The organism is Sinorhizobium fredii NGR234, assembly GCF_000018545.1.
In the GTDB taxonomy this organism is placed as follows: Bacteria; Pseudomonadota; Alphaproteobacteria; order Rhizobiales; family Rhizobiaceae; genus Sinorhizobium; species Sinorhizobium fredii_A.
Map to the genome: position 1 here is coordinate 115,343 of NC_000914.2, position 57,671 is coordinate 173,013.

Sequence of the window (57,671 nt, forward strand, 5' to 3'; positions counted from 1 at the left end):
TCGGCAAGCTACCGATTGACTTGAAATCAACGGCGATCGACATGCTGTCGCTTTCCGCGCACAAGTTCCATGGCCCGAAGGGCGTCGGGGCACTCTACATAAAGCGCGGGGTACCCTTTCACGCACTCATCAAGGGTGGCCACCAGGAGCGCGACCGGCGCGCGGGCACGGAGAACACGCCCGGGATAGTAGGTCTGGGCAAGGCGGCAGAACTCGCGTTGGATTGTATGGACAAGGACAATGCGATAATAAGATCATTCCGCGATCGATTGGAGAAAGGACTTCTCGAGCGTGTCCCCCAAGTCTTCGTAATGGGTGATCCGGTGACGCGGTTGCCCAACACAACGAGCATTGCCTTTGAAGGCGTCGGTGGTGAAGCCATGCAGTTTCTGCTCAATCGCCATGGCATCGCCTGCTCCTCCGGATCCGCCTGTACCTCTCGTTCTTTATCGACGAGCCATGTGCTAAAAGCCATGGGTACTCCCCACAGGCAGGCGGTCGGAGCAGTCCGCTTCTCGTTGTCAGGCTATAACTGTGAAGAGGATATAGATCGGGTGTTGCGGGTGATACCCGCAGTTGTGAAAAAACTGCGTGAATCTCGTCCAGTATTTGCCGGGTAGACGCTCTGCCGGCACATACGATTGTTTGAGCGCTTGGGCATGTCCGAATAGCCGTCACTGATGGCGTCTCGATCACAGCTCTTCCCAGGGTCATCATAGGGTGCAGGGCCGGGACCATGTGTTGGAACGAAAGCAGCTATTCCGCGGCCAGTAGGAGAATGCAATGTCTTATGATGATGCGACCTTTGCCCCTGATGGCACTGACATTCTCACCTGGCTGAAGGATTTGTCGGCCGCCGAGGAGTTCTTCGATGCCCTCGGCGTCACCTATGACCCAAAGGTGCTAAACACATCACGGCTCCACATAATGAAGCGCATGGGTCAGTATCTGGTCGCGGAGGACTTTTCCGATCTCCCCACAGGCACGGCCGCCACCCGTGCGCGCGCCGCACTCGAGCGCGCTTACAGGGACTTTGCAACTTCGTCGCCACTCAAACATCGTGTTTTCAAGGTGCTTGAGGATCGCGATCCGACTAAAGCTGCTGCGCCAATCCAAGTCTTCGTACCATTGGAAGAACTCTTGCAGCCATCCGAAATCAGTGACTGCGGCGGGGTTGCGACACAGCGATGTCATCAGTCCGACAAAGTAGTCGCGGCTCCGGACGCGTTGGAATGAAGCGGTTAGTTTAGCAGGCTGTAATAAAACTCGTTGGCACGTGGTGCATGGAAGGGTCGGAAGACCAAGGCGATCGAAACCTAGACAGATCATAATGCACATCGCCGATACCCAGTCGGCGCAGATGCGCGTCCATTGCTAATGCGTCGGTGCCTAAAGTGCCAACCCGATGCCGTCGGCCCGCTTCAGCGCTGGTCGCGGTCAGGGTTGCATGAGCCTGGGTCATGTCCGGATGATACGCATACAGCTCTGATCTCCCCACCGCCGTGGGGGTCGTCGACCTGCTATGCCGGCCGTTTGTGACCCCCACACTCCGCACGATTCGTCGACGCTTCTCTCTGACGCCGCTACGCCGTCGTCACGCTTTTGAGCGTATCCCGATGTTTCACTGAATGAACCGACTGGCGGAATCCGCAACTGAGCTGGCAAAAAAGAGAGCCTGCCTTAGTGAAGAATTTTGCGGATGTCTACATTTCGGAGCGGCCAATTGGCCGGTTCGGGACTAAAGGTCGGTAAGTTGACAATGCATGCACTCTGAAAATGCACAAAATGACGACATTTTTAGGTTGGCACGGCGCTTGCTCGTTCACGGCATCATCCACGCCTGCAATTGGCAACTATGAGCAAAGGAATTAGCTATGCCGCGAGCTGACGTAGAGCGATTCGTCAACGATTTAGACAAAGGCAGGCTGCCTGCAAACCTCAAGCCAAGTGCCACGGGTCTTGCACCGATCGTAGCGGCCGGAAAGAGTCTCGGCTACAACATCACGCTTGACGAAGTTCAAAACTACATCCGATTGGACAGCCGACGGAAGTCTACTGGCAAGAAGCTCGAAGCGATGGCGAACAGCAAGCGTGGCTCGCGCGTTCCGGCCTTGCCGCGCTTAGTACAATCTAGTGCTTTGGATAGTCCCGTTACGGATGGGCTCACGCGGCCGTTGCATATTGCTGAAAAAGGCGCCGCCGTCGCCGCGGTCGTTCAACTTGTTGTAATTGTTGTTCATGTTTCAAGCTGATTTTTTACCGGAGCGCATTGGCTTGGACGATCGGTGCCAAGAGAGCATGACAGCAAATATCATCGGGAACGAGACATGCGATCTGGCCTACAAGAAACGGCTTCAAGGGCTCACCTTTATAAAGGCGAATATTGGCGACAGATCTTTAACCGGCGCACGCCGGAGCAACGGCGCACCTTGTCGCACATCAAGCGTTTCATGGAACGGCTGGCTGGTGACATAAAGTTCCGCACCGCGGTTTCGGAGAGCGTCGACGCCCCTCGCGCGGTAACAGAGCGCTATGGCATTGAAGTTGACCCACTGGAGATACTGCCGCTCTGGCGCGATGATCATCTTACTTACCGCTACAAGCCGGAGTCTGCCCCATGGCCGCTGTCGATAATGTGGGACGAGTACATGCGCGACATGTTGCGCCATCGCGACCTCCTGCGCGACCATGGCGATATGTCAATGACCAACCCTCGCTTTCATGCCTGGCGCGAGCGCCAAATTCGGCGTTGTAATGACGAATTGGGCGGATCAGCGCCGTCGATCACGCACCCCATCATCGCTTTCGAGCTGAGCGAAGGGTGCACCGTCGGTTGCTGGTTCTGCGGCCTCTCGGCCGCTCCGTTCAAAGGCTATTACGAGTATAGCAAACAGCATGCAGAGCTTTGGCGCGGCGTGGTTGGTGTCGCGAGCGAGGTGTTTGGCCCGGCAGCTCGTACTGGATTCTGCTACTGGGCCACAGAGCCAATGGACAACCCGCAGTACGACCGCTTTCTCTTCGACTACTATCAGATCACGGGCGCATTGCCGCAAACAACGACGGCCGCCCCGCTCAAGGATGAGGCACTCACCAGGCGCGTGCTCGGCCTCTTCAATCTTTATGGCACTACGATGAATCGCTTCTCTGTGCTCAGCACGGCACATCTCAATCAGATCCACAGGGCGTTTTCGCCTGAAGAACTGACAGGGGTCGAACTCATCATGCAGGGCAAGGACGCTCCGACCGCAAAGGCTTTCACGGGGCGGGCGCGCAAGCGGAAGGAGAAACTCAGTGCGAGGCAAGAGGCAATCGCCTTTCCGGAGCGAAATCACACGACGATCGCCTGTGTTTCCGGCTTCCTCGTAAATATGCCGCAGAGACGTTTGCAACTAGTGACGCCGGTACCGGGTAGCGGACGCTGGCCCCTCGGGTATCGCATAGTGGGTCAACGGTCATTCAGGACGCCTGACGAGTTCCGGGACGGGCTCAAGAGCATGATTGATCAACATATGCTCGAGAGCCCAGCCCCCGACCTGCCGATCCGCTTTCGCAGGGACCTGGAGTACACAGCGGGAGACCGCTGCTTCCATCTCCGCTCGCGAAGCATGGAACACCGGGTGCTCGACTACGCTCCGATCTCGGTTGGCCATCTAATCGCGTGCGGCAACTTTACAGCCTCGGAGTTGGTTATGCGGGCCTCGACGGATGGAATAAGCGTACTTGCTGTCGCCGACCTGCTCGATCAGTTATACGCGGCCGGCGTGATCGAAGAGGACCTCGATGACCGCTATGCTTGGCAGACCAGCGACGGCATAACAGACCGCTGAAGAAGCTCAAGGATAGCGGCAGGCGGGTTCCTTTACCTATCGGGACCACTGCAAATGGCACGGGCGGGTGCCCCAGGGAAACCTTCAGCCGCCGATCCGGGACGATCCGCCACCCGAACCCGCGCGATCGTGCTGCAACATGCCAGATCACTGTGAAGAGAAGAAGCTCAATCCGTGACCAATTGAGCACTTATAGACCCGGCTCGTTCCTTTTCGCTCGTAACTGGGCACATTGAAGACGACCATGGTGAATTCGGCGCCACCGTCCGGCCGGATCCGGTAACGAAGAAACTGGATAACCGGCTTACCGTCACGATCTATGGTAAAATGCTGATCTGCAAAAGCGAGGGTGCCGTCAGATGTGATCCTATAGCCGTCTATGCTAACGCCTCCACGCGTCTTGGTCGACGGTGTATCGGAAGTCGCCGGAGTGCACATGCCTAAATCGACCGTCACAGTCACCGGTTTGCCGGTAGTCAGCGCGCGTTCAAGCTCGGGAAAGCTCGCCAGTACATGACTATCGCCGGCGGCATTGGCAGCTGTAGCAAACAGTATCCCGAATAAGGTTGCAACGATATGTTTCACAGGTGGTCCTCTTTAGAGCGACTATACGGTTGACACGGCCCCTGCGGGCGAACCGGGGGCTCGGCGGTTTCAAGCAGGGCGCGGGAGAGTGCGGCTTCGGACCGGAGCAGTTTGCCGACAGCCCATACCACTCGATGGGGCAGCCGTGTGTGGAGAAGGCTCCGCGTCTACTGCTATCCTTGTCCCAATTGAATTCAACCCAAAACGCCACGCTATTCTAATGGGAAATCTCAGCAGATATGTAAAATCGCTTATTTGGATGGAGGCTATTGAGGAGATGGAAGAGTGGTCGCACGCAGGTGCAAGCCTATCGGCGCTGTCACTATCGCCTGCGGGTGCGGGGGTGCCGAAAAGAGAGACGATGAGCAGTTACCCGCTGGCGAGCGATGGACAAGGAGGAGACCGATCCGCCACTACGAAACAGCGAACGCGTTCGTCGCGCATCCAGGCAACGTAGCGGTGGAGTTGCGCCCGGCACGACAATTATGGCAGTCGGCTCACGCCACCAGCCTCAATGCGGCTGGTGGCAAAGGCCGTGGCGGCGGCAGGGCGACGCGCTGTTGATTGACAGATCCGCATAGCGCACGATTGGGATGCGGCGCCGGAGACTTCCCGCTCGATCAGATCCCGAGCGAAGTTGGTATTACGGTAGCAAGCGACATGCCTTCGGCAGGTGGTCAGGCGGGCTTCACGCCGAAGCTTGCCGCCACTCTCAGTCCCAACACCGGGCATATTCGCCGTTTGGGAAAATATGCACTCAACATGGACGACCAGCCAGCGCCGCTCGTCCCAAAATGATTGTCGTTCGAATTGCCCGCGTGAATTCTACCCAAATGGGTGATATCCATTACTGCCAGGCCTTGCTAGCCATGATAGTCATAAGAGCTTTGTTACCGCTACAATCGCATTAATTCGGTCGCGAACGTAACCGCAATTGTTCGAGCAATAACGTTAATTGGTTTTCGAGTTCTCGAAGAGAACGTTCCGTTGCTATAAAGTGAACCTCAGCGCCCGCTACGGTTGAAATTGATAACATTCCCGAATTGGAGCCATCGGCGGCCAGACCAGCTCTGACGCTGAATCCGGCTGCAGCAAAGGGCTTGAACTTTCTTTCCTCCTTCCCCGTTCTCGTAGCGATTTGATGTTGGAGCTGTCCGCATGCGGCCATGAACGAAGCAGCTATTCTGCTGCCAATTTCTGGACCGAATGCTACTGTGGTAGTTTCCCCTTGATCAGCAATCAAACTGACAAATGCTAGTTGATCATCCGCGGTCGTTCCTATTCCGTTTACGTCTGTTATCAATATTGCGTCGATCTCGGCCATCTTACCTCTTCCCAGAAGCCACGCTACCCGATAAAACACCTTCGAGTCAGATGTACTTAGCGCCGACCAGCCCATTGTTGATTTTTGGGCCGAATTGGAGTTGCGCCTGATACGACAGGAAGCCGTCACTTTTACACACGCCTGACTTCGTCAGGCGCCATGGCACTCAGCCAACTCGATCCATTAGTTCCGATTGAATGGTCATTGCGGTATACAGCGAAGCATCCAAAGGCAAATCTCCAAACGCGACCTGACAAAGGAGATAGTTGGCGCCCGCCTCTTCCAACTGATCAAGCAGAGTCCGTCGCACAACAGCCGCCGTTCCCACTACGCACAATTCACTTTCGATTGCTGCATCGAAGGTCAGGGGCAGATTTGGCGGAACTGGAATTGCATGGAGGTCGTACAGGAATTTGAAATTATTCAGCCATCGTTGGAAGGCAGGAGCCGCAAGCGAGTATGCATGTTCTGCAGAGTGCCCGACGACAATCATGCGGAGCAGTCCGAGAAATGACGCGTTGCAGTTCGCGTCAGAGCTGAGTCCTTCCTCGGAACGGAAGGCATCAGTAATCCTGCGAACAAGCGAGGCGGGTCCCACACATGCGACATTTGCGCCGTTTGTAGCGGCCCAGCGTGCAGACTCAGGTCGGTTGGTGGCGATCCAAGTCGGTGGGTGCGGGCGTTGATGAGGCCTCAGGATCAAGGGGACATTGTTTAGTTCAAAGTGGTCGCCGCGGTAGGAAAGATTGCCGCCCCTCATCGCCTCCATCAGGATTTCGCTGGCTTCGAAATAGCGTCCAGCCACCGCGTCCGGATCGATCCCGAAGTAACCTAGCTCTATCGGAAGAGAGCCGCGCCCTATGCCCAACTCGGCCCTACCGCCGCTCAAATGGTCAAGCATGCAGATCTCCTCAAACGCACGCAGCGGATGAGAAAGGCTAAGCAGCATGACAAGCGGGCCAAGACGAAGTTGACGGGTGCGCTGCGCGACGCTCGATAGGAACAGATTCGGCGATGGGCTTCTCCCATGCGGCGAAAAATGGTGCTCCGCTAGGTGGTAAGCGTAAAAGCCGAGACGATCACATGCTTCCGCTAGCGTGAGGCGGTCTGCGTATTGCCGTGCCATGGCGTTACCGTCCTCGTCTAAATGGTCGAATATGCCGAAAGCTAGCTTTGATGGAAGGATTTTTCTCATTTAACGTCTCACTTAACCCTGGTAGCCCCGGACTTCAATTCGAGCGAAATAAGACCTTGGGGGCTTTATTTGGCCGAACATCGCTATTCACGGTGAGCCTGCCCTTGCCTAACGGTGGCGGAAGCCAAATCGTTAAGCCGCCGACAGGCCACATCCTTGCGTGCTCGGCTATTGCTCAACAGTTTTTCAGTGCACCTACCGGCAGATGTTTCCGTCCCAGCGACCTTGTGTTGTGGAGCACGCCTTTAGACACATGCAGGCGCCAGGCTATGAACTCAGCTTCCTCACGGGCGTGGCGTAGTTAGCGCTGTGGGAGACCAGTCTTCCGGTTGTCGCTCTCTTTCCTGTCGCCACTGTCTTTTCCCACGTGCAAAAGAGCCGAGCCTGAAGCTGCTATACGGTCCCATCATCGAGATTGCTGAGCTCCCGAAATGTCCTCGACAGCCGCAAGAAACGCATCCATTTGTGGTTTCGTCCCGATGCTGACGCGAATGCAATCTTCCAGACCTTCATCGGGAAGAACGGCCACGAGTATCTTTTTCCGTTTCAAGCAGGCGTGCCACCAAACGCCGTCTCGTCCTGCAGGCACCCGCGCCAGCAAAAAGTTTGCATGGGAGGGCGTTACAGAGAACCCAAGTCGCGACAGCGCCACCCTCACCCGCTCTCTCTCATGCCTGATATGGCGGTGGTTCTCATTATAGGTGGCGCGGTGGGCCAGGATGCTGACGCCAACCGCATGGCCGATCACATTCATATTGAACATGTTCTGGATATTGCGCAGCCTCCCTATCACCTCAGGATGACCGAAGCCGAAGCCGACGCGAATGCCGGCCGCCGCATAGCTCTTCGAAAACGTTCTTAAGAGCAGAAGATTCGAATAGCGGTTAACGAGACGCAGAGCGCTGTCGGGAGCGAAGTCCACGTAGGCCTCATCGAGTACCACCAACTGGTCAGATAGTGCGACGAGGCTTTCAATATCAGCAATCGGGACAAATGTTCCTGTCGGGTTGTTCGGATTAGCCAGCAGGATGAACTTTGCCTGCTTTGCAGGACCGAAGAGCAATTCGTGTATCGGCAACAAGGACGACTCGCCCCATTTGATTTCAAGTAATCGAGCACCTTGCAACTGGGCGAGCTTGCGGTTGTATGCAAAGCCGGGCGACAGCATCGCGACACTGTCACCCGGACCAAGGAATGCTTTATATATGAGCGAAAGAAGTTCGGACGAACCGTTACCGGCGATCACCTGATCCGCGGAAAGATCATAGGACGCAGCGGCGGCTTCCCGCAAACTGATGTTGTCATCCTCTGGATATAAATACTGCCGCTCGAGAGCAGCAACTGCGCTCTGCATTACCGCTTTTGGCAACGCAAATGGATTCTCGTTTGTATCGAGTTTGACATAGCCGGCGTCAGATGGCTGACTGGACGGCAGAGAATTTAGCTGTCTGTACACTTCCGTAAGAGACGAAAGTACGCGTTGCAGCTTTGCATCAGACATAGTTCTCTCCATTCAATTCCTAGAGGATAGTCGCTTTGTCCGACAGTCAACGCGAGTTGGGCTAACAGTGCCGCACATTCACTGACTCCAACTTGATGAGCGTTCTTCTATTTCGCCCGCATCTATTCAGTAAAATCATTTGTTTTCATCGCAGCCATTGATGATATGAATTAACGCTTTATCGACTTTTGATTACTCATCTTCGTCAGTCCGATACCGCCGCTGGCCTCGGCCGGTCACCTCGATCCATTTCATGCCTGGTTCACCCATGCCTTCAAAAATGGCGTCGGCGTGATCTCCAACCGTTCCGTTCCGCGCCTGCCGATGAAGAATACTCGCGGCCTCGGTCAGCAAAAGGCGGAGTATTCGTCGCTCTCATGGACAAAACGCTAAAATCTCTCAAGGTGCGATAAAGCAGGGGGTGATTTGTTCTATTGCTTGAGCACTGGAGCCAATACTGCCACCAAGGCTGCAAATAGTCCGACGATAAAGAAGCATAAACGCATAGTGGCTGCCTCGGCGAGGAGTCCAATTGCAAAGGGTCCCAACGTCATTGCGCCATATGCGAAGATTGCAACGGACGCGATGGCTTTCCCCGCCGGCACTACAAGATCGGCCGCTGCCCGACTGAAAGCCAATGGTAGGACGGCCGCATAGCCGACCCCCATCAGCACGAAGCCCGCCACGACTAACGGCAAGGTTTCACCGAGGACGATCAACAAAATGCCAAAGACAGCCGAGAAACCGCTTATGCGTGCAACAGTGGCTGATCCCCATCGCGTAACCAGAGAATCCGCCTTAAGCCTCATCATCACCATGGCCGCAGAAAAGCCCATGTACCCCAAGGCGGCGTCCGATTCTTCGGTCCCGACTACATCATGCAAATATACAGCACTCCAGTCGAGAGCTGTACCCTCTCCTAGTCCAGAGGCGAGAGCAATGAGCCCCACAAGAAAAAGGCCACTGTTAGGTAACACCAATCCCACTGCACCACTTTCATGCGTTCGGATGGTTGATTGCCAATCGAGCAGAAGGAAGGGTCCGAGCAACCCGCCGATCGTCACGGCCGTAACAAGAAAATGGACGTACACTGGGGTCTGAAAGACTGTAGCAATGTAACCGCCTGCTGCGCCGAGAACGGCCCCCACACTCCACATGGCGTGAAACGACGACATCACTGGCCGTCCCATGTGTTTCTCCACTTCGCTCGCCCAACTATTCACCGCTACGTCCATCGAGCCATGACACATGCCAAAGAGAAATAGGGCGATCGCCAGCAGCGGTATTGTGGGCGCAAGCCCTAGAGCGGCAATCGAAACCAGGAACGGGATCGCGATCATTCGGGCGACCCGCACTGCACCCAAGCTATCGGACAGCCTTCCGGTAATGGGGAACGAAATTAATGCGCCCAACCCTAAAAGCAACAGCAAAACCCCAAAGCTCGCTTTGGCAACGTGAAAGTGACCCATCACGGCGGGAACGCGAGAAGCCCAGGTCCCGAGGAGGATCCCGTTCAACAGAAAGCCTGCAGCGACACCGCGCCAGGGAGTAAGCAACCTACGCATTTCTTCTCCAACATCCCATAGCTTCTGACGTCGATTGATCACGTCCAGTCGTATTCCGGCGCTTGCCTAGCTGACCCTGAGAACTCAGGTCAGCGCTCGCCCATTCCGCGGCAGGCTACAAATGAAAAGATCTCGATCTCCGTTCTGAGGTCTCAGAATAGGAAATCGGGGCCGGCTGGACTCTTCTTTTCCGCTCTGACCGGTGAAACCGGTGTAGAAAGCATCGCTCGCTTCAAGTCGGATCGTGGTCGGCAACTAAGGCTGCGCTCAAGCTAGCACGAATGAACTACAGATGAATTGATTGAGATCATAGACAGGCTTGCGCAAAAACCACGTTCAATAGCTTTTCAGTGCGGTGAGTCCCGGAGCGATTTTGCCTATAACGCTACCCGGCAATTGCAAATATCGGCCGCCACGATAGACCAATGAACGACCGTTGCCCTTGCAAATGTCGACAAAACGGCCGAGCATAATCGCATGGCTGTGTCGTTCTATGAGATCCTCAAGCTCGCAGTCGATGGTCGCCGCAGTATCCCGAAGGACCGGCGCGCCGCTCAGCCCGCCAAGATTCGGAGAATTGATCGGCGAGTATCGCCTTGGTATTTCAGGACGTTTAAAGGGTAAAGGGCCGTACGAGAGTATCGGACAGACTGGTGACTCATTTCCCAGTGCGGTGGTGCTTGTCCGACTTTATAGAGACACTCTGTCTCCACACAGAAGCGGCCCAATCCATACATCACCGCTCGTGTGCGCCCAAAGACTTGACCAGCATCACGATTCGGCGGCGCACACGATAGTCGCCCACGCGAGAAAAGGCCCTGATGAGCTCGATCCCTTCCTTGCTTACAACGAATTCAACGACTTCGGGTGGGATGTTAATCTGATTTGAAGCGGACCGCTCCTCCGACCGGATTTTATTAAGCGTATCCTCAAAGAAGTAGGAAGGCTCCACTTTCAGAGCCTTCGAAATCTGCTGAAGCCGACCCGCACCGACGCGGTTCACGCCCTTTTCGTATTTTTGAACCTGTTGAAACGTCACCCCGATAGCTTCGCCGAGAGTCGTTTGGGACATGTTCTGCCACTCACGCCTCTGGCGGATTCGTTGACCGACATGGGCATCCACAGCGTTTGGCTTACGTCTTGTTTGTTCAGAGTTAGTACTCAGCACATTCGTCTCCTCAATTTCGGCTATCTTAGTTCTTCGGGAGATATGATATGAGCTCCACCTCCCGCACCTACACTCCTTTAACACACCTCAACTGAAAGTCAGAAACTCAATTGAGACATCTGGAGTCTTCGGCGGCCACCCTAAGCACATTCGGATTATGCTTCAAGTGTGAAGCCTTAGCGGTGGTGCTGATGCGCTTTCGTGAGTGACGCGAGAACCGCTGCTGCAGGGTCAAGCAGTCTCGTTGCCAGCAGGTCACCAGCATCGCAGGAGCAGTCGTGCTAGAGAGCATTCGCCTGTTTTCGCCGAGACACCACATTCTCTCCTGCCGTCGGGCGGAGGGAGGCTGCGATGCACTCCCTTGCTGCTTCAGGAGTCGCATAGAGCCTGGAACTGAACATCTGGTGACCGCGAGAGGTGATCTTGACTACCCCCCTCCCAAGGTAGTGCCGCGCCGGGGCGTTGGAGAAGGTCGGCCGGACGCTGCCAGCCTAGCTTTCCTTTGGACGGTCATCGGTTCGTTCCCTTGAGGGACGGTCCAACAGTCATTACGGTGGGGTCGGCGGAGAGCAGCCGTTTCGCGACTGCCCGTACGTCCTCCACGGTGACGGCCTGGATCAGTTGTTTGCGGCGCTCGACGTACTCGATGCCGCGATCTTCGAGTTGGATTTGGACCAATGTTTGGGCGACCGCACTAGATGAGTTCAGATTTTCGATCGCATAACCGCCGATGAGCTTTTTCTTTGCCGCAGTGAGCTCGTCCTCACTGACGCCCTCCTCTGACATTCGCCTGACCTCGGCTTGGATGAGGGAGAGCGTCTCTGCGGCCCGATCCGGGCGGGTTCCGGTGCCGATGACGAGCGCCGAAGCATGGTCGATGTTCTCCAAGGTTGAGTAAATGCCGTAAGCGAGGCCCCGCTTCTCGCGCACCTCATTCCAGAGCCTGGATGTGAACGCGCCTCCGCCAAGGATTTGGTTCATGAGATTGGCTGCAAAGAACTGCGGGTCCTTTCGGGGGATTCCCGGGTAAGCTAGGCTCAGTTGGGCCTGAGGTAAGTCATACGCGACGCGAATGGCGCGCCCCAGCTTAGGCACTGCGTCAACGACCGGCGTTAGGGAGGGGCCAGCAGGCAATCCGCCGAATATTCGATCCAGATCACGCTTGAGTGTGCCGGGATCGATCGCTCCCACCACGGCAATGGTAAGGTTGCCGCGCGCGAAAATCCGCTCATGAACCGCCTTCAGATCGGAGGTCGTGACAGCGGCAAGTGTTTGCACGGTGCCCTCCTCCCGACGCGAATACGGATGATCACCATAGATCGCCCTCATCCATGCGAACTGTGCGGCCGTCTCCGGATCCTTGGCTCTTGCCAGGATGCTGGAGACGATTTGGGCACGAAGGCGGTCCACCGGCTGTTGGTCGAAGCGCGGCTGCTCGATTGCCAGCCGGAGAAGTTGGAAAGCCTCATCCTTTCGCTCCGCAAGCACCCGCATATTGCCGTAGACTGCATCGGGCCCCGCCTCAAAGAGCATCTCGGCGCCAGCATCGTCCAGCCGCTCCTGAAAGGCATCGCTGTCAAGATTACCGGCCCCTTCGTCCAACAGCTCTGTGATCAGATTCACAATGCCTTCCTTCCCAGATGGATCCTGCGTCCTGCCGCCCCGAAATGCGAAGCGGGTGGTGACGATCGGTAGCGAATAGTCCTGCACCAGCCACGCCTTTATCCCGCTCGATGTCTCGACCTCCTCTATGGCCATGCCCGCAAGCGCTGGACACGCGGCAAGGCCCAGCAATATGCATGCCACGACGAGTGAGGGCTTGGCCCCGATGCGCAGTCGGCTGAACGATATCATCGGCTTTTATCTCCTGAGGTAGCGCTTTCGCGGGGCAGCAGATACCCCGCTACGGACCGGTCGGGACTGAGGTATTTCCTGGCAGCCGCTTGCACCTCTGCCGCCTTTACGGCGCGGATCCTAAGTGGCCACGCCTCTACGTCGTGTGCAGTATCGCCTGTCGCAAGCGCCGCCCCATAAATGCCGGCCATTCCCGACTGGCTGTCGCGCGCGAAGATTATCGAGCGCACGAAGCGGTTTTTGGCCTTCTCGAGCTCGACGTCGGTAATGCCGAACTCGATGATCTTCCGAATTTCAGCGTCTATCGCATCCTCCACCTCCTCAATCTTCGCCTCGCCGCGCGGCGAGCCAAAAACCGTGAAGCTCGACGGATCGAGCGACCTTCCGTTGAAATAGGCCCCGCCAGAGGAGGCTATTGCCTGTTTGACCACCAGCTCCTGATAGATCCGGCTGCGCGTTCCCCCGCCGAGAATCTCCGACAGGATATCGAGGGCTTCCGCTTCGCCCTGCTCGGCTGTTCCGTAGGACGTCGTTACCCAGGATTTTTGGAAGCTCGGCACCGTGACGCGCGGGTCGGTGAGCGCGACGATCCGTTTAGTGTTCTGCTCCGGCTCTTGCGGCCTCACCCGCGCCGGCAGATCCGGACCGCGAGGCAGGGTCCCGAAAGTCTCGTCCGCTAGCTGCCGCACCCTGCCGGCGTCCACGTCGCCTGCCACGACCAGAATGGCATTGTTGGGGGCATAGTAGCGGTCATAGAACTTTAGTGCGTCTTCGCGATTAAGCTGTTCCATTTCATGCATCCAGCCAATCGTCGGGATGCGGTAAGGGTGGTTCTGATACAAGGTCGCCTGCATCTCCTCCTCAAGTAGCTGCTCCGGATCGTTCTCGACGCGCCAGCGTCGCTCTTCAAGAATGACATCGCGTTCGGGTACGATCACCGCATCGGTGAGAACGAGATGGCGCATCCGGTCAGCTTCGAATTCCATCATTGTTCTGAGCGACTCTGGCGTGACCGTCTGATGGTAGGCGGTGTAGTCGGAACCCGTGAAGGCGTTCTCCTCACCGCCGATCTCCGCGATCTTTGCGCTAAACTCTCCGGACGGATGCTTCTTCGTTCCCTTGAACATCAGATGCTCCAGGAAATGAGCAATGCCGGATTTGCCGGGTGGCTCGTCGGCATTGCCGACCTTATACCAGATCATCTGCGTGACGATCGGCGCCCGGTGATCGGGTATGACGACTACCTCCATGCCGTTGCCCAGCATGAAATTTGCAACCTCGGCTTCGCGAAGCGGGCTCTCGTCGGCCGCCATTGCTGAGGTCATCAGAAATTGCAGTGCGACCATACATAGGACAAATGCACAGATACGCGAACACACTCCATCATGGCTCGTCGACCGCTGTGGCAAATGCGACCGTGCAGTGCCAGCTCGACCATCGCTTGGCGAGTACCACCTCTTCCTTCTTCTCCAAGGTTCTGCAGTAGGGTGGCCGGGCGCGGGCCCCGACCCCGGCCTAAAGAACGGTTCTGACATTTCGACATTCTCCGCACAATTCTCGTCGACGCTGACACGTCAGCAGAGCAAGATACGTGCCACGGAAAACCCGTTTAAATTCAAGTACCTGGATCGAACTAGCTATGTCGGCATTGTAACATTGTCGTATGTCGAACAACGACAGCCTGGCGGCTAAAAGTGGACCGCCGCGTCCAAAACCGACAGGCGGCGATCCGTAGAGGCTGGCCTTCTGCCGAGTAGGCGAGCTCGCTCGGTCCCGCCCGACATGGTTCCGGGCGGTCATTGGCACTATAGGGGTGCCATACTTCCTGTTCACGCCTGCCGATCGTGTTATTGCTGCGTTCCTGGGTCTATGCGGCGCCGCATATTCGTGTCCGCCAAGGCTCTCCCTGCGACATGCAGGGCTTCGTCGAAAAAGCCGATAAGAAACCCAAGCGCCGCAATGCGCTCTCTGTGCCGGCCATGATCAAGGCAATGGTAGCTGGGTCCGATTTGCAAGATGAATGGTGTTGAACCCAGTCTACCAATTTCTTCATCGGCATCGCCAACCGCCACTCGCCAAAGACATCGACGCGCTCATGCCGTGGGTCCATGCACAACGGATCAGCGTCTCACAATTAGCTGGGACTCCCGACGTGCTCATGGCGATCTCACAACAGCAGAGCGCTTGGGGGGAAACGCCGCGTACGATCCATCAGACAATGAGATGATTATTTAGTCCTATTGCCGATAGACCTTGATTCAAGTCAAGGCCCCGCACCACGCATTACCTCATCCTTGAGCACGGAAGATTACCTTAGAGAAAGCACGGAAAGGGCCTGGAGTGTATGATCGCTAGGATCAAGACGTTTGCGCCCCCCACAAACCGGTCATTAGCTCCAGCCACCGCCGAGCGGCTGGCCTTATTGGCAGGTTCGCACGAGGACCAACTGTCTCTCTGTGACCGTCTCGAGGCCATTGCAAACAGCCTTCCGCACGGAGTCGACCGTAGTATATGCGCTCACGCCGGAAAGATGCTTGGCCCGCACTTACGGAATCTTCACGAGAGAGAAGAAGCTGCTGTTTTCGCGTGGACAGAGGAGAAGCTAGGGGACGATCCATCAGTTTTAACTACTTTGGGTCTGCTCAAGTATGAGCATTGCGAAGACGAATGCTTCGCCGAGGAATTGGCGGAAGTGTTGGGTCGGCTGGCGACGGCGGATGCTACTGTCAATCCGGAGGCAGCGGGCTATATGCTCCGTGGTTTCTTCACCAATTTGCGTCGGCATGTGCGCTTCGAGCAGCAGTGCTTTTGTAACCTAACTGCTGATCGCTCAGGCTGCTGACGCATTCCGTTGCTGACCGATGCCAACGGGGCATTCGAAGGTCCTCTCTGAGTGCCCGCGGGCGCCAATTGCCTCTTGACTCCAAGGCAGGGATTCACCCTGAATCACGCGAGGAAATCAATATTGTGCCAATTCTGTCTCATTCCAAGTTCGGCGGACTCTGGCTTTCAGGTGGCTGGGCAGTTCGTTGTTCTACGTCGGCTGCTAGCTGCGGGACGGGGCCGACGGTCGGCGATGTCTACGTCTTTCGTCAGCTTGCGCGACGGCAAGGGCTCTTTGGGGACTGTCGTCTCGAATATGATCGCATTTATAACGGCCAAAGTCGTTTTCCGGAGTCCGTTCGTCAGATCAAGCAACAATTTCGTCGGCCGCTACATGGGTCTGGCAGTTCTTCGGGCATACCCGGGCGCAGGCTCCGCAGCCGATGCAGCGGCCGGCGTGATCGACAACCATGATCGTGCGACTGAGCTCGCCAGCGAAGTCGTCGTCCTCGCCATCGCAGGCCCCGAGGATCTCACCGGATTCGTCGATGCCGTGCAGATGCATGACCTCGCGCGAGCAGACCTTGAAGCAGCGGCCGCAACCAATGCACGTCATGGCGTCAATGGCCGTCAGATACTGCGGCATCCATGTGGAGCCGTCGCGGGTAACGAAATGACTTGTCATCGTTGGTTCTCCAATCAGGATCTGTCTCTCCGCATCCGCCACAGGCAAAAAAGTAAAATCTCTTCCGAGATCGGACGTGACCTCATCCGTCACATCCGCCGAAATTCCGGTCTTGTCGGCCGACTTTTCGGGGGCGGTCTGCTAGTCAGCGGCCATTGCAAAGACTTGGCTAGGCATTTCGAGCCTCGCCCTGTGGAAAGATCGCGGCAGCGGGACCGGTGCGCGTGGGGAGGAGTGGTCCCGCTGCCTGACGTCGGCTCTCCAGGGGAAATGAGAGCCGGCGGTTCGTCATCGCCTAGATCGACCGTCAACCGCGCCACTTGGGTGCGTGGATGGCGGTTATCGCTTCGGTCTCCAGCGAGCTTCCTATTGGAAGACTGACGGATGGTGTTCGGTCGATACGACTCTGCCCGGTCGTGAGAAGCACCGCGAAGCCCTCGTACACGGAGCGAACGGACGGTTCGATCGCAAGCCCGGCGGCGGTGTGGAAAGCTTTGAGCCTCCACGGCACGTCCGCATCGAAATCGCGGATGATCGCGTACCACGCTGGCGCGCTGTCCCGCGGCATTGGTTCCAGGATGAAGCGGCCGGAGTTACTCTTCAGGTTGCGGCCGACACTACCGACTTTCGGTCCGAGATCAAAAAAAACAGCGAGCGTATTCTGGGCGGCGGTGCACGTGTCGATGCCTCCCTCGCAGCCGAATGCGATCTGACCTAGACCTGCCACGTTGCTTGCCTCATTCGTACCCTGCCGATCCCCGGCTTTCCAGCCTCTTAGATGGCATGTCGGCAAGACTCGTGCCACTCGGGTGCTCGACTTGAAAAGAAGCTTGTTATGTTAGCATTTCAGGCATTTAGCCGGGAGGCAGAGAAGGGAACAGTCGACAAGAATGTGTCGCTTTACCGACAAGAGTGTCGAAGCGGCTGTTTGAATTACTACACATGGTTCTCATCGGCGGCTACCGAACGAGTACTCAAGCGGTACAGATAAACTGCCCGGGGCAGACGGCGGCGCGCGTCGCTGAGGTTGATGCACGGGCTCATACCCTCCGTTTCGGAAAAATCCACTATTTACTCGCCCTCAAGCCGCCCACGGGCGTAGCCCTAATCCTTGGCCGGTCGCCTTGGCGCCGGCAGCATGCCTTTTGCCGGATCGATCGTCAGGCCCGAGCCACTTCGGGATAGGTTTCAATGGCGGCCGTCGCATCATCCACCAGCTTTGCGCCGGCTTCCGCAAGCTTGCGAAGTGTCGCGAAGCCGAAGCGGTGGATGTCGCGCACTGTTTTCGAAAATACGACCAGCCGCCCGGTCGTTAGAAGCACTCGTCCGAAGCCCTCATGGCTGATCATCGTGATCGGCGACGCTACCAAACCGGTACGTGCTTCGATTGAAAGCGCGACGGCGGTATAAAAGATATTGAACCGCAACATGACGTCCGGACCGGGATCGCCGATGATCGGGATTTCTCGACGCTGCTCTTCAGTGATGATGAAGTGGGCCAACAACTCCGCGTCCGATGCGCGGTCCTGCGATCCGTAGGTATCCTGCGCGCGGACCAGCCGCGCGAGGCATTTGACAAATGGCGTGACAAGGGCCGCCTCGTCCACCTTGACATCAGGCGTGCCCGTATTGATGGACGTTTTTTTCATGATTCAGTCCTCGTCCTCGAATGGTTTTTTCTCTGCGACGCCTGCTTGCGCCAGCACCTTGCGCAACCACGGCGGAGGGGCCGTCTTGAGCATTTTCTGGGTTCGTGAAAGTACGTCTTGAATGGCTTCCGGCTCTCCCACTCTAATCGGATGAATTTTCGCAGAGACGACCCTGGCTGCGGAAGGGCCGCCGATAGCCCGACAAAAGAGGAGATGACAGCCTGTCAACGCGGTCACCTTTGGGGTGATGCGGTCCTCGCCCTCGATCGGATGCTTCCCGGATTCGTCGGAGACGTCATCGAAGCTCACAGCTTCCACGAAATCCCAGCCGTCGCGCGACACGTCGTAGACTGCAAAGTGCTTGGCCGACCCGAAATGGGCGTTTAGGACTTTCATGTCCTGCGTCGCGATCGCTATGCGCAATGCGCCGGAACGCCGCGGCTGGATTTCGTCAGTGACGAGCGAGAGGCGACGAACGGAATTCATCCGGCATTTCTCCGCTTTCGCATTGCATCGATTTGCTCAAGCGACGGCGCGGGCTGGTTGGCCTGGATGATGTTGGCCGCCTCGAAGATCAGGTCGCGCGTGCCACGATAGAGAACTGTGAGTTTGTGCTGGCTGCCGAGGCGGTCGAATATCGGGAAGCCGATCCGCAGCAGAGGGATGCCGAGGCGCTCCGCTGCCTGGCGACCGTGCGAATGGGTAACGAGAAGATCAGCGCCGCCGGCTAGATCTTCGAGATCACCGAGATCGCCGATCTGGACCTTTTCGGCCGGGACTTTCTCGATAATTTCTGACTCACCCGTAGTCGTAACGGCCGAGATGATCTCGGCGCCAAGTCCCGTAAAAAAGGTGGCAAATTGGTACAACTGGTCCGGCTCGGTGGCGATCGCGATCTTCTTGCCGGCGAAATGGAAGTGTCCGTCGAGAAGCGCGTCTTGCAGCTGTGAGCGGTGACGGTGGATCTTCGCCGGCGCCGGCACGCAGGAAATCTCGGAAAGAAGCGAGACAAACTGGTCGACGTTCTTCAATCCCGTTAGCGACTGGACCAACACGTAAGGCACACCCGTCAACGTCTGCAGTAGCTCAGCCGGGCGCCGCATATGTTCCCCGATGGCGATGCACCGCACCGCCCTACCCAACTCCTGTATATCCTCGATGCTTGTACCTCCATACGCTGTCGGCATCCAGCGGTCGGGCACCGTACCGTCGAGGGAGCCTGAGACGTCCGGCACGATCACCGGCCTCAGCCCGAAACCTTCCACCATCTCGCGCAACTGCTCGATATCGCCTACCGTGAGGTGCCATCCCGGCAGGATCGCAACCTTCTGTTGCTTCCACGGCTGCTCGCTAGGTTTTGTAATCCTCTCGATCAGTGTTGCCTTTCTCGAGCGAGGCGCCTGCTGACGCCGCAGTGTAATCTGTTGGATCATCGCGGCGACGGCCCTCGCCCAGCCCTCCTCCAAGGCGCCATCGAAATCCGGCGTGTTTGCCAGCACGACCTCTGTGCCTGCAAGTTCCTCCGCATGCGTCATTTTGATGTTGGCGATTTGCCTTGCGAAATCTTCAGAACGGGTTTCCACAAGTGCCGTCGTGCAGATTCCGATCAGCCGCGGATTCGCCCGCTTTTTCAAGTTCAGAATCGCCTCTTCCAGATGGGCTGCCCCGCCCAAGACTGTTGCCAATTCGTCCATTGCCGTCGTCTGCAGCGGGATCGTTTCCTTGAAATGGCGCACGCACAGCACTAGCGCGAAGCTAGTGCAGCCTTGGCTGCCGTGGAACAGCGGTATCGCGCCATCGACCCCGAGAAAGGCTAACGCGGCACCCAGCGGTTGGGACGACTTGAGCGGATTGACCGTCGCTGATTTAGATTGGCGATGGATGTGGACCATTTGCTTTCCTCAACACTCAACGAAGTCACCGGCGTCGTGCCGGCGAATTGAGCGCCCGACACTCGTAGCATCGGTGTCGGGGCGCGTGTTCGGCAGTGGTTCCTGTGTGGCAGGACGGCTTTCCCACGGTGCCGGCTCCCTCACCTGCGACCAGACCGGGTTGTGAATCGCAAGGTCGATCTGGCGCACGAGTTCCACCGTGCCGTCATAGCCCGCATAGGGGCGGTGACGCTCTTGGTTGATATCGACCCAGGGCATCTTGGCCTTCAGCGCAATGAATTGCGTGCGCCCGCCCGACAGCATGATGTCGGCCTTATGTTCTGAGAGCATGGCGTAGAGCTCACGGGGCGACATCGACTCGAACATCTGGAGATCGTCCTTAAGCACCTGTCTGATGCGCTCCTTGTCCTCGACCGTCGATTTCTTGACCGAGGTGCCAACGATCTCCATGCCGATCTCCATCAGCGCATGAACAAGCGACCAGGATTTCACGCCGCCGGTGTTGATGAGCACCCGCTTGCCTTTAAGTCGCGGCCGGTATTCCTCGAGCTTTTTCCACGCAATCGCCTCCTCCTCCGCAATGAGTGCATCGGTGCGGTCGAGGATCTCTAGATCGGTACCCTTCTTTACGAGCAGATCGGCAATCTGTCGAAGTGCTTCCGAGGTGGCGGTGATGCCGTAGAAGGATCCCTCGAAGAACGGGATATCCCAGCGCTCCTCCATTTTGCGGGCAAGGTTGATCAACGCCGTAGAGCACACCAACATGGCTGCTCGAGCGCGATGAGCGGAGGCAATGTCGAGATAGCGGGCGTCACCGGGAATGCAGGCGCGAACACGAATGCCAAGCCTCTCCAAGAGTGGCTTTACCAACCAGAACTCACCAGACAGGTTGAACTCGCCAAGGATATTGATGTCGCAAGGGCCGGCATCATCTGGCTCCACCGTGCCGATGACATGGTCGAGCAACGCCTCGCCAGCCAGCTTGTTGCCGAGGTTCTTCGAACCGACGAAGCCCGGCGAATTGATCGGCACCACCGGTAGGCCGCACGTTTCCTCAGCGCGCTTGCAGATCGCTTCGATGTCGTCGCCGATAAGTGCCGTTACACACGTCGCATAGACAAAGATTGCCGGCGGCTGATACGCTTCTCTAATCTGGCGGATCGCTTTGAAGAGCTTCCGCTCGCTGTTCCCCATCACTATGTCTTGCTCGGTGAGATCGGTCGTGAAGCTGGTGCGCCAAAGCGTCGGACCGGACGACGCCGTACCTCGGTTGTCCCAGGAATTGCCTTCGCAGGCGAGTGGTGCATGAACCAGATGCGCAACGTCGGTGATCGGCTGCAGCACGATCTTGGCGCCATCGAAGGCGCAGCCTCCGGCCGCCGCGCCGGGGGTCAGCGGTTTCGAACAGCCTTTACTGCGCGCGTTGGAATCCTTGCTGCGATTTCTCTCACAGGCAGGCTCATCGAAGACATCTTGGATTTTGACATTGAGCGAAGACATTCGCTAATCTCCAGATTGCATCAGGAGACGGCCGGCGTTTTGCCGACCGCCGTTCTTAGCGGGTCAGGTCATAGGAATAATCGGTCACCGCCGTCTGCATCGTTTCGCGATCGAGGCGGTCGAAGATCGTGTCGAGGATCGTCGTCAGCAGGCGCAGGCCGCCCTGGTAGCCCATGAGCGGAAAGCGGTGGTGGTGGTGGCGGTCGAAGATCGGGAACATCAGCCGGATCAGCGGCGTGCCGGTATCGCGCTCGAGATACTTGCCGTAGGAATTGCCGATCAGCAGGTCGACCGGCTCGGTGAAGAGCAGCGAGCGCAGGGCCCAGAGATCCTTTCCCGGCCAGACCTTTGCCTGCTTGCCGAAGGGAGAAGAGGCGAGCAGCTCGGTCATCTCGGCCTGCCAGGCCGCCGTGCCGTTGGTGGCGAGGCAATGCCGCGGCTCGCCGCCGGTCTCCATGACGAAGCGGGCCATGGCGTAGACGAAGTCCGGATCGCCGTAGATCGCGTATGTCTTGCCATGCAGCCAGGATTGGCTGTCGGCCATGGCGTCGACCAGCCGGCCGCGTTCCAGGCGTATCGTCTCGGGGATTTCCCGGCCGGAAATCGCCGACACCTTCATCAGGAACGCGTCGGTGGCGTTGATCCCGAGCGGGTAATGGAAGGCGGCGGTGGCCTGACCGACCTCCCGGCAATATTCGAGCGTCTTGCGGCTGTTGTAGTGCTGCAGCGACAGCGTCGCCTCGGCATTGAGTGCCGCCCGCAGCGCCTTGATCGTCGTGCCCCCGTCATACATGCGGTATTCGCCGTCGGACGGCGTATCGAACTGGTCGGAGGCATCCTGGATGAAGGTGTAGGACACGCCCATCAGGGTGAGCAGGCGCTGAAGCTCGCGGTTGTTGCCGACGCAAAAGCCGTCGAAGCCCGGGATGATGTTGATCGTGCCGGCCGCTTGGGTGCGCGCCTGGCCCTTCCAGAAGTGCTCCAGGATGCCCTTGACCATGCTGTCATAGCCGTCGACATGGCTGCCGACGAAGGCGGGCGTGTGAGCGAACGGCACGTCGAATTCGGGCGGGACTGCGCCTTCGCTCTTGGCGTTCTCAATGAAGCCATGCAGGTCGTCGCCGATGACCTCGGCCATACAGGTGGTGGAGACGGCAATCATCTTCGGATCGTAGAGCGCGTAGGTATTGGCGAGCCCGTCGACCATGTTCTTCAGGCCGCCGAACACCGCCGCATCCTCGGTCATCGAGGACGAAACGGCCGAAGCCGGCTCCTTGAAGTGGCGCGACAAGTGCGAGCGATAATAGGCCACGCAGCCCTGACTGCCATGGACGAACGACATCGTCCGCTCGAAGCCGGCGGCTGCGAACACCGCCCCCAACGGTTGACAGGCCTTGGCGGGGTTGACGACGAGCGCCTCGCGGGCGAGGTTTTTCTCGCGATATTCCCAGCCCTTGCTGTATTCGCGCTGGTCCGTGACGAGCCGTTCGGGGTGCGGACATTCGAAGTTCAGCTTCTTCTCCGCGAGCATCTGCCGGTATTCCGGCTCGCGAAACAGCGGCGCATGGTCGAGTATCTTCTCAGCCGATTGCGGCATGGTGTTTGACCTTCTTGATCTGGCCTCTTAGGCCCAGGGATGTTCGAGAGGTTTCCGGTCTTGCCGCGGTCCTCGTGCCGCGCAAGACCGGCCGATCATTCGGCTGCAACTGCGGCCGTCGGCACGGTCATTTTCTTCCAGGGCGCGTCGTAGAGATCCCAGACCGGATTGTTGATGGCGAGATCCATGTCGCGGGCGAAGATGGCGAAGCCGTCATAGCCGTGATAGGGGCCGGAATAATCCCAGGAGTGCATCTGGCGAAACGGGATGCCCATCTTCTGCACCGGATACTTCTCCTTGATGCCGGAGCCGACCAGATCGGGGCGGATCCGCTCGATGAACGTGTCCAGTTCGTAACTGGTCGCGTCGTCATAGATCAGCGTGCCCGTCTTCACGTAGTGGCCGGTGCGCTGGTAGTCGTCGTTGTGGGCGAATTCGTAGCCGGTGCCGACGATCTGCATGCCGAGGTCCTCATAGGCGGTGATGACGTGGCGCGGGCGCAAACCACCGACATAGAGCATCACTCGCTTGCCCTGGAGGCGCGGCCAGTACTTGTCGATCACGGCGTCGACCAGCGGCCGGTACTTGGCGATGACCCTCTCGGCCCGTTCTTCGATCGTCGGGCCGAAATGCCTGGCTATCTTGCGCAGAGAGGCTTCGATCTGGGAGGGGCCGAAGAAGTTGTATTCCATCCAGGGGATGGCGTATCTTTCCTCCATGTGCCGGCAGATGTAGTTCATCGACCGGTAGCAGTGGATGAGGTTGAGCTTGGCCCTGGGGGCCCGCTCCACTTCCGCGAGCGTGGCGTCGCCCGACCAGTTGCCGACGACGCGCAGCCCGATCTCCTCGAGCAGGATGCGCGACGCCCAGGCGTCGCCGCCGATGTTGTAATCGCCGATGACGTTGACATCGTAGGGACCGGTTTCGAACTCGACGTCCGTCTTGCCGTCCGCCTTGTCGAACACCCAGTCGCGGATGGCGTCGTTGGCGATGTGATGGCCGAGCGACTGCGAGACGCCGCGGAAGCCTTCGCAGCGCACCGGCACGATCGTCGTTTCGTGTTCGGCGGCCTTCTTGCGCGACACCGCTTCGATGTCGTCGCCAATCAGGCCGATCGGACATTCGGACTGGATGGTGATGCCGTTGTTGAGGGGAAACAGCTCCTCGATCTCGTCGATGACCTGTTCCAGCTTCTTGTCGCCACCAAAGACGATGTCCTTCTCCTGAAAGTCGGAGGTGAACTGCATCGTCACGAAGGTGTCGACGCCGGTGGTGCCGACATAATAGTTGCGGCGCTGCGACCAGGAATATTGACCGCAGCCAACCGGGCCGTGCGAGATGTGGACCATATCCTTGACCGGGCCCCAGACCACGCCCTTCGAGCCCGCATAGGCGCAGCCGCGGATCGTCATCACCCCGGGGATCGACTTGATGTTCGACTTCACGTCGCATTCGGAGAGGGTCTCGCCCTCCTCCCCGACCGCCTCGCGGTCCGATGCGACACTGAGGTGCTTTTGGCGACGCTTGGCCGCCTTGTGTGGGTACTGCGACAGCACTTGCGTGATCAGCTCCTGATGGAGCGCACTGTCATTCTCGTAATCGAGGCTCATTGGGCCTGCCCCCTTTTTTGCGTGTCCTCCAAGAAGAGGCACCATTGGTGGAATGTCGCACCGGATCACCGTCCCGGGCAGCGTCTGCGGCGGCGGTCACTGGGCCGCTGCCGCCGCTTCCTTGGCCTGAAGTTCGGCAAGCATCTGCTCGTCGGTCTTCATGACGCCGAAATCGAGCAGCATGTCCTCCAGCTCCTCCATGGTGATCGGGGTCGGGACGGTGCCCTGGCCGGAATTGGCATGGATCTTGTCGGCCAGCGCGCGATACTCCGCCGCCTGTTGCGACTCCGGGGCATACTGGATCACCGTCATCTTCCTGAGCTCGGCGTGCTGGACGATGTTGTCGCGCGGCACGAAGTGGATGAGCCTGGAATTGAGCTTGGCCGCCAGCGCCTCGGCGAGATCGAGCTCGCGGTCCGTCTGGCGCTCGTTGCAAATCAGCCCGCCGAGCCGCACGCCGCCCGAATGGGCGTATTTGAGGATCCCCTTGGCGATGTTGTTGGCGGCATAGAGCGCCATCATCTCGCCGGACATGACGATGTAGATTTCCTGCGCCTTGTTCTCGCGGATCGGCATCGCGAAGCCGCCGCACACCACGTCGCCCAGCACGTCGTAGGAGACGTAGTCGACATCGTCATAGGCGCCATTTTCCTCCAGGAAGTTGATCGAGGTGATGACGCCGCGGCCGGCGCAGCCGACACCCGGTTCGGGGCCGCCGGACTCGACGCATTTGATGCCCTTGTAGCCGACCTTGAGCACGTCCTCGACCTCGAGGTCTTCCACCGATCCCTCCTTTGCCGCCAGATGCAGGACCGTGTCCTGCGCCTTCGCGTTGAGGATGAGCCGGGTGGAGTCGGCCTTGGGATCGCAGCCGACGATGAGGATCTTCTGCCCGAGGTCGACAAGGGCGGCGAGCGTGTTCTGCGAGGTGGTCGACTTGCCGATACCGCCCTTGCCGTAAAACGCGATTTGACGCAGACCTGCCATGTTGCTTTCCTTCGTTGTTCGAAACCATCGCGGTTGCCCGCAACACGAATACAGCGGCAGCTTCAAGCCGCCTGCACAAGGAAGGCTTCAAAAGCCGTGCCAAGTCGGTGGAGCGCAGCGGTTGGCTGCCCGATTTTCCAGATTTCTCAGCCGCTTAGACCAAAAAGAGAGCGCCCGCATTAAAACGCAAGCATGTGTCGCGGAGCCGACAATTGTACCCAGCAATTGTCGCATAGCGTTGCCTATCAGGCGCTCGGAGCCCACTGCCGCCGATCAGGTACAAGCCGCGGGTTTGGGAAGCATCTTCTCGGAGGCTTTGCCAGCACTAAGTGTCCGCCGTCCGATCAACTTAAGATGGGTATTTCAGGGCCTCGTCCGATTAAAATCGCGGACTGAACTATCGGAGCTCAAATGCGTACGGCCGCCGGTAGGCTGCTTGTCTGTCGTGCGAATGGGTATGCGGCCCATGACGCCCAACTTTCACGAGGAGTTCAGCTGTAATCTGTGCCGACATTTACGATGGCTCTTAAAACTTGCCGGGCATTCTGACGGCGCCTGAGGAAGTGAGCTGACCCGAAGGTCAGGACGATATAAACTCAAGCCTCCGACCGCCCGAGAGATTTCTGGACTGCCGGGATTATCTTGTCTCCCCAAAGCTCGATCTGGCGCAACATCGTCTTTTGGTCAAAATCCCCCAGCTGGGTCTGAATTGCAATCTGGTCCGGCTTCAAGACATCGATCTCCTCCAGAAGGCGATCAATCACGCGATTGATGCTGCCAATGGGCAGGTTCTTGCGCATAGTATCGAACGATAGATCCTGATGCGTCGGCATCTCCTCCAACATATAGCCGTCCTTACTTTGTTGCCGACGCTGTTGCAGTGCCTCGGACAGCCGGCGCTGGAAGCGGGCGTTATCGATATAGCTGTTGATTTCCGCTCCATCATCACTGGCATAGCAGCACCGCAGTAGCGATACCTTGGAGTCGCGAACCTCCTTGCCCTCGGATCCAGCGGCGGTCTTAATGATGCCACGCAGCAAGCCCAGAGTTTCCAAGCCGTCATGGAGAGCCGTGACGAAAAGATTGTGACCCTCACGATAGGCTCGGGCCATAGTTTTGGAGGATGCGGTAGCAATCCAGATCGGTGGCGTCGGCTTTTGGAGGGTGCGCACCGAAATCGCCGTCGGGGGTATCTGCATGTAGCGACCGCTGTGGGTGAAGATTTTTTGCTTTAGTCCCTTCAGCAAAATGTCCAGGCATTCCGAAAAGATGGCCGGCGCCTCATCTATATTGACGCCGAAGCGGTCGAACTCGAACTGCTGGTATCCCGAACCAACGCCGAGTTCGAGTCGACCGTTGGCAACGACGTCGACAAAGCCGATTTCCGCCAGCAGGCGCTGTGGTTGGTAGAGCGGCAGCACGCAGACTGCGGTTCCGAGGCGAATGGTGCTGGTCAATCCGGCACAGTGGGCTACCATCAGTAGTGGCGACGGGACGAGACTGTAGTTGTTAAAGTGGTGCTCGGCGAACCAGGCTGTGCTGAAGCCAGCCTGCTCCGAAAGAATTGCCTGCTCTATCGAGTTGCGGATGACGCTAGCGGAAGACTGATGATAGCCGCGCTGGGCAGCGAGAATGAACGTTGCGAACTCCATGGTGTCTCCTTGTTTTCGGATCTGGAATCGCGCAGTCGCGGGTCGCGCCTCGATTGACGAGAAGGTTTCCCTATGGCCCTGCTCATGGCCTCCTAACGCATTCAGAGCGCCAAGCGCTAAAAGCGTGCAAATGCAATTCAGGGAGAGAGCAACCGCCATCGCGCCGCGGGTCGGCGCTGCGGCCTCATCTCCGCCGAAATTGCTCCATCGACTTCGCTGCCCCACCCCGCTTCTCTGGACGAGATCAAGCCTCCGTCCACGTGCAGGATCGAGCCGTTGATGTAGGAGGCATCAAACGAGGCCAGAAAGTAGGCAGCCTCGGCGACTTCTTCTGCGTCCCCGACCCTGCCCAAAGGAATTCGCTGTCGGAGCGAAGCCGAATCCATGCCGGCGACCGCTGCCAGCCGGTTGGCGGCACATGTGCGGATGTAACCTGGAGCGACTGTGGCTGTGCGGATGCCCAATGGCCCGAGTTCGGCCGCCGTGCAGCGGGTCAGCATGTCTATGCCAGCATTGTATGCGCCATAGGCGTGACTTGGCGCGAGCGGTGAAAGGCTTAAACTTGCCCCGAGATTCAGGATTACGCTGCCAGAGCGCATCGATATGGCGGCCTCGCGAACGCAGGTGAAGGCGCCAGTAAGATTGACATCCAGTATGCGTTTGAGGACTTCCGGCGACTCCTCGGTATTGGGGACGAGTATCTCATTCATGCCGTTGACGAAGACGTCGAGGTGGCCGAAGCGCTCCCGCAATTCTTCGAAGAGCGAGACTACCTCGGTTTCGACGGTCCTGTCCACGCGCCTTGACAGGTGCTTGTCGCCGAGCAAGCCGGCGAGCTTTACCGCTTCTTCACCGTCTCCGTCGGCGATCACAACCGTGTCGCCGTTTTCGGCAAAGCGCCGAGCGATGGCCGCGCCTACCCCTGTAGCGCCGCCCATGACGATCACTGTTCGCGCATCGGTGTCCTCGACCGGCCGCATGAATTCTGCTCCGGGCGTCCTATCCTGAGCCTGATGGGCACCACCCGGTTGGTTGACTGACATCCAGCCCCCATCGACCACAAGCGTCGACCCGGTTATGTAGCTCGCCTGTGCGCTCGCCAAAAAGCGCACGGCCCGCGCGATTTCGTCGGGGCGCGCTATTCGGCCCAACGGTACGCGGCGCCTTATCGCGCTGACGTCGAGCTTGCCAGCGCGTTCCAATTCGGCAACCATAGGCGTGCGCACGTGACCGGGCGCTACCGCTGTCACACGGATGCCGCGCGATGCCCATCGGCACGCCAGCGATTTCGTGATTGAGATCAGACCTGCTTTCGAAGCTGCGTAGGCACTGCGCTTCGGATTGCCGAGCAGCCCAGCCAGCGAAGCGACATTGACGATGGCGGCGCCAGGTTTCATCAGCTTCGCGGTTTCGCACGCCACCGAATAAGCCCCGACAAGGTTTATCGCTAGAGCGCGTTGAAAATCTTCGAGAGCAGTATCGGCGGTCGCAGCCATGGTCGGCCCAATCCCCGCATTATTGACGAGCACTTCAATCCGCGAGAATCGCTTTTCCAGAAGGGCACGCAATGCGACGACATCGTCCTCTCGCGACACGTCAACCTCGAGGCCAAGATGGGGCTCTCCGAGATTTTGGCCAAGTTCGATTACGCCGCTGTCCGGGAGGTCCACCGCGACAACGACATCTCCATTCGCGGCAAAAATATCGACGAGCGCGCGGCCGATACCCCCTGCGGCACCTGTGACGACGATGACCCGCCCTGGCTGAACCTGGCGATCGTCCATGCGTCTCTTTGCTCCGCGGGCTCGGCCTCGAGGAATCGGAGGGTAGCGCAGTCGTATCATGGTTCTTCTTCTCCACTGCCGATCAGGTCCTTTGGATGATTTTTCGCAGCAACTCGCCGCTTCGAAAGTTCGTAAACGGGATCATTCGGATGCGGTGCCCCAATCGGTTGGCGAGGACCGAACCGCTCTGCTTCCGAGGACTTCGGTGGTCTCTGTTTCTCAACCCAATCATAGACCACCGTCCGTTCGACGATGCGCCACTCCCCTTCCCTTTTCTGAAACAGATCACAGTAGCGGCCGCACAAGAGCACCTGCTTTATCTCGCCTGTTGCGTCGTGACCGCGCTGCAGCGCGGTGAAATAACTCTCGACGGCGGCCTCTGTCGCGCCCAGGAACTCAATGATTATGTTCGTAAGCTGGTGGATGTTGCGCGGCTTAGTTTTGAAGACGTTGAGTGCATGCTGAATAAACCCTGCGGCAGAGCCGGAGTAGCTTCCGTGATTGTCACGCGCATCGGGCCAATAACAGCTGCGCAGTGCAGCCTCGTCTGCCCGGTCGATCCCTCGACAGTAGCGATGGAGACAGTCGCGGATTGCTTCTCGGTCGAATAGATTGGTTATGCTTTCTTCATTCATCATGGTGCGGTGAGATGCGGTAAGCGATGAAGACCTGGGAGCGATCGGCGCTTCATTGCTACCGCCTCGCCCGTCCAATCAGGCCCAAGTTAGGATGATATTACTGATCCCGAATACATGGCCGCCATGAGTTATCGGCGCCGTACCTTCCTTGATGCGGAAAGCTGGGATGCGCGCTAACCATTCACGTAGGCCAATGACGATTTCTCGCCGTGCGAGATGCGCTCCGTGGCAAAGGTGTGGTCCATAGCCAAAGGCGGTGTGCTGGTTATCCTGTCGTGCCAGATCGATAGTGTTGGGGCACTTAAATTCAGACGGATCTCGATTAGCAATCATCGCGGGACAGGAAACATAATCACCCTCACGGATAGGCACGCCTTCGAACTCGATGTCCTTCGTGGCCACGCGGATTATCTGAACGGTTGAATAGGCGCGCAGCAGTTCCTCAGCGGCGAGCCCGAGCCGAGCCGGTTCGTTTCGCAACAACTCCTGGTGCTTTGGATTGCGTGCAAGATAGGCCATGTCAAAGCCAATGGCGGCGGCAACCGTGTCGAGCCCCGCGACCAAGAAAAGCACACCGATGCCGCGGACTTCCTCTTCTGTTAAGGAGCGGCCCTCGATTTTCGCCTGAACGACGAAGGTCATGAAATCGACAGCTGGCGACTTGCGGCGCATCGCTGCCATTTCGTCAATAAAGGCCACGACCGAGCGGGCTGCTGCCCTTCGCTTTTCTGCGTTGCCGTGGAGCAAATCGCTTACCCAGCCGACAAGTACTTCGGATCGCCTCTGGGAAAGTCCCAGAAAGCTGAGGAAAACGCTGAACGTAAAGGGCAAGGCGAAATCCTTCATCACGTCACAGCTGGTCTTCTCTTTCGCAATGCAGTCGATCAGCGCGCCTGCTCTGGCATGGATAGTCGGCTCCAGCGCCAACACCCGCCTGGATGAGAACAGAGGATTTAGCAGTGCACGAAACACTCCATGGGCCGGGGGGTCCAATTCGAGGGGGATGACCGGCCAGTGTTCGCCAAGTGCCGAGGCGAAGATGCTGCGATGGCTGGAAAAGGTCTCTGTATCCTCAAGGACCCGGCGCTGGTCTCTCGCCCGTGTTATCACCCAGGTACCTCGTCCATCGCGCGTGTTGGAAGGAGAGTAAAAGATCGGCGGGCCATCATCATGAACGCAAGCCACGGCGGCGTGCGGATCCCCGTTAGGCGTCGGCGCCATGCCAGGCGACGTGAAGAGACTGAAGTGCCGCACGAGTGCGGGCGGAACATGATCCGGGATGGGGTTGGTCTTCACTCGCTTTCTCCTTAAGTCACTCATAAGCTTAGCGGACCGCCGAAGACCTGAGCGGAATGATCGGGAGCAATTCGACGGGAATCGCGCCCCCCTGGGCGACCGGCAAGAGTACGATCTGCGGAATTGGTTGCACCAAACAGCACTTTTTGTCCGAGTTCAACAGTGTCACTCCGCTGGCTTGACAACCCCGACATGGTCTCCACCGGCGCCTTGCCTGCAAGGGTGGTTGCAAGCTGCGCCGGGGCAAGCTCGCCTTCCCACTTCGCCACCACAATCGTTGCGACCGCATTGCCGATTATGTTGGTAATTGCCCGGCACTCGGACATGAAGCGGTCGATGCCGAGGATCAGCGCCATGCCGGCGACCGGCACGGAGGGAACCGCGGAGAGGGTTGCGGCAAGCGTGATGAAGCCAGCGCCGGTGATGCCAGCTGCCCCCTTCGAACTCAGCATGGCGATGAGGAGCAGCAGGATCTGATCGCCGTAGGAGATTGGCGTATCGGTCGCCTGGGCGATGAACAGCGCCGCGAGCGTCATGTAGATGTTGGTGCCGTCCAGGTTGAAGGAGTAGCCGGTCGGAATGACGAGGCCGACGACCGAGCGCTTGCAGCCTGCCTTCTCCATCTTGTTCATCAGCCCCGGGAGCGCCGCTTCCGAGGAGGACGTCCCGAGCACGAGCAGCAGTTCTTCCTTGATGTAGCGGATGAGCGCGACGATCGAGAAGCCGTTGTAGCGTGCGACCGCGCCGAGCACCATGAAGACGAACAGGAACGAGGTGAGATAGAAGGTGCCGATCAGCATCGCGAGATTGGCAATGGATGCCACGCCGTACTTGCCGATGGTGAACGCCATAGCACCGAAGGCGCCGATCGGGGCGGCCTTCATCAGGATTGCCACCAGCCGGAAGATCGGCAACGTCAGCGCGTGCAGGAAATCGACGACGGCCTCGGCCTTCTTGCCGACGATCGCGAGCGAGATGCCGAACAGCACCGAGATGAACAGCACCTGGAGGATGTCGCCCTCGGCAAAGGCGCCGACAAGCGTCGTCGGGATGATGTTCATGAGGAAGCCGGTGACCGACTGCTCATGCGCCTTTTCCGCATAGGTGGCGATCGCCTTTGCATCGAGCGAAGCCGGGTCGATGTGCATGCCGGCACCCGGCTGCACGACATTGGCGACCACGAGGCCGACGAGGAGCGCGAGGGTGGAAAAGGTCAGGAAGTAGATCATCGCCTTGCCGGCGACACGGCCTACCTTGGCGAGATCGGTCATGCCGGCAATGCCGGTCGCGACCGTCAGGAAGATCACCGGCGCGATGATCATCTTGACGAGCATGATGAAGGCGTCGCCGAGCGGCTTCATCTTGGAGCCGACATCCGGATAGAAATACCCGAGCAGGATGCCCACGGCGATCGCCGCGAGGACCTGGACGTATAGATGTCTATAATGGGGTGTCTTGCCGCGGACCTCCGCCAAGTTTTCTACGATCAAGATGATTTCCTCCACTTGGTGCATGCACACTCGTAATCCGCGCATGCAGAGATGACGAAAAGGCCTCCCAGCCGTCTATAGCCGACCTAGGCGGCGCTTGAGCTCAAGCCTCTCCGCCAACTTTCCCGACTGGTGAAGCACTTTCGCCTTCCCCAGAGCCAAAGCAGCTCTCCAATTCCTTGCATTGCGGGCAAGAAGGCGCCGTGCACAGCGAATAGCCCTCGGCCTCACACAGCTTGCGATAAAAGTACTTCTTCCACCGCATGTTTTGGGTATTGCCGGCTGCAAGCGTTGGGAAATGGCTGGCGAGCAATCGGCTGAGTTCGACTCGATCAAAAAGACCAAGCTCCCTCCAGAGATGGTCGTGGCGCAAGGCACGCCGGGCTATGATTTTGGCGAACAGCACGCTCGCCGAATCGCCCGCTCGAGCATGCGCGAGCAGCAGACCGCGCAGAAGTGCCTCCTCGGGGCCGGGCTCCGAATCTCTCACCTCTTCCAAGCGAAAAACATGAATAGTTGGGGCGGGAAAACTGCGGTTGAGGATGTCCCGCAGCTCTACTTGCGAAAGACCAGTTGCCTCTGTTGCAGTTGCCTCGCCGGCATCGATTTCCTCGAGTGCACGCGAAAGGACACATGCAAACACGTACTGATCGAAATCCATTTCGAGGTCCGTAGGCGGCCAGGGTCCGAGGTCCAGCAATTCGGATAACTGTCGCCAACCGGGCCGATCGGTCATTCTGATTCCGAGTGTTACTCTCCCTTTCGACAAAGCGCGCACCTGAGCTAGATTTGACATGTTCCCATCCTTCCCTGCTTTCGTTCCACACGAGGGCGCCCCAGAGATGCCTGCACGGCAATTGTGCCCCCCGGGGGCGTTTCAAAATTCGTGCCAATCCAGTCTGCTGAGCCGAAGGGTTAAGTTCGTGCGTTCCATTCAAAGGCTAAACGGAGGTCTGTAGGAAGCAGGGGGAAATGCGGCGTGTCGGAAGGACGACAAAGGCGACATGATGTCGGCTCTCTGACAAGAGCAGCGGTCGAGTTTCTTAACCGGAAACGCACGAGAAGGTGCGCCAGTCCGCGCACAAGATTGCCATGCCCGTACCAAAAGCAGTGCTGTTGAAGCTTGGATCTAAAGTGGCACGCCGCTTGCTGTCTGTTCGTTGGCCGACGAACTGATTATTTAAGTAACGGTGCTTCGCCAGAGGGTCCAGAGGCGGCGAATGCTCAGTTCTTTTTTGAAGGAGCGATGTTCAATGCCTGTGAAAAAAAGAGTCCCTTTCGTTGCCTTTCGCACGCGTGTTCGCGACGAGACAATAGGAGGGCCAAACCCATACCGATGGGAAGTCAGGACAACCGAGGATTACTTCAGTGGCAAGCGCGTCGTTCTGTTTTCGCTTCCCGGTGCGTTCACCCCGACCTGCTCAACTCAGCAATTGCCTGACTTTGAGAGACTTTACGACGAATTCGGGAAGGTAGGAATCGAAGCGGTCTACTGCCTGTCAGTTAATGACGCCTTCGTCATGAACGCATGGGGCAAGGCGTTGGGCTTAGAGAAGGTCAGGCTTATCCCGGATGGTTCGGGCGAATTCACTCGCAAGATGGGCATGCTGGTTGCAAAGGACAATCTCGGCTTCGGAATGCGCTCGTGGCGCTACGCTGCCGTGGTCAATGATAGCGTGGTGGAGCAATGGTTCGAAGAAGAAGGTTTCTCGGACAACTGCGAGTCGGATCCTTATTGGGCATCTTCTCCGCAGAACATTCTTGAAACGCTGAGGACTTTCGACACCGCACGTCTCGGTCGTGTCCCGATTAAATTTTGATTTTTGCCATGTGAGCTATCCAGTCTGATGTTGCGGAGCCGGTGCTGACAGTGAGCGCCGCAGCTACCCACTGAGCAGCCTCCAGCGCACTTTCATGAACCCCGCGCAGCAGGAAAATCGCCGCTCAAGGTGACTTGCCGGTCCGCTCCGCGGACGATCCCTCGATCCATTGAGCTAATGCGTGCCATCGAGATAATCGATTTCACCGAGATCCTGCTTCCTGCTATGCCGCTCTTCGGGCACGGAACCGAAGTTAAAGGCGAGTTCCCATGAGCAAGTCTGTCATCACAATTGATGTCGTGATCGAACTCGCGTTCGCAAGAGGAGCATTTGGCCTATGTACACCGACATGAAGGTATTGCGCCGGAGCAGTTCATGCTGCGGCACGGAACGGTACGGCACATTCCCGCTGAGGGTTTAGTTTCCTTCAATCGACCGGGTATCCAATCTCCGCGCCGGAGTCTCAGCAGCCCCTGCCGAGGATAAACGTCGATGCTCGGCGCGTCGCGGAGAGCCTCACACGAACTCGGTTTAATCACCCAAAATGTCGTAACTACGACTGTGTCGTACAAACGACATGGCCGTGTTTGAACAACGCGTTGTTTTCGTGATGGTTTCTGGTTGGCACACTAGGTGCATCGTTCGCAAGCGACTCGAAACCAGGAGAAACGAACCCATGATAACGCTCACCGACAGTGCGATTGCCGCAATAAAGTTCGCGCTTTCACAGACTTGCGAGCCGGCGGATGGGCTACGCATCAAAGTGGAAGCGGGCGGCTGCTCGGGTTTTAAATACCACCTGGGCTTGGACAGCGAGTCGCGCGACGGCGACGCTGTCATTGAGGCGGGTGGGGTCAAGGTGTACGTAGACTCAGCCTCTCAACCTCATGTCAGCGGCATGACCGTGGACTTCACCACGGGTGTCGATTCCGCCGGATTCATCTTTGATAACCCCAACGCACGAGAGAACTGCGCCTGCGGGAAGTCTTTCGGCTGATCGCAGAAACAGAGGGGAACGAGAATGCTAGGTCATCCACGAGAAGGATCAGCAAGACACTTCATGCTGTCGCTTTCCGCGCACAAGTGCCATGGGCCGAAGAGCTTCGGGGCACTTTACATAAAGCGCGGAGTTTGCAACCACTTCGCCGTTTTCACGTCGGATCAGCGGTGCGCCTAACCGCACATTTGTCATTGGGACTCGGCCTAAGATCATCGGAAAACGACAAGTACGGAGCGGTTGCGACGATTCGATGTCATGAAGCCGACAACGCTATCACGCAGGTCGCATCCTGTGAGCCGAAAAAGCTCCTTAGAATTCATGGGCTTCTTGGACCACAGTTGGTTGGCATGGTTGGTGCTTGGAAGGGAGGCGAAAGACGTCATTTTACACGCGATCGGAGCTAAAGAGACCTCATGCACATCGTAGTCTGTATCAAGCAAGTCCCGGATTCGGCGCAGATACGCGTCCATCCGGTGACGAACACGATCATGCGCCAAGGCGTGCCGACTATCATCAACCCTTACGACCTGTTTGCCCTCGAACAGGCACTCCAAGTGCGTGACCACCATGGCGGCGAGGTCACGGTGCTCACCATGGGCCCCCCCATGGCCGAAGAATCTTTACGCAAGGCGCTCACTTATGGCGCAGACCGCGCGATACTCCTGACCGACCGGCACTTTGCCGGCTCCGACACGCTGGCGACTTCATTTGCTCTTTCTCAGGCAATCGCGAAGATTGGCAATAGCTTTGGATCGCCTGATATCGTCTTCACAGGCAAGCAGACGATCGACGGCGATACCGCCCAGGTCGGCCCCGGAATAGCCAAGCGCCTCGACCTCGTGCAGTTGACCTATGTCGCAAAGGTCACTTCCATTGATCTCCGCACGCGCGCGATTACGGTCGAGCGTCGCGCGGAAGGCGGGACGCACGTCCTGAAGAGCGAATTGCCTTGCCTGATCACCATGCTGGAAGGATCGAATGCCATTCGCCGCGGCTCACTTGATGATGCCTTGCGGGCCGCGCGCAGCGAAATCGTCAAGTGGAATGCGGTGGAGGCTGGCATTGAAGACATCACAAAATGCGGGCTGCGCGGTTCGCCGACGGTCGTCAAGCGGGTCTTTGCCCCTACCCCGCGCGAGCAAAAAGCGGTGCAGATCGACACCGTCGAGAAGGCAATGCAGGACGTAGCTAACGAACTGGTCACTTCAATCTTCGCCCATCAGCCGGCACTGGAGCACGAGCTCTCCTCCACTCGTAGCGTGAGCAGATAGGAGCAGATTATGGGAACTCGAAAAAGTAAAGCATCACCACCGGCCCAAGCCCGTGCCAGCATGAAAAAGGACCTGCCTGAGCAATTCAGAGACTACCGGCACGTCTGGGTTTTCATGGAGCTGGAACGCGGCCATGTCCACCCGGTCTCGTTCGAACTTCTCGGCGAAGGCCGCAGACTTGCCGACCAACTGGGGGTTCAGCTCGCAGGTATTATTCTCGGGCCTCCGGGGGATTCTACCTTGCACGCCGCTGCTGAGGCCTTCGCCTATGGTGCGGATCTGGTGTATCTCGTCGAGGAGCCGCTGCTCACGGATTATAGAAACGAGCCTTTCACCAAAGCACTGACAGATCTGGTCATTACCCATAAGCCTGAGATTCTGCTTCTCGGTGCGACGACGCTGGGTCGCGACCTCGCCGGTTCCGTGGCGACCACACTGCTGACGGGGCTCACAGCCGACTGCACCGGACTTGATGTCGACGAGGACGGTTCGCTTGCAGCTACTCGGCCCACGTTCGGTGGCTCGTTGCTTTGCACGATTTATACGCTCAATTGCCGGCCCCAAATGGCAACTGTGCGGCCAAGGGTCATGCGCATGCCACAGCGGTCAAACAAGCCGATCGGGCGGGTAATCCGGCACGATTGGCGGATGTTGGAGGAAGATATCGTCACGAAGGTCGTCGGTTTCCTTTCCGACGACCGATCGGGCAACGCCAATCTCGCCTATGCGGATGTGGTGGTTGCCGGCGGGCTGGGCCTCAGCAATGCAGAGAACCTGCTGCTTATCAAAGACCTCGCGCTGACGATCGGCGGTGACTACGGCTGTTCCAGGCCGCTCGTCCAAAAGGGCTGGATGCCAGCTGATCGGCAGATCGGCCAAACTGGCAAAACGATCCGCCCGAAGCTCTATATAGCGGCTGGAATATCAGGCGCGGTCCAGCACCGCGTCGGTGTCGAGGGAGCTGACCTGATTGTCGCTATCAACACCGATCCACACGCGCCCATCTTCGATTTCGCCCATGTCGGTGTTGTCACCGATGCTGTCAGCTTTCTGCCGGCGTTGACGGAAGCTTTCACCAAACGGTTGGCGCCGGCCAATCGTCTGAGAGTTGTGAACTGAGGTAAAACCTATGACCGAAGAAAGATTCGACGCCATCGTCGTCGGTGCCGGTATGTCTGGAAACGCGGCTGCATACACCATGGCAAGTCGCGGTCTAAAAGTGTTGCAGTTGGAGCGCGGAGAATATCCGGGCTCCAAGAACGTCCAAGGCGCCATCTTGTACGCCAACATGCTGGAGACAATCATTCCCGATTTCCGGGATGATGCACCTCTTGAGCGGCATCTGGTCGAGCAGCGATTCTGGGTAACGGACGACACGTCACACACCGGAATGCACTACCGGTCGGACGACTTCAATGAGCCGGCGCCAAACCGTTACACGATCATTCGCGCCCAGTTCGACAAGTGGTTTTCGCGGAAAGTCCGAGCGGCGGGCGCGATAGTTTTGTGCGAGACGACGGTGACGGAACTGGCTCTTGATGCTGCCGGCAAGGTGATAGGCGTCCATACCGATCGAGCGGGCGGGGTCATCCATGCGGACGTGGTCGTGCTCGCCGAAGGCGTAAACGGCCTCCTCGGCACGAGAGCACGATTTCGCAAGGTGCCGAAACCCGAAGCCGTGGCACTCGCTGTCAAGGAAATGCATTTCCTACCGGAAGAGGTCATCAATGAACGCTTCGGCCTTACCGGCGATCAAGGCTGTGTTATTGAGGCGGCAGGGACAATCTCGCGCGGAATGGCCGGCTTGGGATTCCTCTACACCAACAAGGAATCGATCTCTCTTGGCATCGGCTGCCTTGTCTCCCATTTCGCAGCGACCCTGGAAAGTCCTTACGCGCTACTTGACGCATTCAAGAACCACCCATCAATCCGGCCGCTACTTGCGGGCTCGGAGATTAAGGAATATGCGGCGCACCTCATTCCGGAGGGCGGATTCAAGGCAATTCCGCAGCTCTTTGGCGATGGCTGGGTCGTGGTTGGCGACGCGGCGCAGCTCAACAACGCCGTGCACCGCGAGGGCTCGAACCTCGCCATGACGTCGGGCCGCATCGCCGGCGAGGCGATCGCCGCAATCAAGAGCCGAAAACACCCGATGACGAGTGACAATCTCTCACTTTACAAGGCCATGCTGGACAAGTCTTTCGTTCTGAAAGACCTCAGAAAGTACAAGGACATGCCCGCTCTGCTCCACACGAATTCACACAATTTCTTCACGACTTATCCGCAGTTGATGTCGCAGGCGGCGCAAAACTTCGTGCGCGTCGACGGCACACCCAAGATCGAGAAGGAAAGAGCGACCACGGCCGCTCTTATTAAAGCGCGTTCGCGATGGGGACTGGTCAGCGACGCAGTCCGCTTGGCACTGGCATGGCGCTAAAGGGGAGCATTGAGATGACAGCTTCAGTCGTTCGCATTGAAGACAAGCTTTACCAAAACCGTTACCTGGTGGACGCGGGGCGGCCGCACATCAAGGTGCGGCAGCATCAGTCTCCGAGCCCAAACCTGCTTGCGCTGACCGTTGTTTGCCCAGCGAAATGCTACGAGGTGAATGAAGACGGCCAAGTAGAGGTTATTGCGGATGGATGCATGGAATGCGGGACATGTAGAGTACTGTGCGAAGAGAGCGGTGACATTGATTGGAGCTATCCGCGAGGTGGATTCGGTGTGCTCTTTAAATTCGGATGACTTGCATCTCACTTTTGTCTAACAAGATGGGTACGTTGACGGGCGCTCACAGGTGCAAGCGCAAGCACTTGATAATGTCAGCAAGGCGGCATTTTCTCGTAGGGAGCCAAGGGCCGTTCGTACGACGCTCAAGGTGTTTCCTCGTAAGAATTGGCTCGATGAGTGTATGACTGAATTATCCCCTAAAACCATGCACAAACGGGACTTGGGGTGCAGCGGTCTCTATCGGATATCGAAGGTTTTGATCACTTCAGCCAGCCTCGAGATCAAGCTTGCCAATGTGATTAACACCCTCCCCGCACTTTTGCCAATGCGGCGCGGCGCAATCGTCGTTGTTGGCGCTGAAGGAGAGCCCGAGACAACTGCGACGTTCGGGGTTGAGCCTCCATCATCAGGCGCGCGCCACATTGCTGCGAAGGCTGCAATAGATAGAATCGTCGCAAAAGGTGCGCCGCTGGTCGTACCGGACACTTGCAAGTCGGAACTGTTCCAGGATGAGCTTCAGAGTATCGTGAGCGGCACTGGCCAAGTCACCTTCATTGGTGTCCCGATGAAGGCCGATCAAGAAACGCTTGGAACATTATGGATCGACCGCGCCAAGGATGGCGCAGCCACCAGAACACAATTTGAGGAAGAGGTGCGTTTCCTGTCGATGGTCGCCAACCTTGCGGCACGAGCGGTTCGGCTGAATGGCCACGAGAGCCGCGATAGTCGACCGATCGGCGAGGAGGGCGATCGCAAGATTAGTGGAGGCGACAAGGAACTGCCTGAACCAACCCGACAACGGCCTACGAGAATCGACTGGATTGTCGGGGAAAGCCCCGCACTCAGGCAAGTGGTTGAAAGCGTCAAAGTCGTTGCACAAACCAACTCTGCGGTGCTTCTCAGGGGCGAAAGCGGCACAGGCAAGGAATTCTTTGCAAAGGCAATCCACGAGCTTTCACCTCGCAGAAAAAAGCCGTTTGTGAAGTTGAATTGCGCGGCACTGTCTGCAGGCGTCCTGGAATCGGAACTGTTTGGGCATGAGAAGGGCGCCTTTACGGGGGCCATCTCTCAGCGCGCAGGCCGTTTCGAACTGGCGGATGGCGGGACGCTGTTGCTCGACGAAATCGGCGAGATCTCGCCGGCCTTTCAAGCGAAACTGTTGCGCGTCTTGCAGGAAGGTGAGCTTGAGCGAGTTGGCGGCACAAAAACGCTCAAGGTGGACGTCCGACTCATATGCGCCACCAACAAGGACCTGGAGACGGCGGTGGCGGAGGGGGAGTTCCGGGCTGACCTTTATTATCGCATCAATGTAGTGCCTCTCTTTTTACCGCCTCTCAGGGAGCGAAATGGAGATATTCCACGCCTTGCGAAGGTTTTCCTCGACCGGTTCAACAGGGAAAACAATCGCAATCTCGAATTCACGCCTGCGGCACTCGAGATCCTGTCAAGATGCAAATTTCCCGGCAACGTCCGAGAGCTTGAAAACTGCGTCCGCAGGACCGCCACTCTCGCACGTTCGGCGACGATTGTTCCATCAGATTTCTCCTGCCAGAATGACCAGTGCTTTTCTTCAATGCTCGGGAAAACTGCTGACAGACCGCTTGGCAGCCATTCGCTCAATGGATTGGCCATGAGCAAACGTTTGCCAGTCGAATCGCCGGCCAGTCTCGGTTACCCCGCCGGCCCTGGCGGCTTAACGGTGGCACCACATCTATCGGACCGCGAGCTGCTAATCAGCGCGATGGAGAAGGCCGGCTGGGTTCAGGCGAAGGCAGCTCGGATCCTCGGCCTCACACCGCGGCAAGTCGGCTATGCTTTACGGCGGCATCATATACAGGTGAAAAAAATCTAGAGACGGTGAGCCCTCTTATCTGGGCTCGGCCATTCCCCTCCTCCTCAGGCGCGCGGGTGTATCGTCCAATTTGGCCGCTTCTGTCGCGAATTCGACAAAACTGCGTCGGGGGCTATTGGTTCAAATCGAACACGAAGCGCCAAACTATTGATATTTCGATATTATCCTGTTGGCACAGCGCTTGCTTTTTTGGACGACGACTTTTTACTCCAGTGGAGCCGTTTGATGAGTGCACCGATAATTTCGCTTGAAAGCCTGACGAACACGACATCCTCTGGGCAGTTGCTGACAACCGCAAAATCCGGTGGTTGCGCGTCCTCGTCCTGCGGCTCGTCCTCAAGGCCAACCGACATGGATTCTGCCACCTGGGAGAAGATCAAGGATCACCCTTGCTTTTCAGAGGAAGCGCACCACTATTTCGCCCGTATGCACGTCGCAGTCGCACCAGCCTGCAACATCCAATGCAATTACTGCAATCGCAAATATGACTGCGCCAACGAAAGTCGGCCTGGCGTCGTATCCGAAAAGCTGACACCCGACCAGGCGCTGCGCAAGGTGGTTGCGGTCGCCAACGAAGTGCCGCAGCTTTCAGTTCTCGGCATCGCGGGCCCGGGCGATGCTTGCTACGACTGGAACAAGACAAGGGCGACTTTCGAACGCGTCGCCAGCGAGATTCCGGACATCAAGCTGTGCATTTCCACCAATGGACTTGCTCTACCGGAGCATGTCGACAAGTTGGCGGAAATGAACGTCAGCCACGTGACAATCACCATCAACATGGTCGACCCCGCCGTCGGCGAGAAGATCTACCCGTGGATCTTTTATGGGCATCGCCGCTACACCGGCGTGGATGCTGCCAAAATCCTGCATGAGCAGCAGATGTTGGGACTTGAGATGCTGACCGCACGCGGCATCCTCACCAAGATCAATTCGGTTATGATCCCCGGCGTCAATGACCTGCACCTGATCGAGGTCAACAAATGGGTCAAGGAGCGCGGCGCGTTTCTGCACAATGTCATGCCGCTGATTTCAGACCCGGCACACGGAACCTCCTTTGGCCTGACCGGACAGCGCGGCCCAAATGCGCTCGAACTGAAGGCGCTTCACGACCGTCTTGAAGGCGGTGCCAAGCTGATGCGTCACTGTCGACAGTGCCGTGCCGATGCAGTCGGCCTTCTCGGCACTGACCGTGGCCAGGAGTTCACGCTCGACCACGTTCCGCTCGAACCCCATTACGACGGTGCCAAGCGTCAGGCCTACCGGGAGGTGGTCGCACGCATACGCGATGACCATTTAGAGGCTAAGGAGAAAGCGATCGCAACGGTCGCATCTGCGAACATCCGTGGATCGCTTCAGGTGGCTGTCGCAACGAAAGGCGGCGGACGCATCAATGAACACTTCGGCCATGCGAAGGAGTTCCAGGTTTACGAAGCCTCGCAAACAGGGATTAAATTCGTGGGGCACCGCAAGGTCGAGCCGTATTGCCATGGCGGCTGGGGCGAGGACGCCGCCCTCGCTGGCATCATCGCTGCACTCGACGGCATAGACATCGTGCTCTGCGCAAGGATAGGAGATTGTCCGAAGGAGAGGCTCATGGAAGCTGGGATCCGGGCAACGGACACCTATGGCTATGACTACATCGAGGCCGCGATCAGCGCTCTTCACGCGACAGAGTTTGGTACCGCCCCATCGCAGGCAACGGCTTGAGCTTGGCCCATCGATCGAGACCTAACCAGGAGCTGAATAATATGGCCTTCAAAATCATCGCATCCCAGTGCACCCAGTGCGGCGCCTGCGAGTTCGAATGCCCTTCCAACGCTATCGAGTTAAAGGGCGAAAAGTACGTGATAGATCCGAAGAAATGCACCGAATGCAAGGGCGTTTTCGAGATACAGCAATGCGCCTCTGTATGTCCCATGCCGAAGACCTGCGTGCCGGCTTAAGCCCCGAATGCCATAGCCGGGCTTCCGTGCGCGGCCGGACCTTGAGTCTCCCCCTGGTAATCGCAACCACAAGAGGAATGGTAATGAGTATTGGACGCGAAGAGGAAGTCGAAATCCACAATCCTCCACGATTTATGCCGGGTGAGAGAGTTTGTGCCACACGCCACATAAAAAATGACGGCACCTATCCCGGGAAGGAAATCGGAGAACGCCTCGTCAGGAAAGGCGACGCGGGTTTTGTGCGCGATGTAGGGACATTTCTCCAGCAGTTCTACATTTATGCCGTCGAATGGATTGATCGCGGCATCGTCGTTGGAATGCGTACGCGTGAACTGAGGAGCCTCGGGGGGACCTCAACGCCAAAAACCACTGAATGCGCCAGGGGTGTCAACGAAGGAAAAGCCAGATGAGGGTAACGATCCGCAGAAGCGGCAGCGGCTTGTCAGCGTATGTTCCCAAGAAAGATATCGAAGAGCCGATTGTCAAGGTTGAGAATGAAAGCCTGTGGGGCGGCTTTGTGGTGCTCAGAAATGGCTGGCGGCTCTTACTGCCCGACCTTCCGGAAGACACCAGCCTACCCGTAACCGTGGAGGCAAGGAAGATCGTGAATGATGCCGCGCGAAAAGAAACCTCATGAATACAACACTGGCTTCCGAGCCAGCCAAACGTGGGTTGACCCGGCGTGGATGAACCTGTGCCCTCGAATGCCTCCAACAGCACTGTTGCCTCCGATCTGCTTGATGCCTTGTTGCCATCTTGACTTGGAGCATCCGTTCCCCTTTGCCGCCGATGCGTGATTCGCAAGCATACCGACCTGCCGCAGTGCGCCTGCCGGTCGAAAAACCACCTGAGATCCCGTCCGCGCAGTCGATCCCGCGGGAGCCTGCCCAACCCGCTAACGAAGGAACCCACCATGCCTGCTGCAAAGGCAAGTATCCTGTGACGTGGGGAATTGAGGTCTAAGAGGCTGCCCAAAAAGAATTGAGTGATTTCAGTCAGTTGTGATTCCGTCGGATTTGCGAAGATTCGATGGAGCCTACGATGGCTTGGACTGAAACCACCCGGCGGAATTATATCCGTCGGACGAGCTGATATGCAAGCGATGTCACGGATCGCGAATGGGAATATATTGCACCGTTCGTGCCTGCGCCGCGCCGTCTCGGCCGCCCGCGCAAGACCGATTTGCGCGAGGTTGTGAACGCGCTGCTATATCGCCTCAACGGGCTGCCAATGGCGGATGTTGCCAAAGGACTTTCCGCCCTGCTCAACGGTCCAGCGGTATTTCTATGAATGTCTGGATAGTTGATCGCCAATCGAGCAGAAGGAAGGGTCCGAGGATCCCGCCGGTCATCACGGCAGTAACAAGGAAATGAATGTATACTGGGGCCTGTTTGCTGCGCCCAGAACAGCCCCCACACTCCACATGGCCTGAAACGACGACATCACTGACCGCCTCATGTGTTTCTCCACCTCGCTCGCCCATCTGTGCGGAATCCGGGCTCATCGCGCGCACCATTCCGATTTGATCGCGCGCACCGTTCCGAGATGATGACGCGCACCATTCCGACAATTCTCCGCGCAGCATTCCGAGATAATCGCGCGCAGTAAGTCGATATCGTGAGGCCCGATCGTTGGGGTTATTTCTCCAGGTGGAAGCAACGCCATGGAGAAGTGAATTGCCGACGAGGAGACTCCTGATGCGCCAGGTGCGCGAGATTTTGAAACTGCGGCTGGATGTCGGTCTTTCGAACCGCATCATTGCCAAGCAACTGGGCGTCGGGGAGACTTCGGTCCGCGACACGTTAAAGCGATTGCACCGGGAAGGACTGACATGGCCTTTACCGGATACGATCAGTGACCGCGAGCTGGAGCAGCGCCTTTACGGGACGCCCGGTAAGAAAGCTGGGCGTCGGAAGCAGTCCGAGCCCGACTGGTCTGCCGTCGCGCGCGAATTGAAGCGCAAGCATGTGACGTTGCAGGTGCTCTGGGAGGAGTACATTGCTCGGGATCCAGACGGGTTCCGATATTCGAGATACTGTGAGTTGTTCCGAAACTGGCATGGCCGGCTGCCTCTGGTGATGCGGCAAAGCCATGCCGGCGGCGAGAAGCTGTTTGTCGATTATGCCGGTGACAAGGTGGCAGTCGTCGACCGCAAAACCGGCGTGGTGCGGGACGCACATATCTTCGTGGCGGTGATGGGGGCGTCCAGCCTGTCGTTCGCGCTGGCGACGTGGAGCGAACAGTTGCCCGACTGGATCGAGGCGCACAACGCAGCCTACCGGTTTTTTGGTGGGGTGACGCAACTCCTGGTCAGCGACAACACCAAATGCGCGGTGATCAAGGCTTGTCACTTCGATCCGATGGTCAATCGTTCCTATACGGATATGGCGCGCCATTACAGCACGGCAGTTTTTCCAGCACGCCCGAGAAAACCGAGGGACAAGGCAAAAGTCGAAAATTGCGTCGGAATCGTAGAGCGTTGGCTTCTGGGTCGGCTGCGGAACCGGACCTTTTATAGCCTCGCTGATCTCAACAAGGCCATTGCCGATCTGATCACCCGGCTCAATGACGAACGGGTGATACGCCAGTACGGCAAGACGCGGCGCGCGTTGTTTGACGAACTTGATGCCCCGAATCTGAAGCCGCTACCTGCCGAGCCCTGGGTGCATGCGGAATGGCGTCGGTGTCGTGTTGGCATCGATTATCATATTGAACTCAGTCGGCATTTTTATTCCGTCCCTTACCGCTTTGCGCGTAGCGAAGTCGAGGTTCGATACACCATTCGCACGGTGGAAATATTCCTCGGCGGCGACCGAATTGCCGCGCATGTGCGTGGCAGCAGCAACGGCCGCCACACGACGGTTGCGGTGCATATGCCGCCAAACCATCAGCGTTATCGCGAATGGACGCCGGCGAAGATCCGCAGCGAGGCCAAGCGGATCGGGCCGATGCTGCGCGTTCTCGTCGATCGGATCATTGAGAAGCGCGCGCATCCCGAACAGGGATACCGTGCCTGTGTCGGCATCATCGGCCTGGAAAGACGGTTTGGCGTCGATCGCCTTGAAGCGGCTGCGCAGCGCGCGCTGGAATTCCAGGTGCTCAACTATCCCGGCATCAAATCCATTCTCGAAAAGGAACTCGACCGCCTCCCAAGGTCCGAGCGCCTCGAGCAGGAACCGATCCAGCATTCCAACCTCCGCGGCTCCGAATACTACCATTGAAAGGAATAAAAATGCTCAAACATCCTACCCTCAACCTGCTGCAGCAATTGGGGCTTGCCGGTATGGCAGACGCCTTCACAAGACTGGCCGATAATGACGAGAGCGACAACCTCAGTCATGGCGAATGGCTGGCGCTGCTCTTGGATCAGGAAGCCACCTGGCGCAACAACAAGCGTCTTGCGCTCCGACTTCGTAACGCGAAACTGCACCATCCCGCTGTTCCCGAAGATATCATTCGCCGTGCACCGCGCGAATACGATCGCACCATCCTCGACCTGCTGATTGCCGGCGACTGGATCAGAAAACACGAGAACTGTGCCATTGTCGGCCCGACCGGCATCGGGAAAAGCTGGTTGGCCTGTGCCTTGGGACACAAGGCCTGCCGCGACAATCATTCGGTCCTTTACGTCCGGATGCCGGCATTGCTGCAGAGCCTGGAACAGGCCCGCGGTATCGGCAGCCTCGCAACGCGCCTGAAAAGTCTCGGCGCCGTCGAACTTCTCATCCTCGATGATTACGGGCTTCAGCCCATCGACGGTAATGCTCCCCATTATCTGCTCGAGATCCTTGAGGGACGATACGGCCGACGCTCGACGCTCGTCACCAGCCAATTCCCCGTAGCCCGATGGCACGAAAAAATCAGCGACCCCACCTATGCCGACGCAATATTGGATCGCCTGGTTCACAACGCTCACAGGCTTGAAATGAGCGGCGAATCGATGCGTCGGCTGCGTCAACCGGCCGAAATCCAGACCTGAAAGGCCGGACCCCAAACCCGTGGACAATATCCTGGCCAAAAGAATGTCGGACACGCCGCCCGCGAAGCAGACCGGCCCCTACGGCGCGTTGGGAAGCGCGGCGCCGGACTGCTTCGCTCCGTTGGAGGCAGTCTTCAGCCGTCCACAGCGATCTCATCGGCGCCAGCTTGACCAGGATAAGTTCGTAGTCCCATTTAACCCCCAACGATTGGTCGCCTCACATGCGCGCGATCAAATCGGAACGGTGCGCGGCATCAGATTGGAATGCATGCGCGCGATCGTCGGAATCCGCACCCATCTGTTCATCGCCATGTCCATCGAACCATGACACATGCCAAAGCGCGATCGCCAGCAGCGGTATTGTCGGCGCAAGCCCAAAAAAGGCGATCGAAACCAGGAAGGATAGCGATCGTTCGGCCGACCCGCGCGGCACCCAAGCTATCGGACAACTGGCCGGCAACTCGGGAACGAAACCAATGCGCCGAGCCCTAGAAGCACCAGCACCCCCGAAGCTCGCCTTGTCAAAATGAGGTTCTGTGCGTCAAGTTCAGCAAATTGGGGCGGCGATGGGGCTGGTCATGCGGCGTTGCGGAGAGCCAGCTTCTTGTGCTCTCTGAGATCGTCCATGTCGATGTATCGGTTGGCCTCCATCCAGTTCTCGTGGGTTTTGTCAAGCGAATCGAAGAATTGACCCCCCGCCGTAGCGCTGAAGCCACTTTGCCTCCAGACACATGTTCTCTGCGCTCGACTGTGATGGCCGTAGAGTTCGCTCCCATCGAAGAAGAGGTGCGATATCCCCCGATGATACTCGCCACTTGGGCATGCATCGCCGGGAGTGGAGCCATGCGTGAGAGTAAGCGTAGTCGGTAGCGCCGCACGCTGTTTTCGCCATACGCGGTCATATCCCAATCGCCTCATAAATCAGCGACCTGCCGGATAGACGCGACATAGGCGGCAGTTCTGTAGTCACCGAGTTCCGGTTGCTGTTCCATCAGGTCGGCAATGCGCGTCCAGGTGCTGCGCATGACGTCTTCCAGGCCGGAACGAACGAGGTCGATTTCGGCGCCGCCTTCGAGGAATTCGTCGCGCATGTCTGCGGGGGACTCCTTGCCTGTCATCCGTTCAAGCGCCGTAGCGATTGTGTGGTTGCCCCGTTCCCGCCGCCGCCGCTCCATGAGCCCGAAGGGGATGTGCGTGAGGTTCTTCACCCGCTCGAAGTAACTGACGACGACACCTCCGGCATTAACATAAAGATCGGGAAGAATGGTCACGCCGCGGGAGCGAAGGATCTCGTCCGCTTCGAAGGTGACAGGTCCGTTGGCGGCTTCGACGACGAGATGTGCCTTCATGCGCTCCGCGTTTTCAGCATGAATAGCATTTTCCATCGCCGCTGGAATCAGAACGTCGCAGGGCTGTTCGACGCCGCACATATCGCCGGCAATGGACTTGGCTCCATCAAAGCCGAGAATGCTGCCTGTTCGGATCTGATGTTGCTTGAGGGCCTCAATGGAGAGGCCTTCCGGATTGGCGACATACCCGTCACGTTCAGCAAGAACGGTCACGCGTGCATCATCCTCTTCGGACAAAAACCTGGCGGCGTGATAGCCGACATTGCCAAACCCCTGTATAACAGTGGAGGCGCCTTTGAGATTGCGCCGGCCATCCAAACCCGGCGTGCGGGTGTCCCGAAGGGAGCTCTGGATCGCGAATTGAACGCCCCTGCCCGTAGACTCCGCTCGCCCGGCGATCCCGCCTTTCGACAGCGGCTTACCGGTGACACAAGCACCCGAAGTGACCACGTCGGTAGGATTGGCGCGGCGGAACTCATCCATCATCCAGGCCATTTCCCGCTCACCGGTGCCGATATCGGAGCCGACACATTGACGCCTGGCCCGATCGGGGCGCTTGTTCATCTCCTGCGTAAAGCGTCGAGTGATGTGCTCGAGCTCCTGCGGGGTCCATCCTCGCGGGTCGATCTTGAGTGCCCCTTTGGAGCCACCGAACGGCACGTCAACAAGCGAGCATTTGAGCGTCATTAGTGCGGCAAGCGCCTCGACCTCCTCTGCGTCAGCATTTGACGCATATCGAATGTCGCCCTTCACTGGTTCGCAGTGCTCGCGCACCGATCGCCAGCCGATGAAGCTGTACATGCGGCCGCGCAGCCGTACACCGAAGCGGACCGTGTAGGGAGAGTTGCACTGGATGATCCGTTCTGGCAGCCCCTCCGGTAGATCAAGGAACGACATGGCATGGCGGAAGTTTTGGGTCTACGCTTTCAAGAAAGCCAGCAGAATTCGTTTGCATCACGCACCTGTAACCGCTTGAGGAGCGTTGCGTCGAGATTGTGTCTTGCCGGGCTGACTCGGATGCTGTGATATTGCATGCACGTCGTGCTTCCTCCTATGATTTCTGATGGACGCTGACCAACCCCCTGTACCCTTCTCATGCGGTTCTTGGATGCTCGACGTGGGTCGCGCGACGTGAAGCGTGGCGGAACGTGGCGTGCACCATGGGCGACGGCCCGAATTGGCGTAGCCTTCCTGAACCGAGCCGATTCGTCGGGAGCGACCCATCGCCCCCTGTGCCTCGAGCACCTGGGGGGGACACGTGCCCCGTCGGATTGGCCGTGATCGATGCCCCGTGGGGAGTTCGCGCCGGACCTGTGCTTTTCCGAGCGCCAGTACAGGGATCGGCGAAGATCGCGGTGGCTCGTATGCTCGAACGGGGAGAAGGCATGACTGATCAAAGACATTGTTATGCTGGCGTCGACTGGGCGTCGGAGAGCCATCATGTGTTCCTCACGGACGGTGATGGCCGAAAAATCGGCGAAAGGGTCTTCAGGCACGGCGGCGAAGGGCTCGCCGAAATGGCGGCCTGGCTGATGGCGACGAGCGGCGCGGTTGAGGGGGACGAAATCCAGGTCGCAATCGAGGTGCCGCACGGCCCCGTGGTCGAGACGCTGATTGAGCGCGGGTTCAAGGTGAATGCCATTAATCCAAAGCAAATGGATCGTTTCCGCGACCGCTTCACCATGGCCGGTGCCAAGGACGACAGCCGCGATGCCGAGGTGATGGCTTCCGCCCTGCGCACCGATCCGCGTTGCTTTCGGCTGCTCGCGGTCTCCGACCCCGTCGTCATCGAATTGCGCGAGTGGTCGCGCATCGCCGAAGACCTCAGCGCCGAGCGCAACCGTTTGACGAACCGTATGCGCGAGCAGCTCTGGCGCTACTTCCCCGCACTGCTTGAGCTCGAAAACGACCTCGGGGCAGAGTGGTTGCTCGATCTCTGGGACACCGTGCCGACGCCGGACAAAGCCGCGCGCATCCGCGAGGCGACGATCGCCAAGCTTCTCAAGCGCCATCGCATCCGCCGCTTCGACGCCCCCCCATGTGCTCGATATATTGCGCCAGCCGCCGCTCAAGGTCGCCGCCGGAACGACCGAATCCGCCAGCGCCCACGTCACTACGCTCATTGCCCGCATCCGCCTCGTCAACCGGCAGCTCAAACAGGCGCATCATCGGCTGGATGGCCTGACCGCCAGCCTCATCGCAACCGCGCAGGTGGAGCCGGGGCAGAAGAAGCAGCATGACGTGGAGATCCTCGCATCCTTGCCGGGAGTGGGAAGGGTTGTCCTCGCCACGCTGCTCGCAGAAGCGTTCGATGCCCTGCAGCGACGTGACGACGCCGCCTTGCGCAGCTTGACAGGAGTCGCGCCGGTCACCAAGCGCTCGGGCAAGAGCTGCATCGTCGTCAGAAGACAGGCCTGCCATGACCGACTGGCCAACGCCATGTACCATTGGGCGCGCGTCGCCGTTCAGCACGACCTCACAACCGTTTGAAATACGCCGCCCTTCGAAGCCGAGGTCACAGCCACGGTCGCGCCCTGCGATCAGTCGCCGACCGCCTCCTCGCCGTCGCCTGCGCCATGCTCAAAACTGGCACCACCTTCGACCCCTCTCTGGCCGCTCAAAAATCCGCTTGTTAAACGGTGGGGAGTCCCCCCCGCTTGTGGGCGTTGATCGCAGGCTATTCAATTCAAAAGGATCTGATGGCCGGAGTTGCGAGCGAGCAGCGCGTAAATGAGCGTGAACAGCCGACGCGCTGTGTCTTTGTCGATGTCGACCTTAGCAGAGAGACGCTCCCTCAGTAGCTCGGCAGCCTCATCGTGAATGCCCCGTCGGCCCATATCGATCGCCTGCAGCCGCTCGAGGTTGGAGCGGCACATGGCCTCGTAGTAGCCTTCGCAAGTGCGGCTGTAGTCATTAAGCAGCCGACGGAAAGGGGCGAGCGAAAGATGGTGGCTGACGATATGCGCTCCCTTATCGTCGGCGATATGAAATACCAGCCGGCCGGCGGCCATCGAGATCTTGAGGCGATACGGGCCGCCGTGATGGCCGACGGGCACGAAGGTACTCGCCTCGAGGAGGTCGAGGACCGCGAGTGCCTGTTCGCGCTCAACTCGCTGGTCGCGGGTTTTGAACGAGCAGTCGAGCGCGACATCGCAGAGACGAAACTCGGCGCCGGTCATGACACTTACACCTTCCTTCACACGATTCCACGCACATGGCAAATGCCCTGCCGCCGTCGATGCAGAACGTTGCAAGACGCTTCCTGGCCGATCGGCGCCTCGTCGCGAACAGCAGCGTGTTGAGCACGCGCACCCCCAGGCCATTTCTTCCCCCTACCCTCAAGCCGCCGCGCGCGTCGTGCGTTGTTCGACGCGTTTTTCGTGCTGGCCCCTGATCGGCCATGCACTTAAATACCAGGCAGGTGGATCTGGTCAGGATCGAGGCTGCCGACCGCCGCGATCTCCTCGACCTCGGCGACGCAGATCTTGCCGTGGGTCTTATCCATAATCTCCCCTCAAGTTACGCCGGTGGTGAGGAGCATTTGCCCCGCGCCTGTACGCTTGCGCATTCAGTCAACCGCTTGGAACTTACGGCTCACCCTCGATTGATGCAGACGACCTTTGGCTGAGTCATATCTTCATAGGCGAAGCGCACACCTTCACGGCCCATGCTGCCGTATTTGAAGCCGCCGAATGGCATGGCATCGAAACGATAGTCGGAGGAGTCGTTGATCATCACCCCGCCCACCTCGATCCTGTTTGCTGCCTCCAGTGCGACGTTGAGATCGTTGGTGAAGATACCGGCATGCAGGCTGTAGTCCGGATCGTTGGCCATCTCGATCCCTTTATCGAGCGTGTCGAAGGGTGCAAGCATGACCACCGGCGCAAACACTTCCTCGTGCCACAGCCGGCAGGTCAGCGGCGTGCCTTCGAGAACAGTCGGATGATAAAGGGAGCCTTCGCGATAGTTGCCGCAAAGCAGCGTCGCGCCTGCCTTGATCGCTTCGTTGACGGCGGCTTCGGTGCGTTCCGCCACCTGCTTGGAGATCATCGGACCGACGTCGGTGTCCTCCTGAAGGGGATCTCCCGCCTTGAGCTTCTTTGTCGCCGCGACAAAAGCATCGCGGAAGCGGCCATAAAGCTCAGACTGGATCAAGATGCGCTGCGCGCCGATGCAGTTCTGCCCGGCCGCCCAGAAGGCGCCGGAGACACAACCTTCGACTGCCTTGTCGAAGTCGCAGTCATTCATCACGATCACAGGCGCATTGCCGCCGAGCTCCATGGCAAGCTTCTTCAGGCCAGCCGCGCGGCTGATCGCCTCGCCCGTGGCAAAGCCGCCGGTAAAGGACACCATGCGCACCTCACGAGCAGCGATCATCGCTGTCACCAGTTCCCGGTCGCCATGGGAGATGGTGATGACCTCCTCAGGCAGGCCCGCCTCCCGCAGCGCGCCCACCAGCTTGATCGCCGAGAATGGCGTCAGGTTGGATGGCTTCAGCATCACTGCATTGCCGCCGGCAATCGCCGGGCCGAGCTTGTGCGCGACAAGGTTCAGCGGGTCGTTGTAAGGCGTGATGGCAGTGATGATACCGAGCGGGTCGCGGGTGAACCAGCCCTGGCGCTGCTCCGAGCCGGTATAGGCATCGAAGGGAACGATCTCGCCGGCATTGCGCTTTGCTTCTTCCGCCGACAGCTTCAGCGTGTTGACGCAGCGCAGCACCTCTTTCCGCGCCTGAACGATGGTCTTGCCGGCTTCGCGAACGATGATCTCGGCAAAAGCGTCGTGACGGCTTTCGACCATCTGGGCTGCGCCTTCGAGGATGCTCGCTCGTTTGTGCCGCGGCAGATTGCGCGAGATCTCGGCGCCCCGGCGGGCGGTTGCCAGGAGGCGATCGATGTCGGCAGGATCGGTCGCCTCAACTGACCCAAGCAGCGACCCATCATAGGGGCTGTGAACAGCGATCGGCGCCAGGCTGGTCGTCATGTGGAGTTTGGCGGGAGTCATAGCCAGGTTCCCTATTCCTGATGACCTCTCGTCCGGAGGTCGCGTTGGTCTGCGAGGCAAAGGTGATCTCCTGCCCCTTTCCGGCTTCATGCAGTCGTTGATCACAAGCCTTCGGCGGCCGGCATCCACCGCCGCCGAAGGCTTAACTATCGCTCAGAGCTTCTGACCGTCGCGGACCAACTCATCCATGACAGAGCGAACGGCCTTCTCGGCCATGGCGACGATCTCATCGACTTCCTCTTTGGTGGTGACGAGCGGCGGCGCAAAGCCGAGAATGTCGCCATGCGGCATGGCGCGGGCAATAAGGCCGCGATCGCGGGCAGCTTTGGAGACACGAGCTCCGACCTTCAGCAATGGGTCGAAACGCTTCTTGTTCTCACGATCGCCAACGAACTCGATGGCGCCCATCAGGCCGACACCGCGCACTTCGCCGACGATCGGCAGCTGGGCGAACTTCTCCTTGAGCTGCGCCTGGAAATAGCCGCCGACCTCACGGGCATTGCCCGGCAAATCTTCCTTTTCGACGATGTCGAGCACCGCATTTGCTGCGGCCGCCCCAATGGGATGACCGGAATAGGTATAGCCATGGGAGAAGGCGCCGACGCGATCGGCGCCGTCTTCCAGCACCTTGTAGACCTTCTCGCCGACGATTGAGGCTGAGAGCGGGAAGTAGGCCGAGGTCAGACCCTTGGCGACGGTGATCAGGTCAGGCTCGATGCCGTAATGCTGCGAGCCAAACATGGAGCCGGTGCGGCCGAAGCCGGTGATGACTTCGTCGGCGATCAGCAGCACGTCGTGCTTCTTCAACACGGCCTGGATCGCTTCCCAATAGCCTTCCGGCGGCGGCGTGATACCGCCGGTACCAAGCACAGGCTCGGCGATAAAGGCGCCGACATTATCGGGACCCAGTGTTTCGATCATCTCGTCGAGCTCGGCGGCGCGACGGGCGGAGAACTCGCGTTCCGTCTCGCCCGGGTTTGCACCCCAATAATGGTGCGGCACGCCGGTGTGGCAGATCTGCGGCAGCGGCAGGTCCATGTGATCGTGATAGAAGCTCATGCCGGTCATCGAGCCGGAGACGACGCTGCAGCCATGATAGCCGCGTTCGCGCGAGATAATCTTCTTCTTCGTCGGCTTGCCACGCAGATTGTTGTAGTACCAGACGAGCTTGGCCTGGGTCTCATTGGCGTCCGAACCGGACATGCCGTAAAACACCTTGCTCATCTTGCCCGGGGCCATCTTCACGAGGCGATCCGACAGAATTGCGAGTTCATCCGTCGTGTGTGCCGCATATGAATGATAATAGGCAAGGCGATAGGCCTGGCGTGAGATCGCCTCCGCGACTTCGGTGCGGCCGTAGCCGACATTGACGCAATAGAGGCCGGCAAAGCCGTCGATCAGCTGGTTACCACGCGCGTCCTGGATGCGGATCCCCTTGCCCGTCTCGACGATCGTCGGCTCACGAAGCTTTCCGGTCGCAAAGTCCTTCAGCTGTGTGAACGGATGCAGGACCGTATTGCGGTCCTTCTCGCTGATGTCCTTAATATCGATGGTCATAAATGCTTCCTCTCGGGCTGCGAAGGATTTGGCGATGAGTTCCTGTTGTCAGGCGCTCGAACGCGCTTGTTTCGACCTAAAATGTACGTGACCATGAAATGGAATTGACTGCGTATTCGATCACTTGCGCGCAGGAATGCTGCAAACTGAGCGCCCTCTACGCCGGATCAGGATCCGCGCGACGGAGGCCGCGACGGATGTGGCGAGTCGAGGGCGTACGACAGATGAGGAACTTACCTCTATTGAGGTTCCCATTATGCGAAGTCACGGACCTGGAAACCAAGTTTGCCCCATCGCAGCCGAGAACATCTTGCAATGCTGCAATCCTTGACCTTCGATCATCTGAACACGGGGCGCGCGTATTCAGCTGGCGCGCTCGCAAACGGCCGCCAAGCCGCCGTTTGCAGGCTCAATGAAGCTACTGAGCCATGTTAATGGAACCTTATGGCGCGTCGACCGTCTATGCGATTAGAGGCGAATAAGACCGACACGGTCCTCGATGGTGATTCTCGTTCCAAACGGCTCTGACAACCTCTGCAGGCGTTCAAGAATCGAGATTGCCTGAGGGCGTGGAGCAAGACTAGGGACGCCCCTGTTCGCAAGCCTTTTGGAATAACCGAGCTCGATTGGATAAAGCCGCAGTTCGGCCAGTTGGTTCTCCTCAAAGCGGCTAACTGCGACGACGCTCTCGTAATACACCGGTTCGGCGAGCGCGCCTATGAACCCTGCAGCCGTAGGGTAACCCATTGTTTCTTCCGCTGCGGTTACTTCGGCATCGGTGTCCACCTGTGGGTCCTTGTCGTACACATCGTACATGTCCGCCCCAACGGGTGTCCGGAGGTCATCATAAAAGAAGTTCCCCAGACTATAGAAGATGGGCCGGCGTTTGTAGATTTCGATGCCACGCAGTCGGTGCGGTCCGTGTCCAACGTACGCGTCCGCTCCCGCATCGATTAGCTTGCGAGCAAGCGCCTGCTCAAAATCGGCCGGCTCTTCGCTCCAATTTCCCGGCTCGTGTGCGTGGTTTGTAAAAATGCAGAAATCGGAATATTGCTTGCCGCGCCGAACGTTTCTTAAAATATCGGCCAGATCTCGCGTATTAGCCGCATAGGTGTAGCCGACGTCTTTGCCGGTTCTATAGGTCGTTCCTGCGAGCACCAACATTTCGCGATCATCGTGTTTAGGCCCAGGATTGGGCAAGGCATCACGTATCTTTCTTAGGCTCTCAAGCATGTCGGGCTCGACGACGACGCTTCTCTCTAGACGGAGCGCATTGACTCCAGGCCTGGCTGGTGCCTCGCCCGCTGGATCGCATGCACGCGACATCGGCGTGAATGAGGTGGCGCATGAGAGCAAAGCGACGCGACCGCGGGCCGTTTCTAAAAGACGTGCAGCGCTGGCTTGTGCGCGACTTTCACCCACACCGGCGTGGATGATGCCGCTCTCATCGAGGATCCGGCTCGTCTCACGCATGCCTTCGACGCCCCAGTCCAAGGAATGGTTGTTTGCGCGGCCCATAATATTGAACCCCATCGCCTTCAGATCAGGTCCAATCTCGGGAAGGCTGACGTGATACGCCCCCCCGTACTCAGCCTGCGGTGTTCCATTGAATGATCTGATGTCGAAGATCAGCGTCTCCATGTTGCCGAAAGTTACGTCTGCGGCTCGCAGGAGCTCGACGATCTCACTAAAGCCCGGATGGTGCCCGTTCGCCAGGGCTCGCGACACGATAACGTCGCCAACTGCCACCATTGTGAAACCGTCCACGACGTTCGTCGCCGTCGAACCAGTGATATCGTATTTGCCGTCATTCTCCGCCGAATGACGACCGCTCTCGTGTGAGCACTTCTCCATATTTCTTCCTTGGTGTTCTGGGCTAGCTTTTTGATTCAACGACGGGCGAGAATTGTTCCGCCGGGCTGAACGGTTTTTGGCAGTGCAAGAGACGCGAGAGCGCTCGGCGAAATATGAGCCGCGGCAGCCGGGGCCCGTACGTGGCAAGCCACCGCACGACCATCGGGCATAGGGACGAGTGGCGGCACTTCAGCGCGACACCGATCAACCGCGAGCGGACACCGTGGGTGAAACGCGCATCCGCTCGGTGGATTGACGGGGCTCGGCACTTCTCCCTCCAAGGGGACCTCTAGCCTGGCGCGAGCAGGATCTGGAACTGGCGCGGCCGCAATCAATGCCTCTGTGTAGGGGTGAACTGGCTTGGCAAAAAGAGCGTCGCGGGGCGAGAGTTCGACGATGCGCCCCAGGTACATGACCGCAACGCGGTGGCCGATATGCTCCACGACCGCAAGGTCATGGGAGATAAAAATCAAGGCTATCCCTGTTTCTTGCTGGAGATCCATGAGCAGATTTAGGATTTGAGCCTGCACAGAGACGTCAAGCGCTGAAACGGCTTCGTCAGCGATGATGAGTGAAGGTTTAAGTGCCAGCGCTCGAGCAATCCCCAAGCGCTGGCGCTGACCGCCCGACATTTCCGACGGATATCGAGACGCCATCTCCGGCGACATTCCTACCTTGCGGAGTAGATCC

The 57,671-nt window shown here is 58.3% G+C and carries 50 protein-coding genes and 3 pseudogenes (2 of these 53 running past the window's edge); 22 read left to right on the top strand and 31 right to left on the bottom strand.

The window, feature by feature from the left end:
* The 4 genes and pseudogenes from nifS to NGR_RS30210 all read left to right on the top strand — a co-directional run.
* Window positions 1-620: the 3' portion of a cysteine desulfurase NifS gene (gene nifS / locus NGR_RS30195; RefSeq protein ID WP_010875134.1), read on the top strand. 544 nt of this gene lie to the left of the window's left edge; the window shows 620 of its 1,164 coding nt (coding positions 545-1,164); the start codon falls outside the window, past its left edge; it ends in the stop codon at window positions 618-620.
* A gap of 163 nt (window positions 621-783) precedes the next feature.
* A pseudogene (nifW, locus tag NGR_RS30200) lies at window positions 784-1,149 on the top strand (nitrogenase stabilizing/protective protein NifW); the annotation flags it as partial.
* Window positions 1,150-1,874: 725 nt separating this feature from the next.
* Complete coding sequence (locus tag NGR_RS30205; RefSeq protein ID WP_010875136.1) at window positions 1,875-2,252, top strand: hypothetical protein; 378 nt, start codon at window positions 1,875-1,877, stop codon at window positions 2,250-2,252.
* 75 nt (window positions 2,253-2,327) lie between these two features.
* A complete protein-coding gene (locus NGR_RS30210) occupies window positions 2,328-3,827 on the top strand; it encodes a radical SAM family RiPP maturation amino acid epimerase (RefSeq protein WP_164924718.1) in 1,500 nt (499 codons plus the stop codon).
* Window positions 3,828-3,974: 147 nt separating this feature from the next.
* Here the strand turns inward: NGR_RS30210 and NGR_RS30215 are convergent, their stop codons facing one another.
* The 8 genes from NGR_RS30215 to NGR_RS30250 all read right to left on the bottom strand — a co-directional run bounded on the left by NGR_RS30215 (window position 3,975) and on the right by NGR_RS30250 (window position 14,332).
* On the bottom strand, window positions 3,975-4,412 hold the full coding sequence (locus tag NGR_RS30215; protein ID WP_010875138.1) for a VirK family protein: 438 nt from the start codon (window positions 4,410-4,412) through the stop codon (window positions 3,975-3,977).
* Window positions 4,413-5,319: 907 nt separating this feature from the next.
* A complete protein-coding gene (locus NGR_RS30220) occupies window positions 5,320-5,736 on the bottom strand; it encodes a hypothetical protein (protein ID WP_240545263.1) in 417 nt (138 codons plus the stop codon).
* 166 nt (window positions 5,737-5,902) lie between these two features.
* On the bottom strand, window positions 5,903-6,931 hold the full coding sequence (locus tag NGR_RS30225; protein WP_010875140.1) for an LLM class flavin-dependent oxidoreductase: 1,029 nt from the start codon (window positions 6,929-6,931) through the stop codon (window positions 5,903-5,905).
* A gap of 406 nt (window positions 6,932-7,337) precedes the next feature.
* A complete protein-coding gene (gene hisC, locus NGR_RS30230; RefSeq protein WP_164924719.1) occupies window positions 7,338-8,432 on the bottom strand; it encodes a histidinol-phosphate transaminase in 1,095 nt (364 codons plus the stop codon).
* 431 nt (window positions 8,433-8,863) lie between these two features.
* Entirely contained in the window at window positions 8,864-9,997 is a 1,134-nt protein-coding gene (locus tag NGR_RS30235) for an MFS transporter (protein WP_010875142.1), read from the bottom strand.
* 736 nt (window positions 9,998-10,733) lie between these two features.
* Entirely contained in the window at window positions 10,734-11,165 is a 432-nt protein-coding gene (locus NGR_RS30240) for a helix-turn-helix domain-containing protein (protein WP_010875143.1), read from the bottom strand.
* A 510-nt stretch (window positions 11,166-11,675) separates the two neighbouring features.
* Entirely contained in the window at window positions 11,676-13,019 is a 1,344-nt protein-coding gene (locus NGR_RS30245; protein WP_010875144.1) for a M16 family metallopeptidase, read from the bottom strand.
* Window positions 13,016-14,332, bottom strand: a complete 1,317-nt coding sequence (locus tag NGR_RS30250; RefSeq protein ID WP_240545264.1) for a M16 family metallopeptidase — start codon at window positions 14,330-14,332, stop codon at window positions 13,016-13,018. Before NGR_RS30250 ends, NGR_RS30245 begins: the two co-directional genes overlap by 4 nt.
* Window positions 14,333-15,363: 1,031 nt before the next feature.
* On the opposite strand from NGR_RS30250, the gene NGR_RS30255 reads away from it, so the two are divergent.
* Complete coding sequence (locus tag NGR_RS30255; RefSeq protein WP_164924720.1) at window positions 15,364-15,861, top strand: hemerythrin domain-containing protein; 498 nt, start codon at window positions 15,364-15,366, stop codon at window positions 15,859-15,861.
* Between the two features lie 348 nt (window positions 15,862-16,209).
* Here the strand turns inward: NGR_RS30255 and fdxB are convergent, their stop codons facing one another.
* The 15 genes from fdxB to NGR_RS30330 all read right to left on the bottom strand — a co-directional run bounded on the left by fdxB (window position 16,210) and on the right by NGR_RS30330 (window position 33,418).
* The gene (gene fdxB, locus NGR_RS30260) at window positions 16,210-16,527 is read right to left on the bottom strand and encodes a ferredoxin III, nif-specific (protein ID WP_010875146.1); all 318 of its coding nucleotides are present in this window, start codon (window positions 16,525-16,527) and stop codon (window positions 16,210-16,212) included.
* 307 nt (window positions 16,528-16,834) lie between these two features.
* Window positions 16,835-17,254, bottom strand: coding sequence for a hypothetical protein (locus tag NGR_RS30265; RefSeq protein ID WP_010875147.1), 420 nt, complete (start codon window positions 17,252-17,254; stop codon window positions 16,835-16,837).
* Between the two features lie 433 nt (window positions 17,255-17,687).
* The gene (locus NGR_RS30270; RefSeq protein ID WP_010875148.1) at window positions 17,688-18,176 is read right to left on the bottom strand and encodes a NifX-associated nitrogen fixation protein; all 489 of its coding nucleotides are present in this window, start codon (window positions 18,174-18,176) and stop codon (window positions 17,688-17,690) included.
* Window positions 18,177-18,179: 3 nt separating this feature from the next.
* Window positions 18,180-18,662 carry a nitrogen fixation protein NifX gene (nifX, locus tag NGR_RS30275; protein WP_010875149.1) on the bottom strand — a complete coding sequence of 161 codons (483 nt, stop codon included), beginning with the start codon at window positions 18,660-18,662 and terminating at the stop codon, window positions 18,180-18,182.
* Window positions 18,659-20,068, bottom strand: a complete 1,410-nt coding sequence (gene nifN, locus NGR_RS30280; RefSeq protein ID WP_010875150.1) for a nitrogenase iron-molybdenum cofactor biosynthesis protein NifN — start codon at window positions 20,066-20,068, stop codon at window positions 18,659-18,661. Before nifN ends, nifX begins: the two co-directional genes overlap by 4 nt.
* A gap of 9 nt (window positions 20,069-20,077) precedes the next feature.
* A complete protein-coding gene (nifE, locus tag NGR_RS30285; protein WP_010875151.1) occupies window positions 20,078-21,568 on the bottom strand; it encodes a nitrogenase iron-molybdenum cofactor biosynthesis protein NifE in 1,491 nt (496 codons plus the stop codon).
* A 55-nt stretch (window positions 21,569-21,623) separates the two neighbouring features.
* Entirely contained in the window at window positions 21,624-23,165 is a 1,542-nt protein-coding gene (gene nifK, locus NGR_RS30290; protein ID WP_010875128.1) for a nitrogenase molybdenum-iron protein subunit beta, read from the bottom strand.
* 95 nt (window positions 23,166-23,260) lie between these two features.
* Window positions 23,261-24,775 carry a nitrogenase molybdenum-iron protein alpha chain gene (gene nifD, locus NGR_RS30295; protein ID WP_010875129.1) on the bottom strand — a complete coding sequence of 505 codons (1,515 nt, stop codon included), beginning with the start codon at window positions 24,773-24,775 and terminating at the stop codon, window positions 23,261-23,263.
* Window positions 24,776-24,871: 96 nt separating this feature from the next.
* Complete coding sequence (gene nifH / locus NGR_RS30300) at window positions 24,872-25,762, bottom strand: nitrogenase iron protein (RefSeq protein WP_010875130.1); 891 nt, start codon at window positions 25,760-25,762, stop codon at window positions 24,872-24,874.
* A 596-nt stretch (window positions 25,763-26,358) separates the two neighbouring features.
* Window positions 26,359-27,414 (bottom strand): LLM class flavin-dependent oxidoreductase, encoded by a 1,056-nt coding sequence (locus NGR_RS30305; protein ID WP_010875152.1) that lies wholly within the window; start codon window positions 27,412-27,414, stop codon window positions 26,359-26,361.
* A gap of 137 nt (window positions 27,415-27,551) precedes the next feature.
* On the bottom strand, window positions 27,552-29,198 hold the full coding sequence (locus NGR_RS30310) for an SDR family oxidoreductase (protein ID WP_010875153.1): 1,647 nt from the start codon (window positions 29,196-29,198) through the stop codon (window positions 27,552-27,554).
* A 56-nt stretch (window positions 29,199-29,254) separates the two neighbouring features.
* Window positions 29,255-29,833, bottom strand: a complete 579-nt coding sequence (locus NGR_RS30315) for a nuclear transport factor 2 family protein (protein WP_164924768.1) — start codon at window positions 29,831-29,833, stop codon at window positions 29,255-29,257.
* Window positions 29,834-29,911: 78 nt separating this feature from the next.
* On the bottom strand, window positions 29,912-31,132 hold the full coding sequence (locus NGR_RS30320; RefSeq protein WP_164924721.1) for a cytochrome P450: 1,221 nt from the start codon (window positions 31,130-31,132) through the stop codon (window positions 29,912-29,914).
* Between the two features lie 20 nt (window positions 31,133-31,152).
* Window positions 31,153-32,622: a dicarboxylate/amino acid:cation symporter gene (locus NGR_RS30325; RefSeq protein WP_164924722.1), complete on the bottom strand. Its 1,470-nt coding sequence runs from the start codon at window positions 32,620-32,622 to the stop codon at window positions 31,153-31,155.
* A 103-nt stretch (window positions 32,623-32,725) separates the two neighbouring features.
* Window positions 32,726-33,418: a nitrogen fixation protein NifQ gene (locus tag NGR_RS30330; RefSeq protein ID WP_010875157.1), complete on the bottom strand. Its 693-nt coding sequence runs from the start codon at window positions 33,416-33,418 to the stop codon at window positions 32,726-32,728.
* Between the two features lie 457 nt (window positions 33,419-33,875).
* Between NGR_RS30330 and NGR_RS30335 the strand changes: the two genes are divergently transcribed.
* From NGR_RS30335 to nifA, 7 genes are all read left to right on the top strand, one after another.
* Window positions 33,876-34,442 (top strand): peroxiredoxin, encoded by a 567-nt coding sequence (locus NGR_RS30335; RefSeq protein ID WP_010875158.1) that lies wholly within the window; start codon window positions 33,876-33,878, stop codon window positions 34,440-34,442.
* Between the two features lie 676 nt (window positions 34,443-35,118).
* Window positions 35,119-35,439, top strand: coding sequence for an iron-sulfur cluster assembly accessory protein (locus tag NGR_RS30340; protein WP_010875159.1), 321 nt, complete (start codon window positions 35,119-35,121; stop codon window positions 35,437-35,439).
* Window positions 35,440-35,855: 416 nt separating this feature from the next.
* On the top strand, window positions 35,856-36,713 hold the full coding sequence (locus NGR_RS30345) for an electron transfer flavoprotein subunit beta/FixA family protein (protein WP_010875160.1): 858 nt from the start codon (window positions 35,856-35,858) through the stop codon (window positions 36,711-36,713).
* A 9-nt stretch (window positions 36,714-36,722) separates the two neighbouring features.
* Complete coding sequence (locus NGR_RS30350; RefSeq protein WP_010875161.1) at window positions 36,723-37,832, top strand: electron transfer flavoprotein subunit alpha/FixB family protein; 1,110 nt, start codon at window positions 36,723-36,725, stop codon at window positions 37,830-37,832.
* A gap of 10 nt (window positions 37,833-37,842) precedes the next feature.
* A complete protein-coding gene (locus NGR_RS30355; protein WP_010875162.1) occupies window positions 37,843-39,150 on the top strand; it encodes an NAD(P)-binding protein in 1,308 nt (435 codons plus the stop codon).
* A 14-nt stretch (window positions 39,151-39,164) separates the two neighbouring features.
* The gene (locus NGR_RS30360) at window positions 39,165-39,458 is read left to right on the top strand and encodes a ferredoxin family protein (protein ID WP_010875163.1); all 294 of its coding nucleotides are present in this window, start codon (window positions 39,165-39,167) and stop codon (window positions 39,456-39,458) included.
* Window positions 39,459-39,624: 166 nt separating this feature from the next.
* The gene (gene nifA / locus NGR_RS30365) at window positions 39,625-41,295 is read left to right on the top strand and encodes a nif-specific transcriptional activator NifA (protein WP_032488855.1); all 1,671 of its coding nucleotides are present in this window, start codon (window positions 39,625-39,627) and stop codon (window positions 41,293-41,295) included.
* Between the two features lie 161 nt (window positions 41,296-41,456).
* Here the strand turns inward: nifA and NGR_RS33350 are convergent, their stop codons facing one another.
* Window positions 41,457-41,648 (bottom strand): hypothetical protein, encoded by a 192-nt coding sequence (locus NGR_RS33350; RefSeq protein WP_240545266.1) that lies wholly within the window; start codon window positions 41,646-41,648, stop codon window positions 41,457-41,459.
* Here NGR_RS33350 and nifB point away from each other — a divergent pair.
* From nifB to NGR_RS30405, 8 genes and pseudogenes are all read left to right on the top strand, one after another.
* Complete coding sequence (nifB, locus tag NGR_RS30370) at window positions 41,647-43,002, top strand: nitrogenase cofactor biosynthesis protein NifB (RefSeq protein ID WP_240545267.1); 1,356 nt, start codon at window positions 41,647-41,649, stop codon at window positions 43,000-43,002. The genes NGR_RS33350 and nifB overlap by 2 nt on opposite strands.
* Before the next feature lie 41 nt (window positions 43,003-43,043).
* The gene (locus NGR_RS30375) at window positions 43,044-43,238 is read left to right on the top strand and encodes a 4Fe-4S binding protein (RefSeq protein ID WP_010875166.1); all 195 of its coding nucleotides are present in this window, start codon (window positions 43,044-43,046) and stop codon (window positions 43,236-43,238) included.
* Between the two features lie 83 nt (window positions 43,239-43,321).
* Complete coding sequence (locus NGR_RS30380) at window positions 43,322-43,648, top strand: nitrogen fixation protein NifZ (RefSeq protein WP_010875167.1); 327 nt, start codon at window positions 43,322-43,324, stop codon at window positions 43,646-43,648.
* Complete coding sequence (gene nifT, locus NGR_RS30385) at window positions 43,645-43,875, top strand: putative nitrogen fixation protein NifT (RefSeq protein WP_010875168.1); 231 nt, start codon at window positions 43,645-43,647, stop codon at window positions 43,873-43,875. Before NGR_RS30380 ends, nifT begins: the two co-directional genes overlap by 4 nt.
* Before the next feature lie 404 nt (window positions 43,876-44,279).
* Window positions 44,280-44,529 (top strand): annotated as a pseudogene (locus tag NGR_RS32710) (transposase); the annotation flags it as partial.
* 406 nt (window positions 44,530-44,935) lie between these two features.
* A complete protein-coding gene (gene istA, locus NGR_RS30395; protein WP_164924723.1) occupies window positions 44,936-46,459 on the top strand; it encodes an IS21 family transposase in 1,524 nt (507 codons plus the stop codon).
* Window positions 46,460-46,470: 11 nt separating this feature from the next.
* Entirely contained in the window at window positions 46,471-47,217 is a 747-nt protein-coding gene (gene istB, locus NGR_RS30400; RefSeq protein ID WP_010875170.1) for an IS21-like element helper ATPase IstB, read from the top strand.
* A gap of 19 nt (window positions 47,218-47,236) precedes the next feature.
* Complete coding sequence (locus NGR_RS30405) at window positions 47,237-47,545, top strand: hypothetical protein (RefSeq protein ID WP_164924724.1); 309 nt, start codon at window positions 47,237-47,239, stop codon at window positions 47,543-47,545.
* Window positions 47,546-48,131: 586 nt separating this feature from the next.
* On the opposite strand, the gene NGR_RS30410 is transcribed toward NGR_RS30405, so the two are convergent.
* Window positions 48,132-49,463, bottom strand: a complete 1,332-nt coding sequence (locus NGR_RS30410; protein WP_010875172.1) for a Glu/Leu/Phe/Val family dehydrogenase — start codon at window positions 49,461-49,463, stop codon at window positions 48,132-48,134.
* 380 nt (window positions 49,464-49,843) lie between these two features.
* Here NGR_RS30410 and NGR_RS30415 point away from each other — a divergent pair, with 380 nt between their 5' ends.
* Both NGR_RS30415 and NGR_RS33355 read left to right on the top strand, forming a co-directional pair.
* Window positions 49,844-50,806: an IS110 family transposase gene (locus tag NGR_RS30415; protein ID WP_240545279.1), complete on the top strand. Its 963-nt coding sequence runs from the start codon at window positions 49,844-49,846 to the stop codon at window positions 50,804-50,806.
* A 1-nt stretch (window position 50,807) separates the two neighbouring features.
* Entirely contained in the window at window positions 50,808-51,056 is a 249-nt protein-coding gene (locus tag NGR_RS33355; protein ID WP_164924725.1) for a transposase, read from the top strand.
* 191 nt (window positions 51,057-51,247) lie between these two features.
* Here the strand turns inward: NGR_RS33355 and NGR_RS30425 are convergent, their stop codons facing one another.
* The 6 genes and pseudogenes from NGR_RS30425 to NGR_RS30450 form a co-directional block, all read right to left on the bottom strand.
* The gene (locus NGR_RS30425) at window positions 51,248-51,745 is read right to left on the bottom strand and encodes a UPF0262 family protein (RefSeq protein ID WP_010875174.1); all 498 of its coding nucleotides are present in this window, start codon (window positions 51,743-51,745) and stop codon (window positions 51,248-51,250) included.
* A 159-nt stretch (window positions 51,746-51,904) separates the two neighbouring features.
* A pseudogene (locus NGR_RS30430) lies at window positions 51,905-52,062 on the bottom strand (succinyl-CoA--3-ketoacid-CoA transferase); the annotation flags it as partial.
* A 98-nt stretch (window positions 52,063-52,160) separates the two neighbouring features.
* Window positions 52,161-53,570, bottom strand: a complete 1,410-nt coding sequence (locus NGR_RS30435; RefSeq protein WP_164924726.1) for an aldehyde dehydrogenase family protein — start codon at window positions 53,568-53,570, stop codon at window positions 52,161-52,163.
* A 153-nt stretch (window positions 53,571-53,723) separates the two neighbouring features.
* Window positions 53,724-55,127 (bottom strand): aspartate aminotransferase family protein, encoded by a 1,404-nt coding sequence (locus NGR_RS30440; protein ID WP_010875176.1) that lies wholly within the window; start codon window positions 55,125-55,127, stop codon window positions 53,724-53,726.
* Window positions 55,128-55,595: 468 nt separating this feature from the next.
* On the bottom strand, window positions 55,596-56,981 hold the full coding sequence (locus NGR_RS30445; protein WP_010875177.1) for a CapA family protein: 1,386 nt from the start codon (window positions 56,979-56,981) through the stop codon (window positions 55,596-55,598).
* A gap of 35 nt (window positions 56,982-57,016) precedes the next feature.
* Window positions 57,017-57,671, bottom strand: partial view of an ABC transporter ATP-binding protein gene (locus NGR_RS30450; RefSeq protein ID WP_010875178.1) — the 3' portion only. The gene runs 407 nt beyond the window's last position; 655 of the gene's 1,062 nt are visible here — the last part of the coding sequence; its start codon lies beyond the right edge, outside the window; the stop codon is at window positions 57,017-57,019.

Bases quoted from the DNA above. Each gene is read 5' to 3' on its own strand.
- nifK (WP_010875128.1), bottom strand. From the start codon at position 23,165: ATGCCGCAATCGGCTGAGAAGATACTCGACCATGCGCCGCTGTTTCGC.
- NGR_RS30245 (WP_010875144.1), bottom strand. From the start codon at position 13,019: ATGATATCGTTCAGCCGACTGCGCATCGGGGCCAAGCCCTCACTCGTC.
- nifN (WP_010875150.1), bottom strand. From the start codon at position 20,068: ATGGTCCACATCCATCGCCAATCTAAATCAGCGACGGTCAATCCGCTC.
- NGR_RS30330 (WP_010875157.1), bottom strand. From the start codon at position 33,418: ATGTCAAATCTAGCTCAGGTGCGCGCTTTGTCGAAAGGGAGAGTAACA.
- NGR_RS30235 (WP_010875142.1), bottom strand. From the start codon at position 9,997: ATGCGTAGGTTGCTTACTCCCTGGCGCGGTGTCGCTGCAGGCTTTCTG.
- istB (WP_010875170.1), top strand. From the start codon at position 46,471: ATGCTCAAACATCCTACCCTCAACCTGCTGCAGCAATTGGGGCTTGCC.
- fdxB (WP_010875146.1), bottom strand. From the start codon at position 16,527: ATGACAAGTCATTTCGTTACCCGCGACGGCTCCACATGGATGCCGCAG.
- hisC (WP_164924719.1), bottom strand. From the start codon at position 8,432: ATGTCTGATGCAAAGCTGCAACGCGTACTTTCGTCTCTTACGGAAGTG.
- NGR_RS30440 (WP_010875176.1), bottom strand. From the start codon at position 55,127: ATGACCATCGATATTAAGGACATCAGCGAGAAGGACCGCAATACGGTC.
- nifT (WP_010875168.1), top strand. From the start codon at position 43,645: ATGAGGGTAACGATCCGCAGAAGCGGCAGCGGCTTGTCAGCGTATGTT.
- NGR_RS30305 (WP_010875152.1), bottom strand. From the start codon at position 27,414: ATGGAGTTCGCAACGTTCATTCTCGCTGCCCAGCGCGGCTATCATCAG.
- nifD (WP_010875129.1), bottom strand. From the start codon at position 24,775: ATGAGCCTCGATTACGAGAATGACAGTGCGCTCCATCAGGAGCTGATC.
- NGR_RS30355 (WP_010875162.1), top strand. From the start codon at position 37,843: ATGACCGAAGAAAGATTCGACGCCATCGTCGTCGGTGCCGGTATGTCT.
- istA (WP_164924723.1), top strand. From the start codon at position 44,936: ATGCGCCAGGTGCGCGAGATTTTGAAACTGCGGCTGGATGTCGGTCTT.
- NGR_RS30410 (WP_010875172.1), bottom strand. From the start codon at position 49,463: ATGTCGTTCCTTGATCTACCGGAGGGGCTGCCAGAACGGATCATCCAG.
- NGR_RS30435 (WP_164924726.1), bottom strand. From the start codon at position 53,570: ATGACTCCCGCCAAACTCCACATGACGACCAGCCTGGCGCCGATCGCT.
- NGR_RS30375 (WP_010875166.1), top strand. From the start codon at position 43,044: ATGGCCTTCAAAATCATCGCATCCCAGTGCACCCAGTGCGGCGCCTGC.
- NGR_RS30210 (WP_164924718.1), top strand. From the start codon at position 2,328: ATGCGATCTGGCCTACAAGAAACGGCTTCAAGGGCTCACCTTTATAAA.
- NGR_RS30425 (WP_010875174.1), bottom strand. From the start codon at position 51,745: ATGACCGGCGCCGAGTTTCGTCTCTGCGATGTCGCGCTCGACTGCTCG.
- NGR_RS30255 (WP_164924720.1), top strand. From the start codon at position 15,364: ATGATCGCTAGGATCAAGACGTTTGCGCCCCCCACAAACCGGTCATTA.
- nifX (WP_010875149.1), bottom strand. From the start codon at position 18,662: ATGAATTCCGTTCGTCGCCTCTCGCTCGTCACTGACGAAATCCAGCCG.
- NGR_RS30225 (WP_010875140.1), bottom strand. From the start codon at position 6,931: ATGAGAAAAATCCTTCCATCAAAGCTAGCTTTCGGCATATTCGACCAT.
- NGR_RS30340 (WP_010875159.1), top strand. From the start codon at position 35,119: ATGATAACGCTCACCGACAGTGCGATTGCCGCAATAAAGTTCGCGCTT.
- NGR_RS30335 (WP_010875158.1), top strand. From the start codon at position 33,876: ATGCCTGTGAAAAAAAGAGTCCCTTTCGTTGCCTTTCGCACGCGTGTT.
- NGR_RS30315 (WP_164924768.1), bottom strand. From the start codon at position 29,833: ATGAATGAAGAAAGCATAACCAATCTATTCGACCGAGAAGCAATCCGC.
- NGR_RS30345 (WP_010875160.1), top strand. From the start codon at position 35,856: ATGCACATCGTAGTCTGTATCAAGCAAGTCCCGGATTCGGCGCAGATA.
- NGR_RS30270 (WP_010875148.1), bottom strand. From the start codon at position 18,176: ATGAAAAAAACGTCCATCAATACGGGCACGCCTGATGTCAAGGTGGAC.
- nifA (WP_032488855.1), top strand. From the start codon at position 39,625: ATGACTGAATTATCCCCTAAAACCATGCACAAACGGGACTTGGGGTGC.
- NGR_RS30310 (WP_010875153.1), bottom strand. From the start codon at position 29,198: ATGGACGATCGCCAGGTTCAGCCAGGGCGGGTCATCGTCGTCACAGGT.
- nifB (WP_240545267.1), top strand. From the start codon at position 41,647: ATGGATTCTGCCACCTGGGAGAAGATCAAGGATCACCCTTGCTTTTCA.
- nifE (WP_010875151.1), bottom strand. From the start codon at position 21,568: ATGTCTTCGCTCAATGTCAAAATCCAAGATGTCTTCGATGAGCCTGCC.
- NGR_RS30220 (WP_240545263.1), bottom strand. From the start codon at position 5,736: ATGGCCGAGATCGACGCAATATTGATAACAGACGTAAACGGAATAGGA.
- NGR_RS30205 (WP_010875136.1), top strand. From the start codon at position 1,875: ATGCCGCGAGCTGACGTAGAGCGATTCGTCAACGATTTAGACAAAGGC.
- NGR_RS30360 (WP_010875163.1), top strand. From the start codon at position 39,165: ATGACAGCTTCAGTCGTTCGCATTGAAGACAAGCTTTACCAAAACCGT.
- nifH (WP_010875130.1), bottom strand. From the start codon at position 25,762: ATGGCAGGTCTGCGTCAAATCGCGTTTTACGGCAAGGGCGGTATCGGC.
- NGR_RS30380 (WP_010875167.1), top strand. From the start codon at position 43,322: ATGAGTATTGGACGCGAAGAGGAAGTCGAAATCCACAATCCTCCACGA.
- NGR_RS33350 (WP_240545266.1), bottom strand. From the start codon at position 41,648: ATGTCGGTTGGCCTTGAGGACGAGCCGCAGGACGAGGACGCGCAACCA.
- NGR_RS30250 (WP_240545264.1), bottom strand. From the start codon at position 14,332: ATGGCGGCCGACGAGAGCCCGCTTCGCGAAGCCGAGGTTGCAAATTTC.
- NGR_RS30350 (WP_010875161.1), top strand. From the start codon at position 36,723: ATGGGAACTCGAAAAAGTAAAGCATCACCACCGGCCCAAGCCCGTGCC.
- NGR_RS30445 (WP_010875177.1), bottom strand. From the start codon at position 56,981: ATGGAGAAGTGCTCACACGAGAGCGGTCGTCATTCGGCGGAGAATGAC.